This window comes from Lysinibacillus fusiformis (genome assembly GCF_016925635.1).
Taxonomy (GTDB): domain Bacteria; phylum Bacillota; class Bacilli; order Bacillales_A; family Planococcaceae; genus Lysinibacillus; species Lysinibacillus fusiformis_F.
Genome location: NZ_CP070490.1, coordinates 2249186 through 2306856 on the forward strand (window position 1 = coordinate 2249186; position 57671 = coordinate 2306856).

General features: G+C 38.5%; 45 protein-coding genes and 1 pseudogene (2 of these 46 running past the window's edge). 29 read left to right on the forward strand and 17 right to left on the reverse strand.

Features of this window, described 5'->3' with window-relative positions; all coding sequences use genetic code 11:
* Positions 1–407: the end of a globin-coupled sensor protein gene (locus JTI58_RS11115; protein ID WP_205446657.1), read on the forward strand. 886 nt of this gene lie to the left of the window's left edge; the window shows 407 of its 1293 coding nt (coding positions 887–1293); its start codon lies beyond the left edge, outside the window; it ends in the stop codon at positions 405–407.
* A gap of 799 nt (positions 408–1206) precedes the next feature.
* The gene (locus JTI58_RS11120) at positions 1207–2169 is read left to right on the forward strand and encodes a 2-hydroxyacid dehydrogenase (protein ID WP_205446658.1); all 963 of its coding nucleotides are present in this window, start codon (positions 1207–1209) and stop codon (positions 2167–2169) included.
* 39 nt (positions 2170–2208) lie between these two features.
* Here JTI58_RS11120 and JTI58_RS11125 read toward each other — a convergent pair whose 3' ends face one another.
* Positions 2209–3009 carry a TIGR00266 family protein gene (locus JTI58_RS11125; RefSeq protein ID WP_004229711.1) on the reverse strand — a complete coding sequence of 267 codons (801 nt, stop codon included), beginning with the start codon at positions 3007–3009 and terminating at the stop codon, positions 2209–2211.
* A gap of 407 nt (positions 3010–3416) precedes the next feature.
* Here JTI58_RS11125 and JTI58_RS11130 point away from each other — a divergent pair, with 407 nt between their 5' ends.
* Genes JTI58_RS11130 through JTI58_RS11145 form a run of 4 tightly spaced genes read left to right on the forward strand, consistent with a single transcriptional unit; the run spans position 3417 to position 7484 of the window.
* Entirely contained in the window at positions 3417–3614 is a 198-nt protein-coding gene (locus JTI58_RS11130) for a hypothetical protein (protein WP_205446659.1), read from the forward strand.
* Positions 3604–5082 carry an aldehyde dehydrogenase family protein gene (locus tag JTI58_RS11135; protein WP_205446660.1) on the forward strand — a complete coding sequence of 493 codons (1479 nt, stop codon included), beginning with the start codon at positions 3604–3606 and terminating at the stop codon, positions 5080–5082. The genes JTI58_RS11130 and JTI58_RS11135 overlap by 11 nt, the downstream gene beginning before the upstream one ends.
* Positions 5083–5108: 26 nt before the next feature.
* On the forward strand, positions 5109–6281 hold the full coding sequence (locus JTI58_RS11140) for a saccharopine dehydrogenase family protein (protein ID WP_205446661.1): 1173 nt from the start codon (positions 5109–5111) through the stop codon (positions 6279–6281).
* Positions 6282–6290: 9 nt separating this feature from the next.
* Positions 6291–7484 carry an acyl-CoA dehydrogenase family protein gene (locus JTI58_RS11145; RefSeq protein WP_205446662.1) on the forward strand — a complete coding sequence of 398 codons (1194 nt, stop codon included), beginning with the start codon at positions 6291–6293 and terminating at the stop codon, positions 7482–7484.
* Between the two features lie 111 nt (positions 7485–7595).
* Here JTI58_RS11145 and JTI58_RS11150 read toward each other — a convergent pair whose 3' ends face one another.
* Positions 7596–7754 (reverse strand): hypothetical protein, encoded by a 159-nt coding sequence (locus tag JTI58_RS11150; protein WP_243456384.1) that lies wholly within the window; start codon positions 7752–7754, stop codon positions 7596–7598.
* Positions 7755–8282: 528 nt separating this feature from the next.
* Between JTI58_RS11150 and JTI58_RS11155 the strand changes: the two genes are divergently transcribed.
* A complete protein-coding gene (locus JTI58_RS11155; protein ID WP_205446663.1) occupies positions 8283–10379 on the forward strand; it encodes a beta-propeller domain-containing protein in 2097 nt (698 codons plus the stop codon).
* A gap of 650 nt (positions 10380–11029) precedes the next feature.
* Here the strand turns inward: JTI58_RS11155 and JTI58_RS11160 are convergent.
* On the reverse strand, positions 11030–12439 hold the full coding sequence (locus JTI58_RS11160) for a polysaccharide deacetylase family protein (RefSeq protein ID WP_243456386.1): 1410 nt from the start codon (positions 12437–12439) through the stop codon (positions 11030–11032).
* A gap of 336 nt (positions 12440–12775) precedes the next feature.
* On the opposite strand from JTI58_RS11160, the gene JTI58_RS11165 reads away from it, so the two are divergent.
* Both JTI58_RS11165 and JTI58_RS11170 read left to right on the forward strand, forming a co-directional pair.
* The gene (locus JTI58_RS11165; protein ID WP_205446665.1) at positions 12776–13528 is read left to right on the forward strand and encodes a threonine/serine exporter family protein; all 753 of its coding nucleotides are present in this window, start codon (positions 12776–12778) and stop codon (positions 13526–13528) included.
* 12 nt (positions 13529–13540) lie between these two features.
* On the forward strand, positions 13541–14017 hold the full coding sequence (locus tag JTI58_RS11170) for a threonine/serine exporter family protein (RefSeq protein WP_081010948.1): 477 nt from the start codon (positions 13541–13543) through the stop codon (positions 14015–14017).
* Between the two features lie 41 nt (positions 14018–14058).
* Here the strand turns inward: JTI58_RS11170 and JTI58_RS11175 are convergent, their stop codons facing one another.
* The gene (locus tag JTI58_RS11175; RefSeq protein ID WP_205446666.1) at positions 14059–16086 is read right to left on the reverse strand and encodes an EAL domain-containing protein; all 2028 of its coding nucleotides are present in this window, start codon (positions 16084–16086) and stop codon (positions 14059–14061) included.
* A 186-nt stretch (positions 16087–16272) separates the two neighbouring features.
* On the opposite strand from JTI58_RS11175, the gene JTI58_RS11180 reads away from it, so the two are divergent.
* From JTI58_RS11180 to JTI58_RS25075, 5 genes are all read left to right on the forward strand, one after another.
* The gene (locus JTI58_RS11180) at positions 16273–17166 is read left to right on the forward strand and encodes a DMT family transporter (RefSeq protein WP_205446667.1); all 894 of its coding nucleotides are present in this window, start codon (positions 16273–16275) and stop codon (positions 17164–17166) included.
* Between the two features lie 64 nt (positions 17167–17230).
* The gene (locus JTI58_RS11185; protein WP_205446668.1) at positions 17231–18952 is read left to right on the forward strand and encodes an ABC transporter ATP-binding protein; all 1722 of its coding nucleotides are present in this window, start codon (positions 17231–17233) and stop codon (positions 18950–18952) included.
* Positions 18952–20784 (forward strand): ABC transporter ATP-binding protein, encoded by a 1833-nt coding sequence (locus tag JTI58_RS11190; protein ID WP_205446669.1) that lies wholly within the window; start codon positions 18952–18954, stop codon positions 20782–20784. Before JTI58_RS11185 ends, JTI58_RS11190 begins: the two co-directional genes overlap by 1 nt.
* Before the next feature lie 805 nt (positions 20785–21589).
* Positions 21590–22459 carry a GNAT family N-acetyltransferase gene (locus JTI58_RS11195; RefSeq protein WP_243456388.1) on the forward strand — a complete coding sequence of 290 codons (870 nt, stop codon included), beginning with the start codon at positions 21590–21592 and terminating at the stop codon, positions 22457–22459.
* 108 nt (positions 22460–22567) lie between these two features.
* The gene (locus JTI58_RS25075) at positions 22568–22690 is read left to right on the forward strand and encodes a hypothetical protein (protein ID WP_004229664.1); all 123 of its coding nucleotides are present in this window, start codon (positions 22568–22570) and stop codon (positions 22688–22690) included.
* A 35-nt stretch (positions 22691–22725) separates the two neighbouring features.
* Here JTI58_RS25075 and helD read toward each other — a convergent pair whose 3' ends face one another.
* Complete coding sequence (gene helD, locus JTI58_RS11200) at positions 22726–24954, reverse strand: RNA polymerase recycling motor HelD (RefSeq protein WP_205446670.1); 2229 nt, start codon at positions 24952–24954, stop codon at positions 22726–22728.
* 158 nt (positions 24955–25112) lie between these two features.
* Between helD and JTI58_RS11205 the strand changes: the two genes are divergently transcribed.
* Complete coding sequence (locus tag JTI58_RS11205) at positions 25113–25829, forward strand: glycerophosphodiester phosphodiesterase (RefSeq protein WP_205446671.1); 717 nt, start codon at positions 25113–25115, stop codon at positions 25827–25829.
* 85 nt (positions 25830–25914) lie between these two features.
* Here the strand turns inward: JTI58_RS11205 and JTI58_RS11210 are convergent, their stop codons facing one another.
* The gene (locus JTI58_RS11210; RefSeq protein WP_205446672.1) at positions 25915–26937 is read right to left on the reverse strand and encodes a DUF2804 domain-containing protein; all 1023 of its coding nucleotides are present in this window, start codon (positions 26935–26937) and stop codon (positions 25915–25917) included.
* Positions 26938–27118: 181 nt separating this feature from the next.
* On the opposite strand from JTI58_RS11210, the gene JTI58_RS11215 reads away from it, so the two are divergent.
* Together JTI58_RS11215 and JTI58_RS11220 are read left to right on the forward strand one after the other, a co-directional pair.
* On the forward strand, positions 27119–27613 hold the full coding sequence (locus tag JTI58_RS11215) for an amidase domain-containing protein (RefSeq protein ID WP_205446673.1): 495 nt from the start codon (positions 27119–27121) through the stop codon (positions 27611–27613).
* A gap of 97 nt (positions 27614–27710) precedes the next feature.
* A complete protein-coding gene (locus tag JTI58_RS11220; RefSeq protein ID WP_205446674.1) occupies positions 27711–28283 on the forward strand; it encodes a nitroreductase family protein in 573 nt (190 codons plus the stop codon).
* Positions 28284–28339: 56 nt separating this feature from the next.
* On the opposite strand, the gene JTI58_RS11225 is transcribed toward JTI58_RS11220, so the two are convergent.
* The 5 genes and pseudogenes from JTI58_RS11225 to JTI58_RS11240 all read right to left on the reverse strand — a co-directional run bounded on the left by JTI58_RS11225 (position 28340) and on the right by JTI58_RS11240 (position 33644).
* A complete protein-coding gene (locus JTI58_RS11225) occupies positions 28340–29722 on the reverse strand; it encodes a dipeptidase (RefSeq protein WP_205446675.1) in 1383 nt (460 codons plus the stop codon).
* Between the two features lie 239 nt (positions 29723–29961).
* Complete coding sequence (locus tag JTI58_RS11230; RefSeq protein ID WP_205446676.1) at positions 29962–31773, reverse strand: AraC family transcriptional regulator; 1812 nt, start codon at positions 31771–31773, stop codon at positions 29962–29964.
* 175 nt (positions 31774–31948) lie between these two features.
* Positions 31949–32113, reverse strand: a pseudogene (locus JTI58_RS25220) (thioredoxin reductase); the annotation flags it as partial.
* Between the two features lie 11 nt (positions 32114–32124).
* Complete coding sequence (locus tag JTI58_RS11235) at positions 32125–32868, reverse strand: SDR family NAD(P)-dependent oxidoreductase (RefSeq protein WP_205446677.1); 744 nt, start codon at positions 32866–32868, stop codon at positions 32125–32127.
* A gap of 20 nt (positions 32869–32888) precedes the next feature.
* Complete coding sequence (locus tag JTI58_RS11240) at positions 32889–33644, reverse strand: SDR family NAD(P)-dependent oxidoreductase (protein ID WP_205446678.1); 756 nt, start codon at positions 33642–33644, stop codon at positions 32889–32891.
* Positions 33645–33835: 191 nt separating this feature from the next.
* On the opposite strand from JTI58_RS11240, the gene JTI58_RS11245 reads away from it, so the two are divergent.
* Positions 33836–34966: a LuxR C-terminal-related transcriptional regulator gene (locus JTI58_RS11245; protein ID WP_205446679.1), complete on the forward strand. Its 1131-nt coding sequence runs from the start codon at positions 33836–33838 to the stop codon at positions 34964–34966.
* A gap of 303 nt (positions 34967–35269) precedes the next feature.
* Positions 35270–35818: an RNA polymerase sigma factor gene (locus JTI58_RS11250; protein ID WP_205446680.1), complete on the forward strand. Its 549-nt coding sequence runs from the start codon at positions 35270–35272 to the stop codon at positions 35816–35818.
* 633 nt (positions 35819–36451) lie between these two features.
* On the opposite strand, the gene JTI58_RS11255 is transcribed toward JTI58_RS11250, so the two are convergent.
* From JTI58_RS11255 to JTI58_RS11275, 5 genes are all read right to left on the reverse strand, one after another.
* A complete protein-coding gene (locus JTI58_RS11255) occupies positions 36452–36898 on the reverse strand; it encodes a MarR family winged helix-turn-helix transcriptional regulator (RefSeq protein WP_205446681.1) in 447 nt (148 codons plus the stop codon).
* Between the two features lie 23 nt (positions 36899–36921).
* Positions 36922–37326 carry a transcriptional regulator Spx gene (gene spx, locus JTI58_RS11260; protein ID WP_004225558.1) on the reverse strand — a complete coding sequence of 135 codons (405 nt, stop codon included), beginning with the start codon at positions 37324–37326 and terminating at the stop codon, positions 36922–36924.
* A 451-nt stretch (positions 37327–37777) separates the two neighbouring features.
* Positions 37778–39349 (reverse strand): ABC-F family ATP-binding cassette domain-containing protein, encoded by a 1572-nt coding sequence (locus JTI58_RS11265; RefSeq protein ID WP_205446682.1) that lies wholly within the window; start codon positions 39347–39349, stop codon positions 37778–37780.
* Between the two features lie 34 nt (positions 39350–39383).
* Positions 39384–39569: an SE1832 family protein gene (locus JTI58_RS11270; protein ID WP_004225556.1), complete on the reverse strand. Its 186-nt coding sequence runs from the start codon at positions 39567–39569 to the stop codon at positions 39384–39386.
* A gap of 192 nt (positions 39570–39761) precedes the next feature.
* Positions 39762–40808 carry a PseG/SpsG family protein gene (locus JTI58_RS11275; protein ID WP_205446683.1) on the reverse strand — a complete coding sequence of 349 codons (1047 nt, stop codon included), beginning with the start codon at positions 40806–40808 and terminating at the stop codon, positions 39762–39764.
* Positions 40809–41206: 398 nt separating this feature from the next.
* Between JTI58_RS11275 and JTI58_RS11280 the strand changes: the two genes are divergently transcribed.
* The 5 genes from JTI58_RS11280 to JTI58_RS11300 all read left to right on the forward strand — a co-directional run bounded on the left by JTI58_RS11280 (position 41207) and on the right by JTI58_RS11300 (position 49196).
* A complete protein-coding gene (locus JTI58_RS11280) occupies positions 41207–42049 on the forward strand; it encodes an oxidoreductase (RefSeq protein ID WP_205446684.1) in 843 nt (280 codons plus the stop codon).
* Between the two features lie 115 nt (positions 42050–42164).
* Complete coding sequence (locus JTI58_RS11285; protein ID WP_205446685.1) at positions 42165–42719, forward strand: NADPH-dependent FMN reductase; 555 nt, start codon at positions 42165–42167, stop codon at positions 42717–42719.
* A 112-nt stretch (positions 42720–42831) separates the two neighbouring features.
* On the forward strand, positions 42832–46614 hold the full coding sequence (locus tag JTI58_RS11290) for a DEAD/DEAH box helicase (protein WP_205446686.1): 3783 nt from the start codon (positions 42832–42834) through the stop codon (positions 46612–46614).
* A gap of 1 nt (position 46615) precedes the next feature.
* Positions 46616–47368, forward strand: coding sequence for a hypothetical protein (locus JTI58_RS11295; RefSeq protein ID WP_205446687.1), 753 nt, complete (start codon positions 46616–46618; stop codon positions 47366–47368).
* Between the two features lie 757 nt (positions 47369–48125).
* Positions 48126–49196, forward strand: coding sequence for a glycosyltransferase family 2 protein (locus JTI58_RS11300; protein ID WP_205446688.1), 1071 nt, complete (start codon positions 48126–48128; stop codon positions 49194–49196).
* Positions 49197–50023: 827 nt separating this feature from the next.
* Here JTI58_RS11300 and JTI58_RS11305 read toward each other — a convergent pair.
* Positions 50024–52213 (reverse strand): DNA topoisomerase III, encoded by a 2190-nt coding sequence (locus JTI58_RS11305; RefSeq protein WP_205446689.1) that lies wholly within the window; start codon positions 52211–52213, stop codon positions 50024–50026.
* A 376-nt stretch (positions 52214–52589) separates the two neighbouring features.
* On the opposite strand from JTI58_RS11305, the gene JTI58_RS11310 reads away from it, so the two are divergent.
* The 5 genes from JTI58_RS11310 to JTI58_RS11330 form a co-directional block, all read left to right on the forward strand.
* Positions 52590–53207, forward strand: coding sequence for a TetR/AcrR family transcriptional regulator (locus JTI58_RS11310; protein ID WP_205446690.1), 618 nt, complete (start codon positions 52590–52592; stop codon positions 53205–53207).
* A gap of 120 nt (positions 53208–53327) precedes the next feature.
* Positions 53328–54470, forward strand: coding sequence for an acyl-CoA dehydrogenase (locus JTI58_RS11315; RefSeq protein WP_205446691.1), 1143 nt, complete (start codon positions 53328–53330; stop codon positions 54468–54470).
* Positions 54471–54513: 43 nt separating this feature from the next.
* The gene (locus JTI58_RS11320) at positions 54514–56148 is read left to right on the forward strand and encodes an AMP-binding protein (RefSeq protein WP_205446692.1); all 1635 of its coding nucleotides are present in this window, start codon (positions 54514–54516) and stop codon (positions 56146–56148) included.
* A 15-nt stretch (positions 56149–56163) separates the two neighbouring features.
* Positions 56164–57522, forward strand: a complete 1359-nt coding sequence (locus JTI58_RS11325) for an acetyl-CoA carboxylase biotin carboxylase subunit (RefSeq protein ID WP_205446693.1) — start codon at positions 56164–56166, stop codon at positions 57520–57522.
* Positions 57523–57590: 68 nt separating this feature from the next.
* Positions 57591–57671: the 5' end (the start) of an acetyl-CoA carboxylase biotin carboxyl carrier protein subunit gene (locus JTI58_RS11330; RefSeq protein WP_031418413.1), read on the forward strand. 132 nt of this gene lie beyond the right edge of the window; 81 of the gene's 213 nt are visible here — the first part of the coding sequence; its start codon is at positions 57591–57593; the stop codon falls past the right edge of the window.

Here is a 57671-nt window from a genome sequence, read left to right on the forward strand (position 1 = left end):
AAACAAATTTACTTGCGTTGAACTCTGCAATTGAGGCCGCACGTGCTGGTGAACATGGTAAAGGCTTTGCAGTTGTTGCAAATGAAGTACGCAAGCTTGCGGATCAAACGAAAAGCTCTGTTGAACAAATTGCTGAGTTGATCATGATGTCGAATGGTATCACAACACAAGTAGTACAAGCCATTCAGGACATACAGGAGCTTGTGAATAGTAGTATTGAACGGAATGCAGAATCTTTAAAGGCATTTGATGCGATTTCTGGATCTGTAGAGGATTCAATCTCGAATTTTCAAGAAGTCGGCAATCAAGTATCTGAATTAGCGACTATTATTGAGTCAATTGGTGAATCATCTGAAGAATTAGAGAGGGTGGCTAATCGCTTAAATACAACAATCAGAGAGTTTTAAAAGAAACAAAGCTATGCATAAAATCTATGCATAGTTTCATGTTGTTGAAAAAAGAAGATGTTAACGGCAGAAAAAGCAACTTTGCAAGGTGAGAGGTTGATTTCCGTTCCGCCAGCGTCCTTTCCAGGGGGCGTCCGATGAGCCGCTTCACTCACTAACGTTCGCTCCAGGGTCTCCTCTGTGACGCTAAATCCCCTAGGAGTGACGCTGGCTCCACTCCAATCAACCATTCTGAAAATGTCTTTCATACTAGTAGTAGTGAACAAAATAGCCCACTATTTGTCTTATTAGAGAGAGGAGAGGCACTTATTTTTAATGTGAAGAAGTGATGCGTGACAACACCCCTCCATAAAGAGTAGTGAACACCTTTACTTTATTTGAAAACCTTTGCTAAAAAGGTAACACTTTTGTATGTTGAAGTGGAAGGCTACTTGACTCCCGTGGGATAGCGAGACAGGCGAAGCCCTGCACGGAGCGGTAGCGGAGGAAGCGATTCGGCGCTCGCCCACAGGAAAGCAAGTAGCCTGCAACGGAAACCATTTTCACCTTTCACAAAAATTCTATTGATGGTTTTGTTTTTCAACAATATGAAGCTATGCATACAATCTATGCATAGTTTTTTAGTACTGTGAATTAGGATAAAAGGTCTTATTTTATGGATAAATCAACTAATAGGCTGATGAATTAGCTAATAACAATCTCTTATAGATAGATGAAGACTACAAAACCCTAGAAAATGCTTGTTTTAAGTGTTACGCTATAGGCGAATTAGGGAATTGATTAGAGGGGTGTTTGGAGCATGAAAAAGAAATTATTTATAACACGTAAGTTTCCTACACATATTGTTGAACTATTACAGGAGTTTTACGAAATCTCACAATGGGATGAGGAAGAGATAGTGATCCCACGTGAAAAATTGCTAGCAGCTGTCGCTGACTGTGAGGTGCTGTGGGTAACGATTGCAGATCAAGTAGATGAAGAATTACTTTCACATGCACCCAACTTAAAATTAGTGACGAACTTAGCAGTTGGATATAATAATATCGATGTGAAGGCTTTAAAGAAACGAGGCATTATGGCGACGAATACGCCTGGGGTATTAACTAATACGACTGCGGATTTAGTATTTGGCTTACTGCTTGCAACTGCCCGTAGAATTCCAGAAAGCGAAAGATATTTACGTGAGGGCAAATGGAAAAGCTGGTATCCAATGCAACTGGTTGGCAAGGATGTATCAGGAGCCACAATCGGCATTATTGGCATGGGAAGAATTGGCCAAGCCGTTGCTAGAAGAGCAAAAGGTTTTGATATGAAAATCTTGTATAATAATCGCAGACGTCGTCATGAAGCGGAAGAAATGTATGGCTTCCAGTATGTTTCGCTGGAGGATATTTTAAAGCAATCTGATTTTGTTGTGATTATGACGCCTTATAATAGTGATACGGAAGGACTCATTGGAGCACAGGAGCTTGCTTTGATGAAGGAGGATGCGGTATTAATTAATGCCTCACGTGGTGGGATTATTGATGAGGATGCCCTGTATGACGTCCTGAAAAATGGGAAGCTTTGGGCTGCAGGATTAGATGTATTTGAACAAGAGCCGATTGCGATGAACCATCCTTTATTAACACTTTCGAATGTAGTAGCTCTGCCACATATCGGTAGTGCATCATTAGAAACGAGAACGGCCATGCTGATGTTAAATGTAAAAGCATTGACAGCATATGGACAAGGTAAGGCAATATCCAATCGAATTGATTAAAAGAAGGAGCATATCGGCGAAAGATATGCTCCATTTTTTTTATCTATTGAATAAATCGAATAAGCCGCCGATACCGCCTTCACCTTTAGACTGACCGCCTCCGCCTTGCGAAATAGGTGCTGCTGCAAAGACACGGCTGGCTAAACGGCTAAATGGTAATGATTGTACCCACACTGTGCCAGGACCACGTAATGTAGCAAAGAAGATTCCTTCGCCACCAAACAGTGCAGTTTTTACGCCTCCAACCATTTCAATATCGTAATCCACATTGGATGTCATTGCTACAAGACATCCTGTATCTACACGCAAAACTTCACCTGGTTGTAATGTTTTTTCGTGAATGGCTCCACCTGCATGTACAAAGGCCATGCCGTCACCTTCAAGCTTTTGCATAATGAAACCTTCACCACCGAAGAAGCCTACACCGATTTTTTTCTGAAATTCAACGCCAACAGACACACCTTTAGCTGCTGCTAAGAATGCATCTTTCTGACAAATAATTTTACCGTTTAATTGGCTTAAATCCATTGGAATAATCTTACCTGGGTATGGTGAAGCGAAATAAACATGTTTTTTACCTGAGCCAACATTTGTGAATGTTGTCATGAATAAGCTTTCACCTGTTATTAGTCGTTTTCCAGCACCTAATAATTTTCCCATTAGACCACTTTGTGAGCCACCTCGTGAGCCGTCACCAAAAATAGTTTCCATATGGATCGAATCATCCATCATCATTAACGCTCCTGCTTCTGCAACAACTGTTTCCTGAGGGTCAAGCTCAACTTGCACATATTGCATGTCGTCACCAAATAACTTGTAGTCAATTTCATGATTATTCATAAAGGGATTCCTCCAAAAATAAATTTAATGATACTGTATACGATTATAAGCTACATTGGTTTCAATAGAAAATTAAATATTTTAGAAAAAAAGGGAATTAGTTAGAAAATGTCGAATATAAAAAACTAGAATGTGTATTATTTATTTTCATTTAACGAAGGGTATTGTGAATATACATAACCTTAAGAGGCTTCTAAATTTAGAGGTCATCCTCTATATTGAGGTAATGAAGTTAAGTGGAAATAAAGCCTCTGGCAGTTGTCACCGATTATTATTGAAATGCTAGTATTACATGGTGTGATGTATATTGAAAATTCGGAATTTTGACATATTTTATCTTCGTTCAGTAAAAGATTCCTACCTTCAAAATGAATAAGATATTCTATTCTTTTGGTGGAGGATCAAATATGGATTGTATGGAGATAAAGCCAATGGTAGATGTCACGGATAGTGAAACGTGCAAGCACATTACACTGCTCGGACGCAATTATTCCAAGGCGAAATGGATTCTGGTTAAATTCATAGACTTATACCTATGGAATACGACTGGTACAACAGCTGAGGCATCAAAGAGTATTTCAGGGGGTGTATGTAGTGGAGATTAAAAACTATATCGGTGGTAAATGGATCACACATTCACATTTACAAAGTATAGCAGTGACGAACCCTGCAAACGGTGAGCAGCTTGCTACCATACCGCGCTCTACTTCAAATGAGGTAGGCGAGGCTGTAGCTGCTGCCAAACAAGCACAAAAAAGCTGGGCACTTATACCAGCTCCAAAACGTGCAGATTATTTATATGCCATCGGTCAAAAAATGAAAGAGAAAAAAGAACATTTGGCGACCGTTTTAACAAAAGAGATGGGCAAGGTCATTGAAGAAGCTAGAGGAGAAGTACAAGAAGGAATCGATATGGCATACTATATGGCTGGTGAAGGACGCAGATTGTTTGGTGAAACAACACCATCTGAGCTTGCCAATAAATTTGCTATGAGTGTAAGGGCACCTATAGGCGTTGTAGCGCTCATTACACCTTGGAATTTCCCTGTTGCTATTGCCACTTGGAAGTCATTTCCTGCTATTGTTGCAGGGAATACATTCATTTGGAAACCGTCTAATGAGACACCGATGATGGCCTATGAAATGGGTAAAATTTTTGAGGAAGTAGGCTTACCAGATGGTGTAGCCAATATCGTATTTGGTACAGGACCTACAGTAGGGACAGCATTAATTGAACATCCTGACGTCAAGGTTATTTCGTTTACAGGATCTACGACAACGGGCAGTAAAGTAGCTGAGCTTGGCGGGAAGCATTTGAAAAAGGTTTCATTAGAGATGGGTGGAAAAAATGCTGTTATTGTCATGAATGATGCTGATTTACAGCTAGCTACAGAAGGGATTTTATGGAGCGCATTTGGTACTGCTGGGCAAAGGTGTACAGCATGTAGCCGAGTCATTGTGCATAAAGATGTAAGAGAACAATTAGAAAAACGTCTCTTAGATGAAATGCAAAAACTCACAATTGGGGATGGTCTAGACGAGGAAGTTAAAATTGGGCCAGTGATTAATAAAGCAGCATTGGAAAAAATTAATCACTATGTGCAAATAGGTAAACAGGAAGGTGCCACATTATTAGCAGGCGGCAGGATATTAAATGAACCACCTTATGATAAAGGGTTCTATTATGAGCCAACATTGTTTACGAATGTGAAGCCTGACATGATTATTGCCCAAGAGGAAATCTTTGGTCCAGTCGTTTCTCTAATTGAAGTAGCAAGTTTGGAAGAAGCAATTGAAGTAAATAATGGTGTGAAATTTGGCTTGTCTAGCTCAATATTCTCACAAGATGTCAATACAATTTTCCGCGCACAGCGTGATTTAGACACAGGTATTGTTTATGTAAATGCCGGCACAACAGGTGCTGAAATCCATTTGCCATTTGGAGGTACAAAAGGGACTGGAAATGGACACCGCGATTCAGGTGTAGCTGCCCTGGATGTATATACAGAGTGGAAAAGTATTTATGTAGACTACAGCGGTAAATTACAAAGAGCACAAATCGATACAGAGTAACAGATCAACGAAAGGGGATGTTCTTGATGAAAGTTGTTGTATTAGGTGCAGGTTTAATGGGGAAAGAGGTAGCTCGTGATTTAATAAAAAACGATAAAGTTGGGCGTGTGTTTTTAGGAGATATCGATGTAAAAGTAGCACAAGAGTTTGTCGACTCGCTGGGCTCAAATAAGGTTGAGGTTGTAGAGCTTCATGCAGAACGAGACGACTCGTTAATGGATGTTATTTCAAAAGGTGATGTTGTCGTTAATGCGCTATTTTATTCGTTCAATGAGCGAGTAGCGAGAGCAGCGATTGAGGCAGGCGTACATTCCGTAGATTTAGGAGGCCATATCGGTGGTGTTACAGAGAAGATACTAGATCTTCATGAGGAGGCAAAAGTAAAGGGCGTTACAATTATCCCTGACTTAGGCGTTGCTCCTGGTATGGTCAATATTCTAGCGGGCTATGGTGCCTCAAAATTAGACGAAGTAGAATCTATTAAACTATTTGTTGGTGGTATTCCAACTGAGCCAAAGCCTCCACTTCATTATACACGTGTATTTTCTCTAGATGGCGTATTCGATCATTATACTGAGCCTTCAAAAACGATTCAGAAGGGCAAGCTTGAAGAAGTTCCATCCCTATCAGGCGTTGAACCTATTTATTTTGATGATTTCGGTGTGCTTGAGGCATTTTATACATCTGGTGGAATCTCCACATTGTATAAGACATTCCCGAATGTCCGCACATTAGAATATAAAACAATCCGCTATAAAGGCCATGCAGAGAAATTTAAACTTTTAGCAGACTTAGGCTTCCTTGATTCTGCAAATAAGGTCGAAGTGGATAACCAAGAAGTTCCTGTTCGTGCAGTCGTACGAGAGGCACTCAAAAAGAAACTTGAATTGGGTACAAAACCTGATGCTGTATTGTTACGTGTGATTGTAGCTGGTGAAAAAGCCCAGCAGCAGGTGACATATGAATATGAAATGGTTGTACGTAAGGATATGACAATTAATGAAACAGCTATGGCACGTGCTACCGCAAATACGATTTCAGTTGTAGCTCAGATGATTGGTGCGGGTGCTATTACAGAGCCTGGTGTATTCCCGCCTGAAGCAATCGTGCCAGGTGATACGTATATTGAAGAGATGGCTAAACGTGGCGTGGTGATTAAAGAGACATCACATAAGTCTACTATGATTGTGAAATGGTAGGTGCTGACCATGAACTTTGAAATGTCCACTGAGCAGGAAATACTACGAAAAACAGTAAGACAGTTTGTTGATGAAGAAATCATTCCCTACATTGCAAAGTGGGATGCTGAAGGTGGCTTTGATGCTAAAATTTGGTCGAGGCTTGCTGAGCTTGGCTTAATGGGGGTTTGTGTTCCCGAACAATACGGTGGTAGTGGGATGGATTATAATGCACTTGCTATCGTATGTGAGGAGCTTGAACGAGGAGATACAGCATTTCGCACAGCTGTATCTGTCCATACGGGCTTAAATAGCATGACCTTAATGCAGTGGGGGACGGAAGAGCAAAAGCAGCGATACCTTGTTCCGCAAGCTAAAGGTGTTCGGATAGGAGCATTTGGTCTCACAGAACCAGGTGCTGGGTCTGATGTAGCTGCCATGTCAACAACTGCTGTCCATGATGGAAACCATTATATCCTCAATGGACAAAAAACGTGGATCTCCTTATGTGATATTGCAGATCACTTTATCGTTTTTGCCTATACAGACAAATCGAAGAAACATCATGGGATTAGTGCGTTTATTGTAGAACGTTCCATGGCTGGCTTTACATCTAAAGCGATTAAAGGCAAATATGGGATTCGTGCTGGTAATACAGGTGAGCTCTTTTTTGAAGACTTACGCGTGCCAGTTGAAAACCGACTTGGCGAAGAGGGCGAGGGCTTCAAAATTGCCATGTCTGCGCTAGATAATGGTCGATTTACAGTAGCGGCAGGTGCTGTTGGTTTGATCCAAGCTTGCATAGAGGCTAGTGTGAAATACTGTCATGAGCGAGAGACATTTGGTAAACCTATTGGTGAGCACCAGCTTGTTGGACGAATGATTGCTAACATGGAAGCGGGCTATCAAATGAGTCGTCTCCTTGTCTATCGTGTTGGTGAATTGAAAAACAAAGGTGTTCGAAATACTCGAGAGACATCATTGGCAAAATGGCAGTCTTGTGATTTTGCCAATAAGGCTGCTGATGATGCGGTACAAATTCATGGAGCATATGGCTATTCAGACGAGTACCCAGTTGCTCGTTATTTAAGAAACTCCAAAGCACCTGTAATTTATGAAGGAACTCGCGAAATTCATACTATTATGCAGGCTGATTATGTGTTAGGAAGACGACAAGATAAGCCATTAAAAAATATGTTGCCTAAATGGCCATTTGAAGAATAAGAGGCTGGGACAAAAAGAAAAAATGTTAGACCAAGATATAATTGGTCTAACATTTTTTTGATTTAGGAAGGCATATTTAACTTCTTAAAGTGAAAAAGCTAATATCCATTTTTATTGTTTTTCAATATAATCGAGTTCTGTCCCAGCCTCTTCATGTTGTTGAAAAAAGATGATGTCAACGGCAGAAAAAGCAACTTTGCAAGGCGAGGGGTTGATTTCCGTTCCGTCAGCGTCCTTTCCAGGGGGCGTCCGATGAGCCGCTTCACTCACTTACGTTCGCTCCAGGGTCTCCTCTGTGACGCTGGCTCCACTCCAATCAACCATTCTGCAAAGTGTCTTTACTTTTTTTCATAGTAGCATAGTGATTAAATCGCCCATTATCTGTATTCTTAGAGGGGATAAACTCTTATTGGGGAAGTGATGCGTGACAACACCTCTTCATAAAGAGTAGTGAACACCTTCACTTTATTTGAAAACCTTTGCTAAAAAGTTAGTGGGTTGAAGTGGAAGGCTACTTGACTCCCGTGGGATAGCGAGACAGGCGAAACCCTGCACGGAGCGGTAGCGGAGGAAGCGGTTCGGCGCTCGCCCACAGGAAAGCAAGTAGCCTGCAACGGAAATCCATTTCTACCTTTCAATTGACTGTTTTGTTTTTCAACACTAAGAAACGAGAGGGAAGTGTTTCCCTCTCGTTTTTTTATGTAATCACAGCATACTTAGAAAATTTCAGAAAAATGTAACTTTCCGCATTTTTACTAGTCTAATTGATAAACAAGTATATGAAAGGGAGGAAAAATGATGAAAAGTAAATGGTTCGCAATTATGCTGATTATCGTTCTGGCTATCGTGCCTGGCATTTTCACATGGATAGTGAATACAGATGTGACGGCAAAGGCCGCTAGCGCAAGTATGGCAACACAAAACTGGCAAGCATCTTTTTCAGTTGCTTTAAAGAAAAACAAAATTACTGAAGAATATGTCTTTATCACTACGGAAAAAGGACGCAAAGTAACTGCAACAATTGAATTGTTGGAAGATCAGAAAACGGTAGTGGTGAAAAATTTAGCACCAGGTAGTTATCAATTGCATGTGAAAAAGGAGGCCTTTGCACAAGGCGGACTGAATGTAGCTTCACAGACAATTCCATTTACAATTATCGAGACATTAACAGCCGTCAAATCGGAGAAAGAGTTACAGCAGTATTTTAAAAAGTTGTTAACAACTCAAAGAGTAGAAATTAGAGAAGACGAGAGTGCCCAAAGTTCAGCAAGTGAAGATAAAGCAACTGCTAATAATGAGTCTACAACCAATAATCAAGTAGAGGGGGTAGAAGAGGGAGACATAGTTGTTGTAAAAGATGGCTTTATTTACACTGCAAAAGATCAGAGCATTACAGTTGTGAATGCTAAAGATCCTAAGAATTTAAAGATGGCTACAAGTATTAAATTAAAAGAATCCCAATACATTTCTAAGCTTGCGCTATATGACAATCTATTAATTGTCATCGGGGATCAATATATTGAAAAAGCACGAACAGCCATGGTAACAGCATCATTTTATGATATTTCAAATCCAAGCAATCCAAAGCATGTACGTGATGTGGGGCAAGAAGGCTTCTTACAGGATATTCGAATAACGAAGGACACATTATATTTAATCGGTAATATGTATCCGAATTATTGGATGCTACAAGAAGACAATAAAACCGATTTAAAGCCTAAAACATTTGATAGTATGGCAGGAACAGAGTACAAAAATCTGCCTTTAGAAAAAATCTCAATATTACCAAATACGATGGATGGTACCTATAGTTTAATTACAGCTGTCGATTTAAAAAATGGGGCTAAGACAACGGCCAATACGAAAGGGTACTTAGGTGGAAGTAGTGGTCTTTATATGTCAGAAAACGCCCTGTATTTAACGACACCAATGTATGAAAGCAGTAATGATGTTTCATCAGAAAAGCGTGTTATGGATATGATTTGGTTACCGAGATCAGCTGACACCCAAATTTTTAAATGGAATGTCGATGGAACGACTTTGAACTTTGCTGGAAGTACTGAAGTAAAGGGAACTGTTTTAAATCAGTATTCAATGGATGAATATAAGGGGAACTTCCGAATCTTTACAACAGAAGGTAATACGTGGGATGAGAAAAGTACTTCCTATAACCATCTCTTTATTTTGGATGAACATTTAAAAACGCTCGGTTCAGTGAAAGATATGGCCCCTGGAGAAAAAATATATTCAGCTCGCTTTATGGGGGAAAAAGCATATGTGGTGACATTTAAACAAGTAGATCCACTGTTTGTTATTGATGTAGCGAATCCGAAAAAGCCTACTGTACTAGGAGAATTGAAGATTCCTGGCTTCAGTAATTACCTACATCCATTAGATGAAACGCATTTAATTGGTATTGGTTATGATACAGAGCAGCGCTACGATTCTTATACAAAACGTAATTTTACCGTGACAACCAATATGAAGATGTCCCTATTCGATGTATCGGACTTCCGAAACCCGAAAGAGCAATCGACCGTAAAAATTGGTGGAAAAGGCTCTTCCTCTGAAGTGCAATACAATCCTAAAGCGCTATTCCGCAATAAAGAATTCAACTATTTTGGCTTCCCAGTAGTACTGTATGAGGCAGGTAAGGGAGATGAAGTTGTATATCAAGGTCAGGGTGCTCAAATTTATGAGATTACTGCTGAGAAAGGGATTGTATTGAAAGGAAATATAATCAATCGTAATAATGATGAGTCATATGAAAATTGGGAGCAGGTTGTACAACGAGTTGTCTATATAGATGACACTCTTTATACAATTGCACGTAACGAGGTAAAGAGCTATCAGCTAAATGACTTCAAGCCATTAGATACATTAACAATAAAATAATAAGAAAGGTCCAATGAATAACAAAATTCATTGGGCTTTTCATGTTGTTGAAAAAGATATTGTCACTTGTAGAAAAAGACTTTTTGACAAGGTAAGAGGGGTTGATTTCCGTTCCACCAGCGTCCTTTCCAGGGGGCGTCCGATGAGCCGCTTCACTCACTTACGTTCGCTCCAGGGTCTCCTCTGTGACGCTAAATCCCCTAGGAGTGACGCTGGCTCCACTCCAATCAACCATTCTGCAAAGTGTCTTTACTTTATTTCATAGTAGCATAGCAATCAAATAGCCCATTATCTGTATTCTTAGAGGGGATAAACTCTTATTTTCAATGTGGAGAAGTGATGCGTGACAACACCTCTTCATAAAGAGTAATGAACACCTTCACTTTATTTGAAAACCTTTGCTAAAAAGGTAACACTTTTGTGGATTGGAGTGGAAGGCTACTTGACTCCCGTGGGATCGCGAGACAGGCGAGTCACTAAACGGAGCGGTAGCGGAGGAAGCGGCTCGGCGCTCGCCCACAGGAAAGCAAGTAGCCTGCAACGGAAATCCATTTTCACCTTTTACCAAAATTCTATTGATTGTTTTGTTTTTCAATACAAAGAAAAGTCCAATGAATATCGAAATTCATTGGACTTTTTCTTTGTCAATACTATTGGCGATATGGCAGTATCTCTGAAACAGTTACAAATTCATAGCCTTGCTCTTGTAAATAGGCAAGAACAGCGTCAAGTCCGTCTGCAGTGGATTGATGAATATCATGCATTAAGACAATGGCATTATTGTGTAAATTATTTTTTACATGTGGCAATAGTTGCTGTGCATTGCGATGTTTCCAATCTAATGTGTCAATCGTCCAGAGCACGACAGGGACAGGAATCTCCGCGTTAATTGTATCATTAGTTGCACCATAGGGTGGTCTAAAAACAGTCGCACCTTGATTGATTGCTTTCTCAATTTCAGTAGCAGTAGTGTTATACTCTTTCATTACTTGTTCTTGCGTAAGCTTTGTTAATACAGGGTGGTTCCATGAATGGTTTCCAATTTCATGACCGCGCGCAAGAACATCTTTTACGATGTCGGGATAATATTGTACACGACTACCAAGCATGAAGAAGGTAGCTTTTGCGTGATACTTATCGAGAATATTTAAAATTTGCTCCGTCACTTTTGGATGTGGACCATCATCAAACGTTAAGGCAATACGTTTTTTATTTGGATCACCAGTTGGCGGTGGATTAATTGGTTTTACATTTTCCATTGCAATTTGAAACTCGGAGGCTAACAATGGGTTAATAAGCGAAAGGGGTAGTTTCACTATTGGGGTACCTGCTGCTCCACTAGCAATCTCATATTCATCGAAATAGAATTGTAATGAATCGTCAACAATAGCAAAGCGATTGAAGTTAGACCATTTTGGTTCCGTAGCTTTTAATAGTTCATCATTGAAAAGCTCATCCTTTAATTGGAGGTTTTTTTGCAAATCTTTTCGGACGTTTACCGCCAACGTAGATAAGTTATTCTCATCATGTTGTAAGAGTGTTTGGATCGTAATTTGTTCGCCAGTTTCGTTGTTAATAAAGAATGTTTTTGTTGAGACTTCGTGATTGGCTCCACCTAGATATAGCATCTTTGTTAGCACAAAGGAATAGTAATGCTCTCGGTATGGAAACGTTTCAAGACTAATATTTAATTCACCCATAGCTTCTTTATCTTTAATTTTTTTCATCGATGTTAGATAGTTTTCTTTTGAATCCGATATGTATTGTAATACGGCATCATTAAAAACTTCGTTATCTGTTTGTGGGTAATGAATAGCAAATGGTGTTCGTTTGTCATTTGAAACGTCTGTCACAATACGTATGCCGGGAAACGCAGAACTTTCGGTCGATAAATGACTATTCACCGATTCCGTCTCGGATTCTTTTGAAGCACTAATCTTTTGAAACTTAAATTCATCCTTTGAAAGGATAATAAAAAGTATAATAGTTGTTAAGGTCACAATAAGGCTAAGTAATAAGAAATCAATTATTGGACCGCGTCTTTTTCTGCGTTCCTGCATGGTGTTGGATACGCTCCCCTCTTTTTTATTTTCTATACAATCAGACGTGTCAGTCATTAAAAAAGTTATACAAATCTATAATCTTTTTATGTTATTTTATAGGAATTTATAAAGATCACTTTTCCTTCTATAGTTAGTGAATTAATTGTAGTTGTACTTCTTTTTAAGAGGTTGTAAAATACCTACTAAAATAGAAAAAATCATGCGCAATATTAGTGAGACTGTGAAAATAAATTGAAAGATAACTAATTGCTTATTAAAAAATTTTCAGTTGAGTTTTTATTAGCAGTTCGTTAATATTGGCAAGGAACCTTTTGAAGGAGGCAGATAGCTGCAATGGTCTTACAAGATGCGGATAATGAACTTACGATTGACTGTTTGTTGCTTGCAGGGCGTATTATGATTGAAAGTGGTGCAGAAACATATCGCGTAGAGGATACGATGCTGCGTATGGCACATTCTCAAAATATGCCAAATGCTCAATGTTATGCCACACCAACTGGCATCATTTTTTCGTTAGGCAAGACACAGCCAACAAGAATTACATCAATTTCCAGAAGGGTTACAGATTTGCAAAAAATAGCCTTGGTAAATTCAGTATCTCGTAGACTCACATCTCAAATCATAACATTAGAAGAAGCTTATGACGAGCTAAAGTCGATACAAAAAACAAATTATTTTTTACCAACTTATTTACAAGTTTTGGCAGCTGCACTTGCTAGTGGTTGTTTCCTAATTATGTTTAAAGGTGGTTGGTCTGATTTTCCTATAGCTTGTTTAGCAGGTGGACTAGGTTTCCTAGTACTTGTAATAATCAATCATTTAACAAAGGTAAAGTTCTTTTCTGAATTTACAGCATCACTCGGCCTCGGCTTTGTGGCCTTCTTGGCAGTAAAGTATGGTTATGGTACTGAACTTGATAAAATTATTATTAGTTCCGTCATGCCACTCGTACCAGGTATTTTGATTACAAATGCTGTTCGTGATTTAATGGCAGGTCATTTTATGTCAGGGATGGCAAAGGGAGCAGAGGCCTTTTTAACAGCCTTTGCTATTGGTGCAGCAATTGCCGTCACACTAGGATTTTAGGAGGCGGACAATATGCAGATGATGGACATTATTATACAATTAATTGTTAGTTTTTTTGCGACGGCTGGGATTGCCATTATTTTTAATGTTCCTAGAAAAACATTACTTCATTGCGGTCTTGTTGGGGTAATTGGCTGGATTATTTACTATGTTCTAACAGAGCAAGGGATGGATGTTGTCAAAGCCTCTTTCTTTGGCTCATTTGTCATAGCGATTGTTGCTCATTTGTATGCCCGACGTTTTAAAATACCGATGATTATTTTTATTGTTGGTGGAATTATACCGTTAGTGCCAGGGGGCATGGCCTATAATGCGATGAGAAATGTAGTAGAAGATGATTACTTACAAGGCTTGCAATATGGCTTAAAGGCATTTTTAATTACAGGTGCCATTGTTATTGGTCTTGTTTTTGCAGAAGTAATTATTCAACTCATATTCCGCTCCGTTCGTTCAAGTAAAGTAAAATTGCAAAAGGTTTATAAAAAATAGAAGGAGGCTGCGTGCACAATACACGCAGCCTCCTTATTCATTTATTGCTTTTTAGTCAGTAATAGTTCAATCTCTTCGGGTGTAACAGGTTTGCTAATATAATAGCCCTGAATGGCATCACAACCATAAGTGATTAATAGATCTGCTTGTTCAGCTGTTTCAACACCTTCAGCTACAACTTTCAATTCCATGGATTTACCTAGTTGTACCATACCATGCATAAGCTTTTGGCTCTTTTCAGATTTCAATAGTGAATTTGTGAAAGTTTGATCGATTTTTAGCGTATCAATTGGTAATATTTGCATATATCTAAATGAACCATAGCCCGTTCCGAAATCATCTAATACAAAGGAGATGCCTTCGTTTTCAAGCTTACGCATTTGCTGTGCGATAGATGTTGCGGCTTCAGCTTCTAAAGCAAATTTTTCAGTAATCTCAATTTGTAATAGATTCGCTGGACAACCAGTTTTTGTGATCATTTCAAGTATGGATTTTGCCATATTTTTATCACGGAATTCACGTACAGAAGAGTTAATAGATACTTTTAAATCATAGCCAGCCTTTTTCCAAAGTAAAGCTTGTTCACAAGCCTTTTCCAGCATGAAGGACCCAATATTGTTAATCAGACCTGTTTCTTCTGCGATAGGAATTAACTCATCAGGCTTAACGACGCCTATTTCCTCATCTTCCCAACGTACGAGTGCTTCAACAGCAGTAACTTTTCCAGAATACACATCGATTTGTGGCTGATAGAGTACCTTTAAGTTCTTTTGATCAAGGGCTTGAAGTAAGCGCTTTTCAATTAATGCTTTACGATTTAAAGCTTTATGTGTTGCTGTTGATAAAGAAACAATTTTGTCTCCACCAGCTTCACGTACCGTTGAAATAGTAGCAATGGATGCCTTCATAAGCTGAGAGAATGTTGATTGATCCTCAGGATATCTAGTTATGCCTCCGCTAATAGAAATTGGTACAGCAATATTGCCGCTATAAATCGGATGTTGTTGTAAGTAAGATAAAAAGCCTTGAATAAACCATTCACTTAAAGGCGTGATGACAACAAAATCATTTTCATTGATACGGGCCATCGTGCTATCTTGGAAATACATTTTTATACGATTTGTAAATTCAACAATAAGGCTTTGATCGATTTGTTGGTCATGCAATTCTTTAAGCGTATAAAATTTATCAATACTTAGATAAACAAATGAAAAATGTCTTTCATCGTCAATCATATTGGCAATTACTTTTTCAAGTCGATGTGCATTCATCAGACCCGTTTCTGTATCGATGTAAGCAATTTTTTCAAGTTGATGTTGAATCGTTTTTGACTTTGTCACATCTTTTTCAATTAAGATAAATTGTTGTTCGTTTGTTTCAAGGTTGACAAGAGGGATAGCCGTTAGTAGTACCCAATAGGATTGCCCTGTTTTTGTGACTTTTTCAACTTCTCCTTGCCACGTATGACCATTATTTAAATTACGCCAAATCGTATGTGTTATTTTTTCACTCGTTTCATTATCCGGGAATAGCTGCCAAAAAGTTTTGCCGATAACACGCTTTGGTGTCCATTGGCTTGTTTTTAGAAATTCATTATTACATTCTAAGATAAATCCGTCGTGATCGAGTGTAACAGTCATAAAGGTTGCATCTAAACCTTGCTTAAGGTTTACAAAGGTACTGCAATGGGAGATAGCTTGCGTCATTAATTCTGGTAGCATAAAAATCAATAGAATAAAACGCTCTCCTTCATCTGTAAAAGGTTTAGTTAGCAGAGCTGTCGTTATTTCTGCATTTGAAGTGGTAAGAACTTGAATTTTTTCTAGATACGTGCTGTCCTCATTTTGTAAAATAGATTGAAATGTTTCGACAGGAAGCTGACGCAGTAGATTTTCGTGTATAGATGGAGTAGTATTTCCTTTAATATCATTAGCTGATAATCCAATCAGATGTTCAGCGCTCTTTCCCCAGACTGTCGCTTGTCCATCTTGATTAATGATAATTGCAGGAAAAGGAAGTGAATTTAAATAATGTTCATCAATCGTAAATGATTTATGCATATGACTCATGATTATTCGATCTCCTTGGGTAATCAATATATACTAATATTATAGATAATAATCGGGAATTAGTCATTATGAATATATTTGTAAATATTTGATAATGAAAAATAGTAGGACTTTTCTCGTGAAGTACAAGAAATGATTTGAAGAAAAGTGACAATTTTTAGTACGTATATAGGAAGCAGGATTGGTATGAAACGTTTAAAAGGAATAATATTTATTGTCTCGGGTGCTATGCTATGGGGAGCAACTGGCCCTTTAATGGAGTGGTTACTTAATCATACACCGTTGACCGTATCCTTTATGTTAACGATCCGTTTATCGGTTGCAGGTATATTACTACTTACATACTTATTGTTAACAGGAAAAAATATTTTTGGTATTTGGCAGCACAAGCTATGGGGAAGGCAGCTCATTGTTTTTGGTATTGCAGGTATGCTAGGTGTACAGTTTGCCTTTGTTGCTGCAATTAATGAAAGTAATGCTGTGCTGGCGACCTTACTACAGTTTTTAGCGCCAATATTTGTTGTTGCATATGTCTCTCTTAGTTTAAAGAAATGGCCACCAAAATATCAAGTGTTAGGTATTATTGGTACCCTTATAGGGTTATTTCTATTACTAACGAACGCATCATTTGAAAGTTTGCTTATTAGTCCAAAAGCCTTGTTGTGGGGTATAGCAGTAGGCTTAACATTTGCATTTTATACCTTGTATCCTGCACGCTTAATGAAGGAGTGGAGTGTGCTTTTAGTAGTTGGCTGGGGGATGCTGGTGGGTGGCTTCACTTTAGGTGTAGTAAGCCGTGTTTGGCAGTCCAATCAATGGGGCGTACTAATGGACTTTAAAATTTTTATGTTATTAGTTGCTTTAATATTTTTTGGAACAGTTGCTTTTATCTTATTTTTAAGTAGTATGAAATACATTTCGGCAGTTGAAACGAGCATTCTTTCCAGTATTGAACCATTAACAGCAATGGTTATTTCAGTTATTGTTTTCGGTACTTCCTTAGGTTTCTGGCAATTAATAGGTGTATTCGTTATGCTTGTTTGTGTAACATGGCTTTCAATAGCTGGAGAAAAATCATAAATATACTATAGAGTTAGGAGTTTTTGACTACCTTAAATTTTATCTACAACAAGGGGGAAAGAATATGAAAGAAGTTTTTTCCTATGTAAAGCCCTATAAATGGACAGCTATTTTTGCTTTATGTTTAATGCTTTTAGAGTTATTCGTGGAGCTTGTGCAGCCACTCATTATGGCAAAAATAATTGATGAAGGAGTAAGGGCTCAAGATCAAGGGATGATTTTGCAATGGGGAGCGGTTTTATTAGCGCTATCTTTTGTTGCCTTTCTAGCGGGAGTTATCAATTCGTATTTTTCTTCACATACAGCTCAAAGCTTTTCGTATGACCTACGAAATGCTCTGTTTGATAGAATTCAATCCTTTACGCTAGCAACCTATCAAAAATTCTCCACTGCATCCCTTATTACTCGATTAACAAATGATGTCACACAGGTACAAACAGTGCTGTTTATGAGCCTGCGTATTATGCTTCGGGCGCCACTTGCTGTTATAGGAAGTATTATTATGGCTTTTGTTGTAAATGCGAAATTGGCTTTATTTTTAGTCATCGGTGCACCGATTATTTTTATTTTTCTTATCTTTATGGTGGCAAAAGGTGTGTCTTATTTTGGACGTGTACAGAAGAGAGTCGATCGTTTAAATAGGGTTTTACAGGAGAATTTACAGGCGATACGGTTGGTGAAGGCTTACTTAAGAGGAGCATATGAGGCTACTCGCTTCGATGAAGTTGCATCGCGTTTAAAAGTGGATACTGTAAAGGCTTTACGCATAATGGAATATATTATGCCGGTTCTTTTATTTATTATGAATATGAGCTTGCTCGCAGTTCTATGGTTTGGTACAAAACAAATTGCGACAGGAACAACGCCGCTTGGTGATATTGTCGCTATTGTGAATTATGCAATGCGTATGACGGGCTCATTTTCAATGTTCGCGTTTATTATTATCTTCTACGCACGTGCAAAGGCCTCTGCAGAACGTATGGCAGAAATCCTTTCTATAGAAAATGAGGTTGAAGATACTTCCCTTATAGAAGAAGTAGGCCATACAACACAATATGGAGAATTAACATTTGAACATGTTAGTTTTACTTATCCAGGAGGAGATGCTCTTGTTCTGTCGGATGTGAGCTTTCAAGTTAAGTCTGGTGAAAAATTAGCGATTATGGGGGCAACTGGTGCAGGAAAATCAACATTATTACAGCTCATTCCTCGTTTCTATGAAGTGACACAAGGAAGAATACTTGTAGAAGGACAGGATGTTCAACACTGGGAATTACAAGAGCTGCGAGAAATAATTGGTTATGTCCCTCAGCAGTCATTGTTATTTACCGGAAGTATTGCAGATAATGTACGGTGGGGAGATACACAGGCTGAAATGGATGCTGTACTACAGGCTACAATGCAGGCACAAATACATGCATCTGTTGAAGATTTTCCAAATGGATACGATACCAAGGTTGGGCAAAAAGGAGTTAATTTATCAGGGGGGCAGAAACAAAGGCTATCCATAGCTAGAGCCCTTTTGAGAAAAGGACATATTTTAATGCTTGATGATAGTACCAGTGCCTTAGATGTAAAAACTGAACAGTCTTTATGGGAGGCATTGAGTGAAGAACAGGCAACGATGCTTGTTGTTACGCAAAAAATTCGTACAGCTAAAGGTGCAGATCGCATTTTACTGATTGATGCTGGAAAAGTAGTTGCATATGGCACACATGAAGAGCTTTTACAGACTTCCTCTCTTTATAAAAAAATAGCTATCTCTCAACAGGAGGTGGAGGATTAATGGGATTTTTCCAGAAACCTTTTGGCTATGAACCGATTTTGACAAAAGATGATCTGAAACAGGTTGTGAAGAAAAAGAAGGGGCCACGTGCAGCTGATTGGAAAAATACATTGCTACGGTTATGGAAAATTGTTGACGAACAACGTGCACTTCTCATTGTGGTGCTTTTGTTAGTGATGATTAGCTCCATTTTAGCTTTAGTTGGCCCTTATTTAATCGGTCAAATGATTGATCACTATGTGATGCACGGTGAGCTTTCAGGCTTAGGTAAGGGGATTGGCGCATTAATTGGTATTTATGTTCTCTTAGCGATTTCACTTTTTCTACAAAACTATTGGATGATTGGTATTGCCCAGCAAACGATCTATAGATTAAGAACAAGTGTATTTGCTCACTTTCAACGGCTGCCAGTGGCATTCTTTGATCGTCGTCAGCATGGTGAATTGATGAGTCGAATGACGAATGATATTGAAGCGGTTAGCTCCACATTGAACAGTTCCTTTATCCAAGTATTTTCAAGTGTACTTACGCTTGGAGGAACCGTCATTATTATGCTCAGTTTAAGCCCATTGCTGACAGTTCTGACGATGGTCATTATTCCACTGATGTTTTGGGCAATGCGATGGATTACACGTCGTACAGCACCACTGTTTAAAGAACAGCAAGTAGCTATTGGCGCCTTAAACGGTATGATAGAAGAAACAATTTCAGGACAGCGGATTGTGAAGGCATTCTCCCAAGAGGAGCGAATGAAAGCAGAGTTTCGTGAAAAAAGTTTGCGCTTAAGAAGGACCGGCTTTTGGGCACAGACTTACTCGGGTTATATTCCAAAAGTCATGAACTTCTTAAATAATATGAGCTTTACCATTGTAGCTGGTATAGGAGGAGTTCTCGCACTATATGGACATGTATCCATAGGGGTAATTGTTATATTCACTGAATATGCACGACAATTTACACGTCCTTTAAATGATTTAGCAAACCAGTTTAATACGGTACTATCAGCCATTGCTGGTGCAGAGCGCGTATTTGCCTTGCTTGATGAACAACCAGAGAAGGAAACCGTGTCTGCACAAAAGCATCAGTTGTTGGGGCATGTTGCATTTAAGCAGGTGTACTTTAAATATGAACTAGAAGAAGATGCATACACATTAAAGAATGTAGATTTTAAAGTGGAGCCTGGACAAACAGTAGCCCTCGTTGGTGCAACTGGAGCTGGGAAAACGACAATTCTTCAACTGATTGCAAGGTTTTATGAGGTAACAAAGGGTGAGGTATTATTTGATGGTATAAATGTGCAGCAAATTGATCGTCAATCCCTTCGTTCACAGATGGCTTTTGTATTACAGGATCCATTTTTATTTGAGGCTTCTGTTCGCGAAAATATCCGTTATGGTCGACTGGATGCGAGTGATGTAGAGATTGAAGAAGCGGCCAAGCGTGCTAATGCCCATGACTTCATTATGAAACTCAAAGATGGGTATGATACCATTCTTGCTGCAGATGGACGCGAGATTTCACAAGGTCAAAAGCAATTACTATCTATAGCAAGGGCACTTATTGCTGATCCGAAAATTTTACTATTAGATGAAGCCACAAGCAGTATTGATACGGTGACAGAGATGGCGATACAAGAGGCACTCGATACGTTGATGCAGGGTCGCACAAGCTTTGTTATTGCTCATCGTTTAAATACTGTCCATAATGCTGATATGGTTTTAGTTATGCATAAAGGGGAATTAGTTGAAGCTGGACCCCAGCAAAAACTAATCGAATCAGGTGGTCTTTATGCACAAATGCTGCATTCATCCTCACACCATCTTGAGGAATAGATGAAAAAGAGTAATTTCATTTGAAATTGCTCTTTTCATATTGTTGAAAAACAAAACCATCAAGAGAATTTTTGTAAAAGGTGAAAATGGTTTCCGTTGCAGGCTACTTGCTTTCCTGTGGGCGAGCGCCGAGCCGCTTCCTCCGCTACCGCTCGCCTGTCTCGCTATCCCAAGGGAGTCAAGTAGCCTTCCACTCCAACCCATAAAAGTGTTACCTTTTTAGCAAAGGTTTTCAAATAAAGTGGAGGTGTTCATTACTCTTTATGAAGGGGTGTTGTCACGCATTACATCTCCACATTGAATATAAGTGCTTATCCCCTCTAAGAATACAGAAATTGGGCTATTTGATTGCTATGCTAGTATGAGAGCGAACGTAAGTGAGTGAAGCGGCTCATCGGACGCCCCCTGGAAAGGACGCTGGCGGAACGGAAATCAACCTCTCACCTTGCAAAGTTGCTTTTTCTGCCGTTGACATCATCTTTTTATGGAAATGAAATGTTATTAATTTGAATAAATAGTATAATTATTATAAAACATTATTAAAATGGGAAGTAGTATATAGTTTAAAAGTAACAGATTGCAAAAGGATAAAGATCACTATTTTCGAGAAATTATTATATTATTTTATATCTATTAATTCTAGTAAATTTCAGTCATTTTACTAAATTTTTATAGTATAAATCCTTTTATTTTTCCAATATTTGAAGTAAAATTCTGATTAATAGGGGGTATTAATATATTTTGTTGCCAGCTTATTTTCATTCTTGCTACAATAGGGCAATAGTCTGTTACAGGAACGGAGTAAATGATGAATATTTCAGTGATGACAGTGTCTTTTCCATTAGATGGAGAAACATTGAAAGAAGTAAAGTTATTATGTGAAGAAGCAACAGTTCAAGATTATCGAGTATATGAAACCATTATGAATGTACCAATGGCTAGCTCTTTCGAGACTAAGGGTTTTATGGTACTAGCGTATGAGGATGATAAGGATTTATTAGTTGGTGCTGCTAGTGCAATTGACTTAATGGGGCTTCATACATATGAGTGGTCATTAGTGGTGACACCTGTATATCGACAAAAGGGTATTGGAACTGCGTTAGTTGATGGTATACAAGTTGGGCTAGAAGAAAGAGGGGCAGAGGGGCAATTAGCTGTAGTAATTGATGGCTCTCCTTATGGACACACATTTATTGAAAACAAAGGTTTTACCTATAGTTTTTCAGAAGCTACTTTAGAAACAAAAGCAGAGCCCGTTACATTACAAAAAGATATTAATATTCAACCCTATAATGGTGAGCAAGCTGAACTGATTACTATTTATTGTGAAGCATTTGGAGATTTACCAGAAGAATCAGAAGAGCTTATTGCCTTTAATACATCAACAAATGGACGAAAGCTTTGGATTGCTTATCGGGATGGCGCTGTTGTTGGGACAGTGACAACAGCTCAGGAAAATGAAATCCAGTGGGTAACAGCACTTGCTGTACATCCAAATTGTGAAGGACAAGGTATTGGGACAGCACTTCTTTCTTTCTCAAAGGATTATGCGAGTAAAGTTGGTGCAGCATTCGTCATGCTAGATGTAGAAGTAGACAATAAAAAAGCACTATCTGTCTATGAAAAAGCAGGCTTTATGAAAGCGCAGCAAATTGATTATTATGTGAAACAATAGGAAAAAGGGCGATGAGTGGTATTTCATATCAACTCATCGCCCTTTTTTATCATAATTACCTACTATCTTCATATAATATTAATAAGCTTTAAGAAAGGAGTCGTGATCATGCGCATGCCAGCATTGCCAAAGAAGAAGTCTCCTCCAAAGGAAGCCCCTAGTTCATGGTGGAAAGTTGTTAAAGCTTATTTATCCAAAGGGAAGTTTTATAAATTACCACCAAGAAATTAATGATGCAAAGAAAAAAGTCGCCTTTTCGCGACTTTTTAATTTTCTAATAGGAATGTCTTTTTGGATGGACCGATTAAGTATAGCTCGTGCATGGCTCGTGTAAGAGCTACATAAAGTAGCTTTCGGTCAATTGGTGTATCGTAAAAGGGTGTATCGTAGGCAGCTACTATGACGGCATCAAATTCAAGTCCCTTGGCTAGGTGACTTGGTACAACAAGTAACATTTCTTGATTAATAGATTCATTTTCCGTTAGTAGTTGTGAAGCAATAGCATTGTCTTTTAATGCCTGTTGCATAGTAATGGCTTCTGCAGTAGTTTTGCAAATTAAAGCAATGGATCGATGGCCGTTTTGACGTATGGCTTCAAAGATCCCTTTAATTTTTAAGGCATCAAATTGCTCTGCTTGAATAAAACTTGGTATATTACCATGACGCACAACGGGTTCTACTAGGGGGAGCTGTTCATTCATTTGCGCTAGAATTTGATTCGCGACTTCCATAATTTCAATGGTTGTTCGATAGCTTTTTTGCAAAGTTCGGAAGCTTGCACGAGGAAATAAGTTTTGGACAGGCTCCCATGCTGTCAATGAACGATAGCTATGAATACCTTGGGCTAAATCACCGACCATCGTGAACATATCCGTATCAAGACCTGCCTTTAAAGCAGCAAGCTGAAATAAACTATAATCTTGGACCTCATCGATAAAGACAACACGCATCTTCCATTCATCTGCAATGCCTTTTAAACGTGCTTGTAAATAGTATAGTGCCGCTAAATCTTCGAGTGCCCATTGTTCTTTACGATGTGCCTGCAAAAATTGTTGCTGTTCAAGATAATGCCATTCAGGGGCGAGTTCTGCTAAAAGTTCTGCATCGGTGAGAAGGGTACGATAGAGTGTTTTAATATTATGTTTGGTAAAGCGACGCATATAAGCTGATGCCGTTGTCTTCGTTTCTTTTTCAATGGCAGGAATTCGCTCATCACGCTCATCGATGAATTTTGTGACAACACGTCGTCGTTTTTCATCATCTCGAATGCCATTTAAGGCTTTACCCAATGCTTCATCATACTTTTTATGGAGTGTAGCTAAAACAGCCTGTTTTTTTTGACGAACATGGCTTGCTAACACCTTTTTAATATGTTCAAGTCGCTTTTCGATAGGCATATATGAAAATTCATATAAAAACAGCTTCTTCAGGTGGGAAGCGCGCATGATACAGTATTTTTCAATATAGACATCTTCGAATTGCTCTGCGATCTTTTGTTCCAACTTTTGTACGTAGCGTTCGATGACATCACGATAGTAAAGTGAGCCTTTCATTTCAGCAATCCAGGCAGTAGGCTGATGACTACCTCCAGCAACGAGCGACTCTAATTGCTCATTTGGATTTTGAAGCTTAAGCTTTAATTTAGTGGCAGAAAGAACGTAGTCTGTAAAAGTAGTTTGGCAAATTTTATCGACGCCAAGCTCTGGTAAAACATCGCCTATATAATCAATAAATAACTTATTCGGTGCTAAAATCATGAGCTGCTCAGGATTAAAATGTTCACCCATTGTGTAAAGGAAATAGGATATTCTGTGGAGAGCAATGGTCGTTTTTCCACTGCCTGCAGCACCTTGCACAATAATTGGTTGACGAAGATGTGCTCGAATAATTTCATTTTGTTCCTTTTGGATTGTCGAAACAATTTCCGTTAGACGAACATCTGCTTTTCCAGCCAATGCTTCTTGTAGTAGTTCATCATTTGTTGTTAAGTCAATATCTCGTATATCGAGTAATTCGCCATTCTCGATCTTGTATTGCCTTTTAGCAAAGAGATGTCCTTTATGAACTTCTCCACGGACATCGTACTCCATATCACCAAGACGACCATCATAATAAACATTGGCTACGGGTGAGCGCCAGTCAACAATAATGGGTTCATGGGTTTCACGATGAAATAGTGAGGTCTTCCCAATATAAAGAAATTCTTCAGGGTCACCTGTTTTTTGGAAATGGATTCTGGCGAAATAGGGCTTCTTGCGAACGGCCTCTAGACCTTCTTTTTGATTACGTGCCATTTCAAAGAATCTGGCATTTGTTAAGATATTTAAATAACTTAAACTTGAATCTAAGTAATCGAGATCAGCCATGGATTTGCGGATATTTTCTTGAGCAGATTGTAAATCTCGTTGTGATTCGTCTAATATTTGCTGCATATAACTTTGGGTATACGCTAACCGCTCTACTTCAGCCTGAAAATCTGGATGTTGTACAGTCATTTTTAGCACCTCCTAGGTACTTACAATTTCAAAGTAGATTATCATACTACTATATATAATATTTACCATCAAGTGAAAGCTAAAAAGTTAATTATGCTACTATTACATGGGGGATGGAAGGTTATTCTTTAAATAATAAATAGAGGAGGTTCATGATTTTGGATATATTTGCACATAGAGGTGTTTCGATAAGCTATCCGGAAAATACGATGGCAGCCTTTCAAGCAGCATCAAAGCTCCCTATAGCAGGGATCGAGCTAGATGTTCATTTAACCGCGGATAAAGAGGTAGTGGTGATTCATGATGAAACCATTGATCGTACTTCCAATGGCTCGGGCTATGTAAAAGATTTTACATTACAGCAATTGCGTACGTTTGATTTCGGTTCGTGGTTTTCACGGGAGTTCGGAGATGAAGTAATTCCTACGTTAGGGGAAGTGCTAGAGCTTTTTGCAGGTACCAATCATCGTATCAACATAGAACTGAAAACAGATATCATTGCATATGAAGGAATCGAAGCGCTCGTGCTCAAAGAAGTAGCGGCACAGCAAATGACAGAGCGGGTCATCATTTCATCTTTCAATCATGAATCACTGCAAACCATATCAAAAATAGCGCCTTATATCGAAAGTGCAGCATTGTTTGCAGAGGTGTTAGTAGATTTTACTACTTACATTGCTCTCATTCCAGCTAAGGCGTTACATGTAAGTCTACCAACTTCATTTCGTAAATCAGTTAAACTAGCCCTCGCTGAAGGCGCAACAGTACGTGTGTATACCGTTAATGATCAACGTGATGCTCGAAGTTTACAACAACTAGGTGTACAGGCGATATTTACAGACGATCCTGAAAAAATATTACTTGCCCTTAGTTAGAACAAAATAGGAGACAAAAGGCTTCCGTGGAATCATTTGCATTTTAAAATACCCACGGAAAGCAACGTCTTCTAGAAGATTCCTTCTACCATTTCGCACGATGTTCTTCAATACATCCGAGCATTTGTTGAATAACTAGTGTTTCACCGTTGTCGAGTAAAATGGAACCGTCGTAATAACCAAATAGTTGATGTACTTCTGATTTAACTAGTTTGGCATTCGTTTGGGCAGTACGCTCAAAAAAAGGTGAAAAAGTTAATGAGACCTGATTAGAAAATTTTGTTTTCACTTTCCAACGTTGCATATAGTCTCCGGAGTCATATTGAAATATCAAATCCTCATGTATTTTTGTCATTTTACCATCAACAAAAACAGCATTTTCAGTCATGCCAGTGCCATCTGTCCATTTACCCCCTAAATTAAGTCCGATTCGTCTTCCTCGTACGCGTTGAGAGGCCATTCCCCAATTCCACAATGCTTCACGGGGCCATACACCTCGTCCATAATCCAACACAGCAAAGTTCTCTTCAGCTGAGAAATTAAAACGTCGAGTACCAATTGTGACAACACCTGAGGTTGGCAGTATGTGATGCTTGCCTGTAAACTGAAATGTTTTGCGATTCCAAGGAATGACTACATTTAATGTTTCGTCCGCTGGTGGGTGCTGAATGATAAGCTTTGCTCGTAAAACATCTCCATCAAAGTTTGGTATGGAAACAGATAGATGCGTTTCATTTTGTATATATAATAAATCAATCATCATTTCGCTATTTTTAAATGAAACAGATTCTAAAACCTGTGTAGGCATTTTTAGTTTACCACCGAAGGGAATTGTGATCGTTTTTTCGAAATAGCGCTGTGTTTCATATTCAAGAAAATAAACGAAGCAGACTGCTGCGTAATCTAGATGACTAATCGTAGCTGAAAACAAAATTTCATCACCATAGACACACCAATAGTTCCATTTCTTTTTGCGCATGAGATGGCCGCTTAAATTGCTGTTAATAAGTGGCTTACGTGCAAATCCGATGGCTGCTGGATTTAAATTACCTTTTTTATCGCATAAAAGAGTTGGCTGTAAAATCTCTTTCTCAGCATGCTGCTTCACATTCAACATCCCTTCTGATCATAAAATAAAATTGACATATCTTTCATTCTTATTGTAGCAAAAATGTTCTTGAAATTGGAAAGGAACATGCCGAATATAATGGATTTCAATAAGAATAAGAGTAAGGACCTAACTAATAGAAATACTTGAATAGACATATGATGGCATGAGGAGGGGATGTATGGCAAAAATGTATAATAGGCAGGCTGCAGTTCAATACGCCAATTTGTGGTGGAACAGACGAAATCCAGCTTTTCCAAACTTTGATGTAGATTGCACGAACTATATATCTCAATGCTTACTTGCAGGGGGGGCACCGATGCGAGGGGCACCAAGTAGAGATAAAGGCTGGTGGATTCAGCAGGGGAATTGGAGCTTTAGCTGGTCTGTTGCCCATTCGTTACGATGGTATTTAGAAGGGTCTACAACAGGATTAAAGGGTAGACGTGTTCAAAATGCAGAGGAATTAGAGCTAGGGGATGTCATTTTTTATGATTTTCAAGGGAATGGAAGAATTGACCACTCCGTTATTGTCACAAGTATTCAAAATGGTATTCCTTATGTGAATGCCCATACCTCAGATAGTATTAATCGACCTTACTTTTACGAGGATTCCACCGCCTATACGCCAAGCATGACTTACTTTTTCTATCATATAGATGACAGCTTTGCTTAAGAACAGATAGTTTTAAAGCATACAATTTTATGATAATGTGAAAGATAGAAGAGATAAACTCTAATATGTTGTCTTAAGGTAGAAGGAGAATAGATATATGAGCGAACAAATTTTATCTGTTAGAGATGCAATTATTCAACGACGATCGATTAAAAAGTTTAATGGTCAGCCTGTAGAGCGTGAGGATTTAATGGCTATTATTGACGATGCGGTATGGGCTCCAAACCATGGTAATCGCGAGCCGTGGCGATTAGTTGTTGCCTGTGGAAAGGAATTGGAAAACCTTCATCAGCTATTACGTGACCTGACAATTCCGAAATGGCAGGAGCTTTCAAGCGAAGATTTAGCGAAGCAGATGTTGAAATTTACATTACCGGGTGGCTATGCCTTTGTTATCGTGCCAGAGGATGCACGTCAAAAAGAACGTTTAGAAGATTATGCAGCGGCAAGTACATTTATTCAAAATATGCAGTTACTCGCATGGGATAGAGGCATAGGCTCTTGCTGGAAAACGCCAGGCTTCTTAGATAACCCTAAATTCCGTGAAGCTTTAAAGGTGCAGCCAGGTGAGCGTGTCATTGCCATGCTACAAGTTGGTTATTTTGATGAAGTGCCAAAAGGCAAAGAACGCAAACAATCAGCTGATATTGTTACGATTTTTGGAGAGTAATCAAACAAAAAATCCCTTCACTTTAAAAGTGAGGGGATTTTCTAATTAATCGATATTTATTTTTGTAATCCTGAAACTTCATATAAATAATCACTTAGAACACGTAAGCCTTTATCAAAGTTTTCTAAATGGAAGTGTTCATTTGGTGCATGGAAGTTTTCACTTGATAGACCGAAGCCCATTAACACCACAGGTAATTCTAAAATTTCATCAAACGCAGCTACGATAGGGATAGAGCCACCGCCACGTGTGTAAGCTGTTGGTACATTATATACTTTTTCATAGGAGCGTCCAGCAGCCTGGATAAATGGATGATCGAAAGGTGTCAGGAATGGACGGCCTTTATCAAATTCAGAAATGTTGATTTCCACACCAGCAGGTTTGTGCTTTTCAACATGTGCTTTTAAAAGTGCTACGATTTCATCTGGCTCTTGATTTGGTACAAGACGGCATGTGATTTTAGCGCCAGCTTCAGCTGGTAGCACTGTTTTGATGCCTTCACCTGAGAAACCACCAAATACACCGTTAACCTCTAAGGTTGGGCGTGCCCAAGTTCGTTCTAAATAAGAATACCCTTGTTCACCGAATAATTCTTTTACGCCCACTTCCTGTTTAACCGATTCTTCATCAAAGCCAAGTGCAAGATAAGCTTCACGTTCCTCTTCTGTTAATGGCAACACTTTGTCATAGAAACCTTCAACTTGAATCGTACCATGCTCATCACGGAAGGATGCTAAAATTTCAGCCAATGCATGAATGGCATTTTGTACACCACCACCATAAAGACCGGAGTGTAAATCTCCTTTAGCTCCACGAACATCAATTTGAATGCCTGTTAAGCCACGTAGTCCATAGCATACCGCAGGCTTACCAGGACCATAAAGGCCCGTATCAGAAATTAAAATTAAATCTCCCGCTAGTTTTTCTTTATATTGTTCAACATAGGCAGGTAGATGAGGACTTCCGATTTCTTCTTCACCTTCATAAATGAATTTAACATTGACTGGTAATGTCCCTGTTGTAGCAAACAATGCCTCAATCATTTTTAAGTGCATAAAGACTTGTCCTTTATCATCACTAGCACCACGAGCAAATAGTTTATTGTCACGAATCGTAGGATTGAAAGGCTCACTGTCCCATAAATTTAATGGATCAACAGGTTGAACATCATAATGACCATAAAATAAAATAGTTGGTTTACCTTCTGCATGTAACCAATCTGCATAAACAACAGGGTGTCCAGCTGTTTGTGTAATAGAGATATTTTCAAGATTTAGTTTTTCAAACGCATCGGCTAGCCATTGAGCTGCGTGTTGAATATCCTCTTTATGCTCGGATAACGAACTGATACTTGGAATTCGTAAAAATTCATTCAGTTCATTTAAATGTGCCTCACGATGTTCTGCAAAATAAGCATCTATTTGCTGTAAATTAGTCATTTAGCATCCCTCTTTCCAATATTTCGATAATAGAAATAGTATAGCATAATGTGGAAGGGAAGTGCCGTAATATCAGAAGCCAATGCTATTTTTATTTGGGAGGAGTTTAATCGTTATATCTAAAATTTTTCAATCAACTTTGAATGATGAAATAAAAAGCAGAAGATGGTTAAGAAAAATGCGACAGAGTCTATAGAGCGCTTTGTCGCATTTTGAATATGGTCTAAAAAGAGCTTGTCCTACTTAGTTTTCTTATCATTGGCACGCTCGATAAATAAGTCAGTTAGATCGTTAATTTGCCCAATAACAGAAATGGGATCTGTAAACCAAAACTTGAAATTATCTATTTCGTAAACTTCATTATTTTTAACGGCCTCTAAATTTTTCCATACAGGAGCGGTTGTAAAGTCGACTTTAGGTGTGTCGGCAGCTCTTGCTACGATAACACGGTCCCCTACAAAGTCTGAAATTTTTTCTGAAGAAATTTGTGTCCACGGCGTTTTTATAGTAGTTTGTGCTTTCACAGCTGGTGCCATTTGTAAGCCTAATCCCGTATAAACAGGATACCCTGTATAACCATCTCCATAAATAGTGATGGTTCCTTGGCCATCCAGTATATCCATAACAGTTATTGTTTCTTCAGGCTTAATGATATGAGCAATTTTTTTACGAGCGGTTTGAACTTGTTGTTGATAATTTTTCAGCCACTCCTCGGCATGGTCTCCTTGATTTAAGATAATACCAAATTCTTTAATGAGTTTAGGTATATTTTCTTCATATTCAATATAGATAGTAGGTGCGATTTTAGAAAGCTGCTCATACATTTCTTTATTACCTGTAATAATTAAATCAGGCTCTAATGAAAGTACTTTTTCTATAGAGTCTCCGATCACCTCAATTCCTTTTTTATCTTTTTCAGGTATATAAGGGTTTTTTAGCTGTGCTTCATTCGAACCAACCGGTTTGACATTTAAAGCAAGTAAGTAACCTAAGTAAAAATCAGTAACAATACGTTTTGGATTTTTATTATACGTAATATCACCATTGATGGAGTGATAAACCATTGTTTCCTCTGATTCTTCAGTAGTGTCGTTGTTTGTACAAGCTGTTAATAATAAAGCAGCACATAAAACAAATGAAGCTACTATAGTATGGTTCCAATTAAATTTCATTGGTAAAAAGCCTCCTTCATATTGATAACAATTATCATTATATAAAGGTCCTCGAGTGAATACATCGGAGGATTTTAACTCAAAATTAGGATTATTCAACACTATAGAAGTGGGTAAATATAATCTTTTATATTGGCCAGGTGTTAATCCAGTATGTTTTTTAAATAGGCGAGTAAAGTAAGAAGAATCTTCGTAACCAACCTGCTTCGAAACTTCTTGGATTGAATGATGTGTTTCAACTAAAAGTCGCTTTGCATGTTTGATACGAGTATGTAATAAATAATCAATTAGACCATAACCAGTTTGATATTTAAATTGTTTAGAGAGATAAGATACACTGTAATTCATTTTTTCTGCAATTGTATGACGAGATAAGTTTTCATGAAAATGTTTATTAATATAATCTAATGTTTGAGAGGTTAACTGTTCCTCATGCAGTATATTTGAATCTAGTGTATACATTTCATAGATTAACTCTGCTAAGTATATCTTTGTCTTATATTTACTAGCGTCTGTGTGCTTTTCCCATTGCGTGTTTATGTTATCTATTAATGTTAGCCAATGCTTCGGTGCATCATAAAAAATGAGAGGCTCTAAGGGCTCAGATTTTGTGTTATCAAAAGTAACATTACAATAGATCCATATACATGCCGAAGATGGTTCCTGCGTGACATGTATGTTTATAGGGTCATGAACAATCAAAAAGATGTTTTTATTATGTAATAGGGGAGTATGATGTAAGTTCCATTCGCCAGTTCCTTGAGCAATAAAACCGAAAATGCAGTTACAAGTAATGACAGGCCTTAATAGTGGATTATCAGATATATGTATAATGGTTAATTTTGCCGAGTCCCAATCTGCTAAAGTAAGATTTTTCAATTTGAGGATTCACTTCTTTCAATAGTTTATATTACGATAATACAATCAATGATAATGATTCTCAAATAGATACTTGTATCGTAGAAGTGAAAAATTTATTTAAAAAAATAAACTGCATTCAAATTATTAGATTTTCTCCAATAATTTGAAGTGCAGTTATGCATGATGTTTCTATTTAATTAGCCATATGACGTTTTATAATTTCCTCATTTTTTTCAGCGAAGCGGTCATTGTGAGAGGATACACCAGCCATATCGACTTCGGTAGGATCTAAATATAGCTTCGCACTATTAATGGCTAGAATGGCATCATTAAATGCACCAGCTATCAGGCGAACCTTTCAAAGCTCCATTAGTGAGCAGTATAACCGCCATCAACAAGTAGCGTTGTACCATTGACAAAGCTTGAATCGTCGCTAGCTAAGAAGAGAACGGCTTTAGCGATTTCTTCTGGTTTACCAAGTCGACCTTGTGGGTGAAGGGATGCTAAATATTCTTTCTTTTGAGCATCAACTTCAGCCAGTAGAGGAGTATCGATATAGCCAGGACAAACCGCATTTACACGAATGCCTTGTTTAGCATAAGCTGTACATAGGTTTTGCGTTAATAATTTTACGCCACCTTTTGCAGATGAGTAGGCTGTAGGATTTGGTAAGGCAACAAAACTATGAATAGAACCAGCGTTGACGATGACGCCACCTGTACCTTGAGCAAGGAATTGTTCAATGGCATATTTATCAGAAAGAAATACACCTGATAAATTAATATCAATTGTTCTTTTCCATTTTTCAAAAGAAAGCTCGTGTGCGGGTGCATCATCAGCCACGCCAGCATTTGCATACATAATATCAAGTTTACCGTATTTAGTAACGGTTTCCTTTATCATGTTTTGAATGTCTGCTTCGCTTGTTACATCTGTTTTCACGAAGAGTGTATCAAAACCATTGTTATTCAATTCTTCAGAGACGCTTTGTCCACGATCAGAAAAATCGGCAATAACGACTTTAGCGCCTTCTTCTACAAAGAGACGAACTGTGGCTTCACCAATCCCACTAGCCCCACCAGTAACAATTGCTACTTTATCTTTTAGTTTCATATAAATGACCACCTTTATTGTTATTTTGCTGTTGCTCCGCCATCAATGACGAATTCTGCACCTGTTGAGAAGGAAGACTCATCAGAAGCTAAAAATAATACTGTTTGCGCCACTTCCTTAACAGAGCCTAAACGTCCTAATGGGAATAAGTTTTTGCCTAATTCATCTTTTGAGCTTCCAGTTGTGGCTGACGCATAGTCTGCCATACCTGTATCAATATAGCCAGGATGAATGGAGTTGACACGTACGCCATATGGAGCATATTCCATAGCAGCATCCTTTGTCATAATGCGGACAGCCCCTTTACTCGCTCCGTATAAGACGTGACCAGCAGCACCTGTTAAGCCTGCAATAGAAGAAGCATTAATAACAGAACCATTATGCTGTTTAGCCATAAGTGGCATAATATGTTTCATACCCAGGAACACACCTGTTACATTGATAGACATTAAGCGGTTCCAGTCAGCAAGTTCGATTTCGGCAAGTGGTTTTATGATATAGATACCTGCATTATTGAAAAGAATATCCACTTTGTTAAATGTTTTTATTGATTCATCTGCAACCTTTTTCCAATCTTCTTCATGACTAACATCGTGACGGATAAATAATGCCTCACCGCCAATAGCTTGGATATCACGGACTGTATCGTTACCAGATTGTTCATTTATATCAGTAATAACTATTTTTGCTCCTTCTTTAGCAAATAATAGTGCAGTTTCTTTCCCGATTCCTGTACCTCCACCTGTAATAATGGCTACTTTATTTTCTAGTCTCATTTCAAGCACGCACCTTTCATTATTTCTGGTTATATGGTTACCTTAGGATTCAAAAGTATTCGCATTGTTTAGCGATACTTTCATCTTACTCCTTTCAATTTGAAATACTATCCTATAAGATGCTGTATAATATAGTGAGTGAATATCCTCCATTTATAGGGGTATTTTAGTGTGAAGGAGAAGAATTTCCTATGGCGCATCCATTTCAGTCGATTGAAGAAGTAACACTTCAAGAGTTTGTATTATTTATTAAAATCCATCATAAGCAAATTGAAGAGAATACGAATATTTACCTTAATCTAGAACCTTCTATAGCTGAGGCAGATCGAAAAAGAGCAGCAATGATACTGGATTCGTTTTTGCGTTTAATGACACATGCAAATATCGATGAATTAAATAATGATGATAAGTATTTTTTTAACACATGGCTTCAATCACAGTTGTCCATTATTGATAGGAAGAGCTTTAATCTATTTCAATTAATATTTGAGAAAGCATTGATTACTTTTATGATTCAACAGAAGAGTAGTCGAACGAACGCCATCTTAATGTATGTATTATCGATATTTACATTTCTTGTATTTCTTTACGATGTCTGTGAGAGAGAGAATCAAACTAGTAACATAACTACAGAAAATCAGGAATTTAGGCATCTACAGCTATTAGATAGGCTTGATAAATTGCTAATTAGTTCCTCAGGCTATCAAGATTTAGCCCGTATTTTAAAAAAGTGTGAAGAGTATTTTAGTTATAAAAGATGCGTATTTTATGCTTATGTTCCATGGTCCAATCAATTTTATGGAGTTATTGGGGCAGAACTACCTAAGGTGCAAAGCATGAAAGGGGAGTTGACTGGGGAAAACACGATACTTAGTTCAAGAAAACCCATTTATTTAAAAAACCCTAAAAACTATGTGAAAGAGGAGCATATTCAATTATTTAATTTATCCTCGATTATATTTATTCCCATTATGAGACAAGACCAATTATTTGGATGGCTAACATTCGATCAGCTAGGTGAGGAGTTTGATTGTACAAAGGAAGAATTATCACTCCTTGAAGAAGTAGGGAAGCGTTTAGGTCTATTTTTATCACGTAAGGGCGAGAAGGTAGAAAAGAATACAGAGCTTCATTTAACTGAAAGGGAATCGATGATACTTGGTCTGCTTGCCGAAGGGTATGATAATAAAAAAATTGCCAGTTTATTATTTTTAAGCGAGCATACGGTCAGGGATTATGTAAGCAGTCTGATGACAAAGCTCAAAGCAAAGAATCGAACACAGGTCGTTGCCTCAGCTTTTCGTCTAGGGCTGCTAAGCTAACAAACCAATGCACTTCTACTAGGAGTGCATTTTTTCTTTCTTCATATGCCAATAAATGACTAAATAAAATTCTGATAATAAATATTATTGAAAATATAGTTTAAATAATAGGTAACTATTGTCATCAAAAGCTCTTTTGAAGCGAAAGCAATATAGTAGTAAAACAATTTTTACGAATATTACAAGTGAAAGTGATTAAGCTTACACGATTGTAATGAAATTGAAAGCCAATGCGATAGAGTGTAATACATTATTTTGCGAGAATGTGTATAGAAGCAAGAACAAGAAGCGGAGGCATACACAATGAATGAAAAATTAGAAGGCGTATACGAGGAATACAATCGTTATATATATCACTTATGTTTAAAACTAACTCGCAATAATATAGAAGCTGAAGATTTAATGCAAGAAGTTTGGGTGAAGGTCGTACGCTATGAAGATAGCGTTGCCGAAGTAGAGCATATTAAAGCTTGGCTGACAACTATTACAATGAATACATTTAGAGATCGCTATCGTAAAAAGGTGCGACGTAGCAAATATATGATGAACCAACCTGAAACATTAGACGTACCGATTCTAGATTTGGTTCCCAATAATGAAATTTCTACAGAAGAAAAAATTGAAAAGGATATTGTGACAAAACTAGTGCAGGATAAAATGGAGCAATTAGATGCCATTTATAGAAAGACTTTATGGTATTTCTACATAGACCAATATTCACTGGCAGAAATCTCTACAATTATGAAGGTTTCCATTGGTACTGTGAAATCACGTTTATTCCGTGCAAAGGCTCGATTAAAAGAAATGCTCATGTCAGATACAGCTATTGTGGAATCTGTGCTACCAGCGTAATGAAAGCAGATTGGTCGCACATCACAGTACTTAGACGGAAGTATTCGGTCGACTAATCTAAAAAAGATGCATTCGCAAATAATTGCAAATGCATCTTCTTCGTATTGAAAAACAAAACAGTCAATTGAAAGGTAGAAATGGATTTCCGGTGCAGGCTACATGCTTTCCTGTGGGCGAGCGCCGAATCGCTTCCTCCGCTACCGCTCCGTGCAGGGTTTCGCCTGTCTCGCTATCCCACGGTAGTCAAGTAGCCTTCCACTCCAATCCACAAAAGTTTAGCAAAGGTCTTCAAATAAAGTGAAGGTGTTCTCTACTCTTTATGAAGAGGTGTTGTCACGCATCACTTCTCCACATTGAAAATAAAAGCTTATCTCCTCTAAGAATACAGATAATGGGCTGTTTGATCGCTGCTATGAAAAAAAGTAAAGACACTTTGCAGAATGGTTGATTGGAGTGGAGCCAGCTCACTCCTAGGGGATTTAGCGTCACTGAGGAGACCCTGGAGCGAACGGAAGTGGGTGAAGCGGCTCATCGGACGCCACCTGGAAAGGACGCTGGCGGAACGGAAATCAACCTCCTCGCCTTGCAAAGTTGCTTTTTCTGCCGTTGACATCATCTTTTTATTTATGCCCTTTATTCTGACCGATTTGTCTCAACATCCAGTAAACATTTAGAAAAAATAGTTCGTAAGGTTTGCAGTTCCTCTGCTGTAAGCATACCAAACATATTATTAATGATTTCACTCACTTGTTGACGAGATTCTTTTAATATGGTTTCACCGTCAGGAGTAATGATTAGTTGAGAAGCTCGGCGGTCTGTGGCATGCTGTGTTTTTTCAATAAAGCCAGCATTAATCAGCTTCGTTGTTAAAACAGTGACACCACCAGTAGTTACTTTTAACCGCTCAGCAATAGCAGAAGGGCGTTTTGGGCCCTCCTGCGATAAGTAGTCTAAAATTAAAATATGGGATTTTGAAAAGCCGAGTACATTATGATTATTCCACTCGTTTGCCCACTTACGCTCAATAGATGAAACGACTTCAAACAACGAGGTAATGGCTTTTTGTTTTTCTTGATCCATAGAAGGTCATCTCCAAAACTGTTTTAACTTTCTTGTGCCAATCTTGTCATCGCATTTAATTCGTAAGCACGTACTTTACGTGGGATAAAACGACGGATGTCCATCTCATTGTAACCAACTTGAATACGTTTTTCATCTATTATAATAGGGCTACGCAACATTCTTGGGTGTGCTTGAATAATGGCAAATAGCTCTTGAATAGAAAGTTGGTCGATGTCGATATTTAAGTTTTTAAAGTCATTTGAGTTTGTTGCAATGATTTCATCTGTGCCATCTTCAGTCATGCTTAGAATTTCTTTGAATTCTGCAAGTGTAAGTGGGTGAGATGTAATACGTTTTTCTTTATATTCTATGTTGTGATCTTTTAACCATTTAAGTGCTTTTCTGGATGAAGAACAGCTCGCTTGTGAGTAAATTGTAACTGTCATTCTTCATTCCTCGCTTTCTTTTTTAGATTATATTTTATAAATAGCTTATTAGTAAGTTAATAGTTTATATATATATCTTACTAGTAAGCTATATATAAATCAATAGTTAATTGAAAAAATTTCTCAATCGAATTAGTATTTTTTCAGTTATATTAAAATATACGAAGATAAGCATAAAAAGTTTCGTTTATTCAGCTTACAATGATGTAAGTTTATGTTAACGCTGCTGATGTCACTGGAGATGACTTTTTTAAGCTATAAAAATTCATGATGGGTTAATAGGGACTACTAGAATTCTGAGTTTATCTCTTAGGAGAGAGTTAGTTGGAAGCAGGAGTAAAATTGTTAGTCCACTGATTATAGTATGTTTAAATGAGGATAATTATACATCGAAATTTAAAAAAATTTAAAAGAGCAGCCCCATAACATGTTGGAGCTGCCCTTGAAATAATTAGTCTTGGCTTTGCTGTCCAGATGTAAACCAATCTTGAACATCCCAGACTTTTGTTGCGAGTCCTTCATAGAAATCTGGTTCGTGACTTACTAGCACAATGGTACCTTTAAATTCTTTCATGGCACGCTTTAATTCATTTTTTGCATCTACATCTAAATGGTTTGTCGGTTCGTCGAATAGAAGCCAGTTCGCTTCCTCCATCATTAATTTACATAAACGAACTTTAGCTTGCTCACCACCAGATAATGAATTAAGCGGACGTGTAATATGGTCAGTTTTTAGACCAGCTCTTGCTAAAGCTGCACGTACTTGGGCTTGTTCCATAGAAGGGAAGGCATTCCAAACATCATCAATCGGTGTGATTTTCTCTGCTTTTACTTCCTGTTCAAAGTAAGAAGGATACAGGTAGTCACCTCGAATTACTTTCCCACCAAGCGCATTAATTTTACCTAACATTGTTTTTAATAAAGTGGATTTACCCACGCCGTTCATACCGACTAAAGCAATTTTCTCTCCTCGTTCAATAGCAAAGGATAGTGGGGGAAGCAATGGCTTGTCTTTATCGTAACCAATGACTAAGCTTTCGGCCTCCACAACATAGCGGCTAGATGAACGTGCTTCTTTAAAACCGAATTCTGGTTTTACAGCTGTTTCTGGGCGATCAATTCGCTCTAAACGATCAAGCTGCTTAGCACGAGATTTTGCACGACCAGTAGTGGAGTAACGTGCCTTGTTTTTGGCAATAAAATCTTCTTGTTTCTTGATGAAATCCTGTTGCTTTTCATAGGCCTCAATATGCTGGCGTTTATTGATTTCAGCAAGTTCTAGGAATTTTTCGTATGTTGCAGTATAACGAGTTAATTTTGAAAATTCCAGTTGGAAGATGACATCCACTGTTTCGTTCATAAATTCTGTATCATGTGAAATTAGAAGGAAAGCATATGGATAGTTCTTTAAATAGATTTTCAGCCAAGTAATATGTTCCTCATCAAGATAGTTTGTAGGCTCATCTAGTAAAAGTACTTTTGGTTTTTCTAATAAAAGCTTAGCGAGTAACACCTTTGTGCGCTGTCCACCAGAAAGTGCAGCTACATCACGCTCTAAGCCAATGGCATCCAGGCCAAGTCCACGTGCCACCTCTTCAATTTTCATATCTAGTGAATAAAAATCTCCTGCATCTAATGCATCCTGCACTTCTGCCATTTGTTCTAATAGTACTTCTAATTCTTCTGGCGTTGCGTCTGCCATCTTGCCTGTAATTTCATTCAGTTCTTCTTCTTTTTTATATAATGGTAAAAAGACATCGCGTAACACTTCACGCATTGTTCTACCAGCTGTTAGTACTGTATGTTGGTCTAGATAACCATAGTGTGTACCAGGAAGCCATTCAACTTTTCCTGTATCGTGGATCGTTTGACCTGTAATGATACCCATTAATGTAGATTTACCTACACCATTAGCTCCTACAAGCCCAATATGATCACCTTCCACTAATCGAAACGATACATCTTTAAAGAGTGTACGATCACCGAAAGAATGACCTAAATTTTCTACTGTTAATATTGCCATGTCTGTTCCTCCAACTGTCTTTCTTGTTTACATTTTATAGTTCTGCAAGCTGCTTGTTAAGTTCAGCCAATTGAGCTTCCATATTTGCAAGACGTTGCTCTGCTTTTGCTACCTGATCGTTATGCCCAGTAGACTCCAATTTTTCTATATCACCTTGTAAATTCATATAGTCCATTTTTAACTCTCTAATTTGGTATTCAATATCACTTTTTGTTGGCATAATGACTGCTCCTTTTGAGAATATTTTTATAGTGAATGCGTGTAAAAGCGATGGAGGTTTTGCTAATCCCCCACCGCTTATTCATTAAAATCAATCGGGTACTGGTTGAATTTACTTATGTCCCAACTTCTATAAGAGGAGTTGGAGTGAAAAATTCTTATATATTGTATCATAATCATCTTCGAAGTAGCACTAAGTAGAAGCGATATTATGACGATCATAAGCAAAATCTAAGAGTAATGCTTGAAGTGTTTCATTATTACTAGCAAGATTGAGTTGTCGCTGTTTTCTCACTGCTCGTTCACTGCGAGCTTCGTGTAAAAGAAACTCCATAACAGCATTTTGGATTTGTGATTGCTTCATTTTACGGCCAAGCCCTAGATGAATAAAGCCGTTGTGCTCCCGAGGGAAAGCATGTAAAAGCTCAGCTTCAGTTTGTGCAAGTGTAATGCATGGCACTCCGTAAGAGGCAATTTTATAAGGCGTATAGTTAGCATTACAAATAATGACATCTGCTTTAGGTAGTAGTTTGAGGAGTGCATTTTTATCTCGAAGAATGGCAGTATTGCGACGACTAAGCACCATCATTTGTAAGTCATCCGTTGCATGGCGATAGCTGTCGTCGATCATAACTGTAATTTGTAGTGGTATTTGTAGTTGAGTTAAGTGTCGAAGTGTTCGATACGTTAAATTATGCTCGTCCCCATCCTCAAAAGCAACGACGATATGAGGCGGGTTTTCAGGTGTTTTACTGTCAGGAACGTCATCAAATTGTTGGTAGGCTTCTGGTAGGGCAAAAACAAAGCTTCCACCAAGATAATGCGATGGTAAATAATCTTTCACTTCTTGATAGAGTGCTAGTAATACACAATCACAGGCTTGGCCACCTTCACCAAAATCATCAAAGTGAATAATTGTTTTGCAGAAAGGTCGTAAATCCTCTACTTGCCAGCCTTCAGAATTCCGCCCATCTCTAACAATTAAATCAGGTTGAAGTCCTTTGATTTGCTTAGGCAATTCGTTAAAGTGATCAAATAAAATAGGAGAAATTCCTTCATTCATTAAAATTTGGATTCCGTCATTTGAAGGAGTCTTTACAAATATAAAAACCTTCTCATTCGTAAGTAGCTTAGCTAATGTTGAAACCCGTTCAAAAGGATACAGCCCTTTATCAATACAGCTTTCAATAATGAAAACAATCGTTTTTTTTGGTTCAATTGCGTGTGTTTCTTTTTGCAAATGTATCCCATCCTTTCCTCTGTCTCTTTAAATTATGGCGAAGAAAGAGCAAGTATGTGTAAAATTTAGGATTTGATAATGAATGCCTCTAGAGGAATCTTCTAAAATAGCTATCTTTAATCTGTTTTAATCATCAAAAAATGGTCGATATAGATAGTAAGGTCAATTGTAGGAAAGATACATACAAACTTGAAAGTCTTTATCTTGATTCAGAAAAATTCCTCTACAAAAAGAGGAGAGATGATTGTTTATTTATCATCTAATGTGTCAAGATAAAGCCTACGCAGGATATCACGGATTTGGAAGGAGAGCTTGTAGAGCAAGCTCGAAAAAATCTGGATGCTTTTAGACTGAGACGTAATTGATACACTATCAATATGTAGAAGGACGGGAGAAAAATGAGTATGCGTGCAGCGATTGTTGTAGGGGCGACTGGTTTAACTGGCTCTGCTCTGGTTGAACAATTATGTGAAAATGATGAGTATATTTCAGTAACAGTAATTGCACGAAGAAAGCTAACTTTTACGCATCCAAAGTTAGAAGTGAAAATTCGTGATTTTGATAGAATAGAAGAAAACGATATTGGATTTGCTCATGAGTTGTATTGTTGCTTAGGTACAACCATCAAAAAGGCAGGCTCTCGTGATATGTTTGAAAAGGTAGATTTTGAATACCCATTAGCAATTGCTTCTTTAGCAAAAAAACGGGGAATCCCTCATTTTCTTGTGATTACGGCAATGGGAGCCAATGAGAGTTCTCCATTTTACTATAATCGGGTTAAAGGAAAACTTGAGCGTGATTTAGAGGAACTAGGTTTACAAAGACTTTCCATTATTCGACCCTCACTCTTAGTAGGGATTCGTGATGAATTTCGTTTAGGGGAAAAGGCGGGAGAAAAATTATTAAAGCTTGCACAGCCTATATTAATTGGACCTTTAAAACGCTCTAGAGCAATTGAAGCCACACAAGTAGCAAAGGCTATGATTATCATTGCCCTATACGGTAAACAACAGCCAGTCACTATTTATCCATCAGACGAGTTGGCATCATTAGAGTATCCTGAAGTACCAGAAGAGGACGTTTCAAGAGAGATATTATTTAATTGGGATAAGCTGAATGAAGGCGAGAAAGTAAATCGCGATGTTGTTATTAATCGAGATAAATATAAGCTTGAGGAAACGGTCATTGATAAGGAAGTCCATTTCCGACATCGTGATCAGGATAATGAATTTAGGGATTAATTTTGTCGTTCCGTCTAAAGACTGAATTTATATCGATTGTCATACAATCCTTTCCGAGCCACTTTTCATTTGTTACAATATTATTGTAGAAGATGAATGTGGAGGCAAAGTAAAGATGAAAATTTTACTCGTTGATGGCACTATGTTTGGTCGTAAAACTGGTGTTATTTTAGAGCAAGTGGAGCAATATATTAAAGAATTAGATGCTAGTTTCGAGTTAGAAATGATGCATTTTAGTCAATATAAGCATCAAATTGTGGATGGTTCACCATTAAATGATGATATGAAAAAAATGATTCAACAATTTGAGGAAGCAGACGCTTACATTATTGCAACGCCTATTTTCCAAGCGTCCATTCCAGGTGTTTTGAAAAATGCTTTTGACTTCTTACACCCTAAAACGATGCGCTATAAGCCCGTATCCATTGTTGCAAATGGCGGCACATACCAGCATCATCTTGTAGTCGAAAATCAACTAAAACCTATTTTAGATTACTTCAGAGCCCTTGTTACGCCAAATTATGTATATACACATACATCACATTTTGATGCCGATAATAACATTGTCGATGAAGATGTTCATAATCGTTTACGTGAATTAGCTCGTGTATTTGTTCAATATTGTGAAATGAGCAAGAACTTGCCGAAGGAAACGATTGATCAACATTAAGATAGCCCTTGTACGGTGGTAAGAAATCACTGTGCAGGGGATTTTTCTTTGTAAGTATTGTTTTAGGATGTGATAAAATAAAACTTTAGTGACTCAGGAAGGAGGGCTGCTCATGCAGGACATCGCTTTACTAGAAAAACAACGCTGTAATCTTATTTTGACCAACAAGGCGAAGGAAGCGGTAGAGGAATGCTCAGCAAACGAGCATGCCTTTTTTGCGTTACAAAGATCTTTTACTGTCTATATTGAAAAACGAAAAGCAAAAACAGTTGGTGAAACCTTTTTATCCATCTATTTTAATGCGGAGGACAATGATAAATTAAACGATATTCTTGCTGAGAAAACGGTCATTATGGATTGTGTGTTGAAGGTGAAAGGATTGCTGGCAACCAATATTCGATTTGTCCATATGCGTGGACCTATCAACACAAATCGTCGCTTAGCAGCCGCATTGCAATTTGTGACAAAGCCTAATAATGGAGCAGGTATTCCACTTGAGCTTCATACGAAAATAAGACAGCTACCGATAGCAGAAGAACGTACAGAGTATGTAAAAAAACGTATAGCCAGCTGGGAAGGCTATCTAAAAATTCAAGAACGAGATGCAACAATTGATGATATTCATACAGAATTTAAGCAAAGCTATTTCAATGAAGACTTCACACGCTTAACCATTGTATGCCCCTACATAAAGAGTAAAGAGTGGAAAAAGCTAGAGGGTTTAAGTGTAAACATTCAAGGAGTTCGTGGCGAAATAGGACAGGTTTTAAAGGCGAATGCAGGAAAGCAAACGGTTGAAATTGATTTAAAACCTTTCATACAGGACTTGGCTCGCAAGGATCAGCTGAACCTTCGTTCAAAACAAGCAAGCTTTAGTAATTTTGCAACATTAAGCCAAATTCGACGACTACGTAATGGTTATACAAAGCTAGAAAAGGGTGAGGCAGTAAACCCTAATTTAGAAACAATACTGTTTGAGCGACGTCCGACAGTTCGCGCTTCCAAGCTACAGGAAGATATTGAGTTTCACAATAATTTAAATGAATATCAACGACGAGCCGTTTTAGGCGCATTATCTGTTGAGGATTTATATGTCATTCAAGGTCCACCTGGTACGGGGAAAACGACTGTTATTTCAGAGATTTGTCAGCAAAATGTTAAAGCAGGCTTAAAAACACTTGTTGCCTCACAGTCGAATTTAGCAGTGGATAATGCATTAGGACGTTTGTTGTCCAATCAAGAAATACGAATTTTACGCTATGGTAGAACGGAAAGTATTGAGGAAGAGGGTAAAAAATTTATAGAGGAAAATGTTGCGCTTCAGTGGCGTGAGCAGACACTTGCTGCGATTGAAGAAGCAATTACAATATTTCCAGAGCGTCAGCAAGAACTAGAAGCAAATCTTGTAAAAGCAAAAGATGAGCTAGCGAAATTAGAGCAATGGCTAGAGCAATTAACACAGGATATAGCCGCAAAAGAGCAGGCAGCTATTGAAGAACCTATTTTACAGCAGGAGATTCAAGCATTAAAAAAAGATTTGAAGGCTGCTAAAACAGAGCAACAAACATGTGAAGCGCAAAAAGAGCATTATGAGAAACAGCTTGCTCAAATTGAGCCGATTGTACAGCAGCTTGAGCAGACACTTGCTGATTATCCTTCAGTCGAGCAACTACAGCATGCGATTCAGGAAACTTCAGAAAAGGTGGAACAACTAGAGGCTGCTGCTCAATATAAAGAACTGCAAGAGCAAAAGCACCAGTTAACACAGCAATTTGAAGAGATACAGCAGAAATATGACATCGAAAGTAATCGTCTAGTCATCATGAAGGAAGCACAAAAGTATATATACACCTTAACCTCTTTTGAGCTTATCCAGCGTTTTTTACAATATTATCAAATTCGCCCCTCTCATGTACTTTCGCAGCAAATAGGGCGCTTGCAGCATTTGGAAGATGCAAAGGATTTAGAGGCATGGTCAACGATTAATGCTCGCCTTCAAAAAGCGATTGCCAAGCTAGAGGCTTTAGTTACACATGAAATCAAGGAACGTGCCCTTGCTAAAAGTAGATTACAGCCCGTCCAATCATTTTCGTTGCAAAACCTTACAGGGGTATTCGCTCAGCTAAACACGACGTTTCAAGATGGTCAAGCACCAGCAAATGATGTTATCGAAAGTTATTTGCTCGGGCTATATATGCGACGTGATTTTGTTTGGCAAAAGGGAATAGCACTAAAGCAACAACAAGAGCATAAAGATCAGGAATACGAATCTTTTCGTAAAAATCTAGTAACTTTAATTCATCAGGAGTGTGCAATAACTAGCTTTGATGTGCAAAGTTACCAGCGACAGCTCCAACCATTTTTACAGCATACTGAGCGTTTACAACAATTGGCAAATACCTTTCGGATTACTGAGGAGCCAGAAGAATCTGTCGAGTATTTGAAGATTCTTGCCTCACAAGCTCGTGAGTCCCTTCAACAAGCGAAGAAGCAGCTTGAGGCAGTGGAACAGGCTAAAGTACAACTCGTTCCTAAACAAGCCTCTCTACAGACTGTCCAAACCAACTTACAGGAAGTAGAGCAACAGTTAACGCAAATGGAAGAACAGATAAAAGACATTAATATAGCTGGATTAAAGAAAGAGAAGCAACTAACAGTTTATACAAAGCTTTTACAATCTACGCCAGAACGAACGGCTGAAGAGGTGAAGGAAGCTATTCAAGCTGCAAACCAAGCAATCGAAGCATTACAACGTCAGGAAAAACAGCTACCACTTCGCCAAAAACTACAAGAACAATGGCGTGAAAAACTACAAAACGCAACAGAGTATGATTTAGATGAAATTCGAAAATTGTATGTGCGTCATGCGAACGTTATTGGTACAACATGCGTAGCTTCTGCCAGTAAAGAGTTTATGGAAAATTATCCGACCTTTGATGTAGTTATTATTGATGAAGTTTCAAAGGCAACACCACCAGAATTACTCTTACCAATGCTGAAGGGGAAAAAAGTTATTTTAGTAGGTGACCATCATCAGCTTCCACCATTACTTGGGGATGATACGCTGGAGGAAACACTAAAGGCAATGCTAGAAGAAAATCCAAACTTTGAAGGTGCACAGGAATTAAAAAATCTGTTGCGTGAATCATTATTTGAGCGTTTATTTAATAATTTGCCTCCAACACATAAGCAAATGCTAGCATTACAATACCGTATGCATGAGAAAATCATGCAAAGTATCACACCATTTTATGCGAAAGAAGAAAATGGCTTGCAATGTGGCTTGCCAGATTCAGATGCAGCAAGGGATCATGGCTTAGAGGGTCAATTTGTAAAACGTGACGATCATTTACTATGGATTGATATTCCAACAGAGAAACCTTATTTAGAGGAGCAGGTAAAAGGTGGGACGAGTCGTTATAACGAAGGGGAATTACAAACGATTCGCCATATCTTATTAGATCTCAATGAGGCAGTGAAGGCGGCAAAAGAAGCAGGGCGTATGCCACACGATGCTCAGAAAAGCGTGGGTGTCATTAGTTTCTACGGTGAGCAGGTAAAGAAAATTAATCGCCTTCTTCAGCAAGAATTACAGCTACCACATCTGCAATTTAGAACAGGGACTGTCGATAAATTCCAAGGGATGGAAATGGATGTCATTTTAGTGAGTATGGTACGGAATACGCCTAAGGGTGGAGACATAGGCTTTGCCAGAGATTACCGTCGTTTAAATGTTGCTCTTTCTCGTGCCAGAGAGTTACTTCTACTTGTAGGAAGTGCCGATATGTTTGCAAAACGTGCAAAACATCAAGAGACAAGAGAGATGTATATGAATTTATTAAAGACAGTAAAATCCTACGATGGCTTGCGTAATCATGAAGGATTGGTGATGTAGAGTGTCAAAATTACAGCAACGACTAATGCGTGAGCTTCAACAAAATCGCAATATTAAGATTGTCAAAATGGCTGAATGGTGTATCCCCATTCGGACTGTCGATGTGACCTATGAGCCAGTTCGCCGTTCAACAATGGATGTCTTAATGACAATGCTTCTGCTTAGTATTCAGGAGGCTGATTTTGGCAACACACAGGAATTGAGTGAGCTATTGCTTGTGGATCCGTTATTTATTGAAGACTTGATTTCTTTAATGCTTCGAGTAAATCTTGTGAAGAACGAAGACGACTTCTATAGGCTAACTGAAAAAGGACAGCAGCAGCTAGGACGAGGTATTTTTGAAGAAGAACTAGAGGAAGAAACCTCCACGCTTTACTTTAGTCCTTGCCATCAAGCATTTCTTACTGTCGATACGAATAATGATGAATATGATGAACTGCCAGAGCTCTATCGTTATATTGACAAAGAGGCTGAACAACAGGAACAGTTTGAGGAGTCCATGGTGATAGCAGCATTACAGGAAGTGGATGAAGAAGAGGAAGGTAACTCGCAAAAAATCATCGCCAAAATTGTTCAAACAGAAGCGCAACAAATTAATGATAGCCCATGTTTAGAATTTGTTCTTTATGATAAGGAGCAGGATATATTATTTGTACGAGTGTGGAATACATTGCTCAATCAATGGGATCATCATTTAGAGCAACAGCTTACAGACAAAGAACAGTTAACATGGCGTGAGCAATATTTGTCTTGATTTAGCAGGAGTTCAAATACTAGAACAAAAACGAACGTGTGTCGCGTTCGTTTTTTCATGTTGTTGCAAAATGATGATGTCAACGGCAGAAAAAGCAAGTTTGAAAGGTGATGGGTTGATTTCCGTTCCGCCAGCGTCCTTTCCAGGGGGCGTCCGAGGAGCCGCTTCACTCACTAGCGTTCGCTCCAGGGTCTCCTCTGTGACGCTAAATCCCCAAGGAGTGACGCTGGCTCCACTCCAATCAACCATTCTGCAAAAGTGTCTTTTCCTTATCTTTCATACTAGCGGTAGCGATCAAAATAGCCCATGATTTGTATAATTAGAAAAAGGATAGGCTTTTATTTTCAATGTAGAGAAGTGATGAATGACAACACCCCTCCATAAAATGAGTAGTGAACACCTTCACTTTATTTGAAAACCTTTGCTAAAAAGGTAACACTTTTGTGGGTTGGAGTGGAAGGCTACTTGACTCCCGTGGGATAGCGAGACAGGCGAGCCCCTACACGGAGCGGTAGCGGAGGAAGCGGCTCGGCGCTCGCCCACAGGAAAGCAAGTAGCCTGCAACGGAAATCCATTTTCACCTTTTACCAAAATTCTATTGATGGTTTTGTTTTTCAACACTAAGCAAAAACGAACGTGTGTCGCGTTCGTTTTTTTGTTTTACACGATAAATTTACAAAGTTAGGTGATAATCGAAAAAACTTTTCGATAAAATATTGCATTAGCGCATATTACAACATTGTTAAGGAGGGGACAGATGTTAACGATTAGTTTATGTATGATTGTTAGAAATGCACAATGTACGATTGAAAGATGCTTAGATTCGGTTCAGCACCTAGTAGATGAGATCAACATCATTGATACGGGTTCAACTGATCGTACGAAAGATATTGTCCAAAATTTTACCTCTCGCATTTATGACTTTCCCTGGTGCGACCATTTTGCTAAAGCACGAAACTTTTCCTTTCAGCAGGCAACAAAAGACTATATTTTATGGCTCGATGCTGATGATATCATGACAAAGGAAGATCAACACAAGTTCAGTCAACTAAGGCAATCGTTATATCCTTCTATTGATGCTGTAACAATGGATTATTATTTGACGCTTGATTGTGATGGAGAAGTGGAGTGTAGTGAACGAAAGTATCGTCTAGTAAAAAGGGCGAATCATTTTCAATGGGAGGGTGCTGTCCATGAAAATTTAAGGGTGTCCGGGCAGTTCTATCATAGTGATATCGCTGTCACCCATTTACCGTTAACACAAGATATTCATCGCAATATTCGTATTTATGAGGGATTAATAAAGGATGGGCAATCTCTTTCAGCAAGAGAAACATTTCATTATGCGAATGAACTAAAATTACATCAACGTTACCTAGAAGCTATTAATCAATACCATCTATTTTTGGATAGCAACTTAGGCACTACAGATGATCGCATTGATGCTTGTCTACATGTAGGGGAATGCTATCGACGTTTACATGATGATCAACAAGCACAGCAAGCTATTCTACAATCCTTCCTATATGATCGACCAAAGCCAGAAGCATGTTGCCGAATGGGCCAATTTTTTATGGAGCAATTAAAACATAAAGAGGCTATTTACTGGTACTCTCAAGCCTTGCAACAAGCTCCTGTCGACACAATGACTATCCAAAAGCGGGCTTATTCAACATGGATTCCTCATTTACAATTAAGTCTGCTATATAGAGAGTTACGGTTATTTGAAAATGCCTATCAGCATAATCTAGAGGCACAAAAATGGAAACCGCATCATCAGGAAATAATTAATAATGAAAAATATTTACTTAGTCAATTAAAGATATAAATCTTTCTTATGGGAAAGGTATATCAATAAACAAGACATAAATAGCTTGGCCAATTAACACAGAGACACCTACAACGACCGTCATAAAAATCACATTGCGTGGTCTAAAAGTTTTCGCGTCCATTAAAAACCTCCCTTATAGAATGTTCAGTCAATTCAAGATATGTTTTGAAGGGATGAGTATGCATAATGAAAGAGCAAATTCACTCTAAATGTGAATTTGCTCTTCATGTTGTTGAAAAAAGATCATGTCACTAGCAGAAAAAGACCTTTTGGCAAGGCGAGGGGTTGATTTCCGTTCCGCCAGCGTCCTTTCCAGGGGGCGTCCGATGAGCCGCTTCACTCACTAACGTTCGCTCCAGGGTCTCCTCTGTGACGCTAAATCCCCTAGGAGTGACGCTGGCTCCACTCCAATCAACCATTCTGCAAAATGTCTTTACTTTTTTCATACTAGCATAGCAATCAAATAGCCCAATATCTTTATTCTTAGAGGGGATAAACTCTTATTTTCAATGTGGAGAAGTGATGTGTGACAACACCCCTCCATAAAGAGTAGTGAACACCTTCACTTTATTTGAAAACCTTTGCTAAAAAGGTAACACTTTTGTGGATTGGAGTGGAAGGCTACTTGACTCCCGTGGGATAGCGAGACAGGCGAAACCCTGCACGGAGCGGTAGCGGAGGAAGCGATTCGGCGTTCGCCCACAGGAAAGCAAGTAGCATGCAACGGAAATTCATTTTCACTTTTCACAAAAATTCTATTGATTGTTTGTTTTTCAACACTATGAAGAGCAAATTCACTCTAAATGTGAATTTGCTCTTTTCGTTTAATCGAACTTTAACCCCTTTAATGCTTCAGCAAGGGCATTGTTCACAGGCTCCTCGTTGTTTTGTTGCTTTAAGTACTTTTGTACAGAGCGCTTGTCGACCTTGCCTCCGCCATCTTTTTTACGTCTTGCTTCAAAGGCTGATAATTTTTCGCGATAGCCACATTTACAAACGAAAATTTGACCATCGCCTTCTCCACGAAGCTCTAATTTTTTATGACATTGTGGACAACGTGCATTTGTAGTGCGTGAGACATTTTTACGATGCCCACATTCGCGATCTTGGCAGACAAGCATTTTTCCTTTCTTGCCATTCACTTCAAGCATCGGTTTTCCGCAATCAGGACATGATTTGGTAGAGATATTATCATGCTTATACTTTTTGTCACTACCCTTAATCTCTGTAACAATTTCCTTTGTGTAATTTTTCATCTCGCTAATAAATATATCTTTTTTTAGCTTGCCCTTTGCAATAAGCTCAAGCTTTTGCTCCCAATCTGCTGTCAGGGCAGGGGATTTTAATTCTTCTGGCACTAGGTCGAGTAGTTGACGACCTTTAGAGGTAATATATATATCTTTGCCACCACGCTTTTCTATTAAGAAGGAATTGAAAAGCTTTTCAATAATATCTGCACGTGTTGCGACTGTACCAAGACCACCTGTAGATTTTAATGTGTCGGCTAATTTTTTATCATTCGTAGCCATATATTTTGTTGGGTTTTCCATTGCTGATAAAAGAGTAGCTTCGTTAAATCTAGCAGGTGGCTTTGTTTGACCAGAAGTTTGGGCAAGAAGCTTTACTTTTAACATATCGCCTTTATCAATGCGGGGCAGTATTTGCTCCTTGATGTCTTCAGCTGTGTCCTCATCATCAAAGCGATGCTCATAAACTTCCTTCCAGCCAGATGATAAAATCGTTTTTCCACGAGCAATAAAGCTTTCATCGCCAATTTTTGCACGAAGTGTGAGCTGTTCATATTCAAAAGCAGGCAGTAGCACAGCTAGGAAACGTTTTACAACAAGATCATAAATTTTACGTTCTTTATCAGAGAAAGCAGAATAATTTACATAGCCCTCTGTTGGAATAATCGCATGATGATCTGATACTTTACTATCATCGACAAAGGCCTTTGTTGGCTTGATTGGTTTAGTAAGCAGTTTATTAGCGATGGAGCGATATTCACCAATACCACATGCCTTTAAGCGTTCAGGCAGTGTGGCAACGATATCTTGAGAAATAAAGCGAGAATCCGTACGTGGATAAGTTAACACTTTATGTTGCTCATAGAGTTTTTGCATAATATTCAAGGTTTCTTTCGCTGAGTAGCCGAAGATTTTATTGGCATCACGCTGTAATTCTGTTAAATCATAAAGGCCAGGTGCAAATGATTTTTTAGGCTTCTTTTCAATGTCCGCAACAATAGCATTGCTATTTCCTATTTTTTTCACCAGTGTATCGATTTTTTCTTTATCAAAGCTACGACTATTACCATTCTTGTCTTGCCATGTAAGCTTTAAGTTGTCAGTTGTTTGCGCTTCAATACCATAATAAGTTTGTGCCTTAAAGTTTTTAATTTCATCTTCACGCGCAGCAATTATCGCTACTGTTGGTGTTTGTACACGTCCGCAATTCAACTGTGCGTTAAAGCGGGTAGTTAAAGCACGAGTAGCATTGAGTCCGATATACCAGTCTGCCTCTGAGCGAGCTACAGCAGAGGCATATAGATTATCATATGCTTTGCCAGGCTTTAGATTGGCAAAGCCATCTTTAATTGCCTTATCTGTAACAGAGGAAATCCATAAGCGTTTTAGAGGCTTTTTAATTTTCACTTTATCGAGTATCCAGCGTGCTACTAATTCACCTTCACGTCCAGCATCTGTAGCAATGATGACTTCACTGACATCATTGCGTGTAAGCTGACTTTTGACCGCATTAAATTGCTTTCCAGTTTGCTTTATAACAGTTAATTTTAGTCGTTCAGGTAACATGGGTAGATCTTCAAGATTCCATGTTTTATATTTCACATCATAGCTTTCAGGGTCAGCCAGTGTCACAAGATGTCCAAGCGCCCAAGTAACAATATATTTATCTCCCTCAAGGAAACCATTTCCTTTTTTATTGCACTTCAGTACACGTGCGATATCACGTGCTACAGAAGGTTTTTCAGCGATTACTACGCTCTTTGCCATTGTTAACACCCTTTCATAGTTCCATGGTTTTAAATATAGCATAGGTTGAGTGGGTTCGCAGTTTAACTGCAATGGAAAATGGATTTGTTAGACAAAGAAATGGGAGGGAAGAAAATTTGTCATGATGAGCAAAAAAAATTCATATGGTATGTATGTGTTTATAGGTTTTTAATTTCTGTTCCATGTAAATTTTATGCTCGCAATTTTATGAAAAATCTATTTTGTTGCTAGACACCAAATTTTGAGAATGCTATATTTATGTTGTCATAGTATTTTTATAATTAGGAAAAAATAGAATACTTTATGGATTTGAATGATTTTTCCTGATTATAAGGAGTGATGGAGTATAGAGCTAGATGAAGGATGATAGGTGCCTATGGTAAAGAAAACGTTAAAACAAAGAATTGTAGACGCTTCAGTTGAATTGTTTCAGCAAGATGGTTATCACAATGTAACTGTGGATCGTATTGTGGAATATATTGGAGCATCAAAGGGTGGATTTTATCATAATTTTAAATCAAAAGATGAATTGTTATATGAAATTCATGATGTCTTTATTTCATATGTTATTCAACAATCGCAAGATGCATATGACAAATACGATACACCCATCACACGTTTGTGTGCCATGCTGCAAACACTGACACAAGTATTTGATATGTATCAAGCACATATTACGATTTTTTATGAAGAAAGTCGTTCACTCTCAGATGAATATAGTGACATCATCCATAAAAAGAGAGATCACTATCGAGATATTTTACAAAAAGTGATAGCAGAGGGTCAGGAAGCAAAGGTTTTTCGTACTGAATTACCTTGTACAATTGTCACTATGGCAATTGTCGGGATGATTAACTGGACATACAAATGGTTTAAGCAATCAGGACCATTAACTATGGAGCAAATCACAGATGTTTTTACCGATATGGTATTACGTGCGATTGTGACAGAACAAGCCATGGAAGAAGCGAAGCAATTTATAATAAAGGGGTAGCCAGTAGGAGACACTGGTTTTATTATTTGTTTTTACAAACCGACTAGTCGGTATTTCACTGTAAGCAATCGTTCTTGAGCTACATCTACTATGGCAAATTAGACATTAGGGGGATTAGGGATGAATTTTGAATTAACAAAAGAGCAAGAAATGATTCGAGACATGGTGCGTGATTTTGCTGAGAAGGAGATTAAACCGTATGCTCGTGAGGTTGATGAGACATCGACAATGAGAATAGAGAGCTTTGAGAAGATGGCAGAACTAGGCTTATTGGGTATCCCGTTTCCTGAAGAATATGGTGGATCAGGTGGTGATACGGTGTCCTATGCTTTAGCTGTAGAGGAAATTGGTCGAGCATGTGGAGGCACGGGGTTAAGCTATGCAGCTGCTGTTAGCTTAGGAGCCTCACCAATTTACAACTTCGGTACGGAGGAACAAAAGCAAGAATGGTTAGTTCCATTAGCTAAGGGTGAGACATTAGGATCATTCGGTTTAACAGAGCCAAATGCAGGTTCAGATGCTGGTGGCACACGTACTACAGCCGTTATTGATGGTGATGACTACATCATTAACGGAGAAAAATGCTGGATTACCAATGCAGGATATGCTCGACAAATTATTGTAACTGCGGTAACGGGTAAACGTGAAGATGGTAAAAAGATTATTTCTTCTATTATTGTGCCAACAAACACACCAGGTGTAACAATCAACTGTAATTATGACAAAATGGGTGTACGTGGCTCCAATACATGTGAGATTGTGTTAGAAAATGTTCGTGTCCCAAGAACAAATCTATTAGGGGATGAAAAACGTGGCTTTAGCCAGTTTTTAAATACACTTGATGGTGGGCGTATTTCCATCGCTGCTCTTTCTGTCGGAATTGCACAGGCTGCCTATGAAAAGGCACTAAAATTCGCGAAGGAACGTGAGCAATTTGGTGCACCTATTTCAAAGCTACAGGCGATCCAATTTAAATTAGCTGATATGGCGATGGAAATAGAGCTTGCTCGTACGCTAGTACATAAAGCGGCATGGTTAAAAGATCAAAAGAAGCCATTTGGCAAAGAAGCTGCGATGGCTAAACTATTTGCTTCTGAAATGGGCTTCCGTACATGTAATCAAGCAATCCAAATTCATGGTGGTTCTGGATATATGAAAGAATACGATGTAGAACGCCATTTACGTGACATTAAGTTAATGGAAATCGGTGAAGGAACATCTGAAATTCAACGTCTCGTTATTTCTCGTCTAATTGGCTGTTAATCATCATCAATTAAGTTAAATAGCATAAATAAGGGGGATCTTCATGGCAGAACTTGTGTATCAAACAATTGGTCAATTGCTAGATGAACAATCAAAAAAGTACCCGCAGAATGAAGCATTGGTCTACGCTGACAGAAATTTACGCATGACTTATGAGCAGCTAAATCGTCAAGCACGATACGTAGCGAGAGGTTTAATGGCTCTTGGAATTGAAAAGGGAGACCATATCGCAGTATGGACGACGAATGTTCCTGAGTGGGTACAGCTTCAATTTGGTACAGGGAAGATGGGTGCTCCAATTGTTACGGTAAATACGAATTACCGTGCGAGTGAGTTGGAGTATCTATTGAAGCAATCTGATGCTAAAACGATTTTTTTAATTGAAAATTATCGAGACCATTCTTTTATCAATACACTGCAAGAGTTATGTCCAGAGCTTGAACATTGTGAACCAGGTAATTTGCAATCAAAGCGACTACCTTTATTAAAAAATGTTATTTTAATCGGTGAAACGAAATACCCCGGCGTACTAAATTGGTCAGACGTTTTAACTGCTGCCGAGCAAGTATCCGAGGAACAGCTAGATCAAAGAGAGCACTCTCTACATTATGATGATGTCATTAATATTCAATATACGTCTGGTACAACAGGCTTTCCTAAGGGTGTAATGTTAACGCATTTTAATTTAGTCAACAATGCTGTCAACATTGCTGAGTGTATGCGTTTAACGGCAGAGGATCGTCTATGTATCCCTGTTCCATTTTTCCATTGCTTTGGTTGTGTCATAGGGACATTAGCCATTACTACGAGTGGCGGAACGATGGTACCAGTGCAGGAATTTTCACCTGAAGAGGTACTCAAAACCGTTCAACAAGAGAAATGTACTGCATTACATGGCGTGCCAACGATGTTCATTAGTGAACTGAATTTACCGAATTTTGCATCTTTCGATCTTTCAACTTTACGCACAGGAGTCATGGCTGGCTCAAACTGTCCAATTGAGGTCATGAAAGCGGTCATTGAGAAGATGGGGATGAAAGATATTACAATTTGCTATGGTCAAACAGAATCATCACCAGTTATTACGCAAACAAGAACGGAGGACCCGTTAGTGTTGAAGGTGGAGACGGTCGGCCGCGCATTACCTAACCTAGAAGTAAAGATTGTTGTTCCTGGTACAACTGAGGAAGCACCGACGAATGAACAGGGGGAGCTATGTACGAGGGGCTATCATGTGATGAAGGGCTACTATAAAAACCAAGAGGAAACAGATCTTGCGATTGACGAGGATGGTTGGTTGCACACAGGTGATTTAGCAACAATGGATGAAGCCGGTTATGTTCGTGTAACAGGACGTTTGAAGGATATGATCATTCGTGGTGGTGAAAACCTATATCCTCGTGAAATTGAGGAGTTCCTTTATACACATCCTAAAATTTCAGATGTTCAGGTTGCAGGTGTCCCTGACCCTGTCTATGGTGAGGAAGCGGCAGCCTGGATTGTGTTAAAAGAAGGAGAACAGGCAACAGAGGAAGAAATCCGAGATTATTGTCGGGATAAAATTTCTAGACATAAAATTCCTCGCCATATCTTCTTTATTGATAACTATCCAATGACTGCATCAGGGAAAGTTCAAAAATATAAATTACGAGAAGATTTTGTTATGACCGTAAAGTAAGGAGGGGCAGTGGATATGTTCAACAAGGTATTAATTGCAAATCGTGGGGAGATTGCTAGACGTGTGATCAGAACATGCAAGCGCCTAAATATTCATACGGTTGCTATCTATTCAGAGGCAGATGCTGAAAGCCTACATGTGAAAGATGCAGATGAGGCTTTCTGTGTAGGGAAGCCACCTGTAGCACAGAGCTATTTAAACATCGACCGCATTCTTGAAATTGCACTAGAAAGTGGCGCAGAGGCTGTTCATCCTGGCTATGGTTTACTATCAGAGAATGCAAATTTTGCGAAACGTTGTACAGAGGTAGGTTTAGTGTTTATCGGGCCAAGTGCAGATGTGATCGCTTCAATGGGCAGTAAACTAGAGGCACGTAAAACAATGAAAGCTGCTGGCGTGCCTATTGTAGAGGGTGTAGAAGCGCCTGTGAAAGATGTGGAAGAAGCCACTGACATAGCGGAGCGTTTAGGCTATCCCATTATGTTAAAGGCATCAGCAGGCGGGGGCGGTATCGGTATGCAGCTAGTTGAAAATGCCGAGGAACTGGCCAAAGCTTTTGAGGGCAATCAAAAGCGTGCACAATCATTCTTTGGTGATGGCACGATGTATATGGAGCGATTCATTGCTAACCCTCACCATGTCGAAGTGCAGATTATTGCAGATCATCAGGGCAATGTTGTTCCGTTATTTGAACGTGAATGCTCTATTCAACGAAGAAATCAAAAAGTAGTAGAAGAAGCACCATCACCGTTTATTTCACAAGAGACAAGAGAAAAAATGCTAGAAGCGTCGGTTAAGGCGGCGAAGCATATTGGTTATGTCAATGCAGGAACAATCGAATACTTGGTTGATGAAGATCAAAACTTTTATTTCTTAGAGATGAATACAAGATTACAGGTAGAGCATCCCGTAACAGAGGAAATTACGAAGCTTGATTTAGTAGAAGAGCAATTAAAAATTGCGGAAAAACAACCGCTTGCATTTACTAGAGAAAGTATGACTAAAGAAGGGCATGCGATTGAAGTGCGGATATACGCTGAAAATCCTTCGACATTCTTCCCTTCTCCAGGCACTATTACGACTCTTGAATTACCGACAGGTGAGGGAGTGCGACATGAATGTGGTGTAGAGTCTGGTTCAGTGGTCACACCATTCTATGATCCAATGATTAGTAAATTGGTGGTGTGGGGAGAAACGAGAGCGATTGCCTGTGAGAGATTAACGCAAGCACTAAAGGCGTATAAAGTCGAGGGTATTCAAACGAATATTCCGATGTTGTTAAAAACCGTCACTCATGAGCAATTTTTAAAAGGCTATACGACGACTAAATTTGTAGAGCAATATTATTTACCGCAATTAGCAGAAATAAAATAACAATTTTCATGTATTCGTGCTTCCATAGAAGGGCGAATGCATGATTAAAAAATTAGGAGTGAATAATTATGGCAACAGTAAAAGCAAGCATGGCAGGAACAGTATGGAAAATCGTAGTAGCAGAGGGCGAGAAAGTGACAGCAGGTCAA

Excerpts from the sequence above, each read along its gene's own strand:
- spx (WP_004225558.1), bottom strand. The coding sequence starts at position 37,326 with ATGACAGTTACAATTTACTCACAAGCGAGCTGTTCTTCATCCAGAAAA.
- helD (WP_205446670.1), bottom strand. The coding sequence starts at position 24,954 with ATGACTGTACAACATCCAGATTTTCAGGCTGAAGTAGAGCGGTTAGCG.
- JTI58_RS11175 (WP_205446666.1), bottom strand. The coding sequence starts at position 16,086 with ATGAGTCATATGCATAAATCATTTACGATTGATGAACATTATTTAAAT.
- JTI58_RS11215 (WP_205446673.1), top strand. The coding sequence starts at position 27,119 with ATGGCAAAAATGTATAATAGGCAGGCTGCAGTTCAATACGCCAATTTG.
- JTI58_RS11250 (WP_205446680.1), top strand. The coding sequence starts at position 35,270 with ATGAATGAAAAATTAGAAGGCGTATACGAGGAATACAATCGTTATATA.
- JTI58_RS11325 (WP_205446693.1), top strand. The coding sequence starts at position 56,164 with ATGTTCAACAAGGTATTAATTGCAAATCGTGGGGAGATTGCTAGACGT.
- JTI58_RS11140 (WP_205446661.1), top strand. The coding sequence starts at position 5,109 with ATGAAAGTTGTTGTATTAGGTGCAGGTTTAATGGGGAAAGAGGTAGCT.
- JTI58_RS11300 (WP_205446688.1), top strand. The coding sequence starts at position 48,126 with ATGTTAACGATTAGTTTATGTATGATTGTTAGAAATGCACAATGTACG.
- JTI58_RS11190 (WP_205446669.1), top strand. The coding sequence starts at position 18,952 with ATGGGATTTTTCCAGAAACCTTTTGGCTATGAACCGATTTTGACAAAA.
- JTI58_RS11180 (WP_205446667.1), top strand. The coding sequence starts at position 16,273 with ATGAAACGTTTAAAAGGAATAATATTTATTGTCTCGGGTGCTATGCTA.
- JTI58_RS11265 (WP_205446682.1), bottom strand. The coding sequence starts at position 39,349 with ATGGCAATATTAACAGTAGAAAATTTAGGTCATTCTTTCGGTGATCGT.
- JTI58_RS11185 (WP_205446668.1), top strand. The coding sequence starts at position 17,231 with ATGAAAGAAGTTTTTTCCTATGTAAAGCCCTATAAATGGACAGCTATT.
- JTI58_RS11245 (WP_205446679.1), top strand. The coding sequence starts at position 33,836 with ATGGCGCATCCATTTCAGTCGATTGAAGAAGTAACACTTCAAGAGTTT.
- JTI58_RS11165 (WP_205446665.1), top strand. The coding sequence starts at position 12,776 with ATGGTCTTACAAGATGCGGATAATGAACTTACGATTGACTGTTTGTTG.
- JTI58_RS11125 (WP_004229711.1), bottom strand. The coding sequence starts at position 3,009 with ATGAATAATCATGAAATTGACTACAAGTTATTTGGTGACGACATGCAA.
- JTI58_RS11130 (WP_205446659.1), top strand. The coding sequence starts at position 3,417 with ATGGATTGTATGGAGATAAAGCCAATGGTAGATGTCACGGATAGTGAA.
- JTI58_RS11270 (WP_004225556.1), bottom strand. The coding sequence starts at position 39,569 with ATGCCAACAAAAAGTGATATTGAATACCAAATTAGAGAGTTAAAAATG.
- JTI58_RS11285 (WP_205446685.1), top strand. The coding sequence starts at position 42,165 with ATGAAAATTTTACTCGTTGATGGCACTATGTTTGGTCGTAAAACTGGT.
- JTI58_RS11195 (WP_243456388.1), top strand. The coding sequence starts at position 21,590 with ATGATGAATATTTCAGTGATGACAGTGTCTTTTCCATTAGATGGAGAA.
- JTI58_RS11120 (WP_205446658.1), top strand. The coding sequence starts at position 1,207 with ATGAAAAAGAAATTATTTATAACACGTAAGTTTCCTACACATATTGTT.
- JTI58_RS11305 (WP_205446689.1), bottom strand. The coding sequence starts at position 52,213 with ATGGCAAAGAGCGTAGTAATCGCTGAAAAACCTTCTGTAGCACGTGAT.
- JTI58_RS11160 (WP_243456386.1), bottom strand. The coding sequence starts at position 12,439 with ATGCAGGAACGCAGAAAAAGACGCGGTCCAATAATTGATTTCTTATTA.
- JTI58_RS11310 (WP_205446690.1), top strand. The coding sequence starts at position 52,590 with ATGGTAAAGAAAACGTTAAAACAAAGAATTGTAGACGCTTCAGTTGAA.
- JTI58_RS11225 (WP_205446675.1), bottom strand. The coding sequence starts at position 29,722 with ATGACTAATTTACAGCAAATAGATGCTTATTTTGCAGAACATCGTGAG.
- JTI58_RS11240 (WP_205446678.1), bottom strand. The coding sequence starts at position 33,644 with ATGAGACTAGAAAATAAAGTAGCCATTATTACAGGTGGAGGTACAGGA.
- JTI58_RS25075 (WP_004229664.1), top strand. The coding sequence starts at position 22,568 with ATGCGCATGCCAGCATTGCCAAAGAAGAAGTCTCCTCCAAAGGAAGCC.
- JTI58_RS11155 (WP_205446663.1), top strand. The coding sequence starts at position 8,283 with ATGAAAAGTAAATGGTTCGCAATTATGCTGATTATCGTTCTGGCTATC.
- JTI58_RS11235 (WP_205446677.1), bottom strand. The coding sequence starts at position 32,868 with ATGAAACTAAAAGATAAAGTAGCAATTGTTACTGGTGGGGCTAGTGGG.
- JTI58_RS11290 (WP_205446686.1), top strand. The coding sequence starts at position 42,832 with ATGCAGGACATCGCTTTACTAGAAAAACAACGCTGTAATCTTATTTTG.
- JTI58_RS11145 (WP_205446662.1), top strand. The coding sequence starts at position 6,291 with ATGAACTTTGAAATGTCCACTGAGCAGGAAATACTACGAAAAACAGTA.
- JTI58_RS11280 (WP_205446684.1), top strand. The coding sequence starts at position 41,207 with ATGAGTATGCGTGCAGCGATTGTTGTAGGGGCGACTGGTTTAACTGGC.
- JTI58_RS11255 (WP_205446681.1), bottom strand. The coding sequence starts at position 36,898 with ATGGATCAAGAAAAACAAAAAGCCATTACCTCGTTGTTTGAAGTCGTT.
- JTI58_RS11315 (WP_205446691.1), top strand. The coding sequence starts at position 53,328 with ATGAATTTTGAATTAACAAAAGAGCAAGAAATGATTCGAGACATGGTG.
- JTI58_RS11170 (WP_081010948.1), top strand. The coding sequence starts at position 13,541 with ATGCAGATGATGGACATTATTATACAATTAATTGTTAGTTTTTTTGCG.
- JTI58_RS11220 (WP_205446674.1), top strand. The coding sequence starts at position 27,711 with ATGAGCGAACAAATTTTATCTGTTAGAGATGCAATTATTCAACGACGA.
- JTI58_RS11320 (WP_205446692.1), top strand. The coding sequence starts at position 54,514 with ATGGCAGAACTTGTGTATCAAACAATTGGTCAATTGCTAGATGAACAA.